This is a genomic window from Niveibacterium sp., assembly GCF_041909475.1.
GTDB lineage: Bacteria > Pseudomonadota > Gammaproteobacteria > Burkholderiales > Rhodocyclaceae > Niveibacterium.
This window is the reverse complement of record NZ_JAYRDJ010000003.1, coordinates 171,991-229,661: the sequence shown is the minus strand read 5'-3', so window position 1 is coordinate 229,661 and position 57,671 is coordinate 171,991. Positions and strand designations below refer to the sequence as shown.

General features: G+C 63.8%; 48 protein-coding genes (1 of these 48 running past the window's edge). 13 read left to right on the top strand and 35 right to left on the bottom strand.

Translation table 11 applies throughout. The features are described from left to right. The 14 genes from ACE3P0_RS04780 to ACE3P0_RS04715 all read right to left on the bottom strand — a co-directional run. On the bottom strand, positions 1-896 hold the 5' portion of the coding sequence (locus ACE3P0_RS04780) for an XrtA/PEP-CTERM system amidotransferase (RefSeq protein ID WP_374400383.1). It extends 1,033 nt beyond the left edge of the window; 896 of the gene's 1,929 nt are visible here — the first part of the coding sequence; its start codon is at positions 894-896; its stop codon lies off the left edge, out of view. A gap of 50 nt (positions 897-946) precedes the next feature. Further along, complete coding sequence (locus ACE3P0_RS04775; RefSeq protein ID WP_374400381.1) at positions 947-2,086, bottom strand: TIGR03088 family PEP-CTERM/XrtA system glycosyltransferase; 1,140 nt, start codon at positions 2,084-2,086, stop codon at positions 947-949. Continuing rightward, the gene (gene xrtA / locus ACE3P0_RS04770) at positions 2,086-3,630 is read right to left on the bottom strand and encodes an exosortase A (RefSeq protein WP_374400378.1); all 1,545 of its coding nucleotides are present in this window, start codon (positions 3,628-3,630) and stop codon (positions 2,086-2,088) included. The genes ACE3P0_RS04775 and xrtA overlap by 1 nt, the downstream gene beginning before the upstream one ends. After that, positions 3,627-4,841, bottom strand: a complete 1,215-nt coding sequence (locus tag ACE3P0_RS04765) for a TIGR03087 family PEP-CTERM/XrtA system glycosyltransferase (RefSeq protein ID WP_374400375.1) — start codon at positions 4,839-4,841, stop codon at positions 3,627-3,629. Before ACE3P0_RS04765 ends, xrtA begins: the two co-directional genes overlap by 4 nt. Before the next feature lie 9 nt (positions 4,842-4,850). Continuing rightward, the gene (locus tag ACE3P0_RS04760) at positions 4,851-5,900 is read right to left on the bottom strand and encodes a FemAB family XrtA/PEP-CTERM system-associated protein (RefSeq protein WP_374400395.1); all 1,050 of its coding nucleotides are present in this window, start codon (positions 5,898-5,900) and stop codon (positions 4,851-4,853) included. Between the two features lie 6 nt (positions 5,901-5,906). Next, positions 5,907-6,746, bottom strand: a complete 840-nt coding sequence (locus ACE3P0_RS04755; protein WP_374400372.1) for an XrtA system polysaccharide deacetylase — start codon at positions 6,744-6,746, stop codon at positions 5,907-5,909. A gap of 10 nt (positions 6,747-6,756) precedes the next feature. Next, a complete protein-coding gene (gene wecB / locus ACE3P0_RS04750) occupies positions 6,757-7,887 on the bottom strand; it encodes a non-hydrolyzing UDP-N-acetylglucosamine 2-epimerase (RefSeq protein ID WP_374400370.1) in 1,131 nt (376 codons plus the stop codon). A 10-nt stretch (positions 7,888-7,897) separates the two neighbouring features. Further along, positions 7,898-8,950: an XrtA/PEP-CTERM system-associated ATPase gene (locus ACE3P0_RS04745; protein ID WP_374400367.1), complete on the bottom strand. Its 1,053-nt coding sequence runs from the start codon at positions 8,948-8,950 to the stop codon at positions 7,898-7,900. 6 nt (positions 8,951-8,956) lie between these two features. Continuing rightward, on the bottom strand, positions 8,957-10,558 hold the full coding sequence (locus tag ACE3P0_RS04740; RefSeq protein ID WP_374400364.1) for a TIGR03016 family PEP-CTERM system-associated outer membrane protein: 1,602 nt from the start codon (positions 10,556-10,558) through the stop codon (positions 8,957-8,959). Continuing rightward, positions 10,527-11,471, bottom strand: a complete 945-nt coding sequence (locus ACE3P0_RS04735) for an XrtA-associated tyrosine autokinase (RefSeq protein WP_374400362.1) — start codon at positions 11,469-11,471, stop codon at positions 10,527-10,529. Before ACE3P0_RS04735 ends, ACE3P0_RS04740 begins: the two co-directional genes overlap by 32 nt. A 10-nt stretch (positions 11,472-11,481) precedes the next feature. Beyond that, positions 11,482-13,035, bottom strand: a complete 1,554-nt coding sequence (locus ACE3P0_RS04730) for an XrtA system polysaccharide chain length determinant (RefSeq protein WP_374400360.1) — start codon at positions 13,033-13,035, stop codon at positions 11,482-11,484. A 34-nt stretch (positions 13,036-13,069) separates the two neighbouring features. Then, positions 13,070-13,690, bottom strand: coding sequence for an XrtA/PEP-CTERM system exopolysaccharide export protein (locus ACE3P0_RS04725; protein WP_374400358.1), 621 nt, complete (start codon positions 13,688-13,690; stop codon positions 13,070-13,072). Between the two features lie 161 nt (positions 13,691-13,851). After that, positions 13,852-14,787, bottom strand: coding sequence for a PEP-CTERM sorting domain-containing protein (locus ACE3P0_RS04720; protein ID WP_374400356.1), 936 nt, complete (start codon positions 14,785-14,787; stop codon positions 13,852-13,854). A 205-nt stretch (positions 14,788-14,992) separates the two neighbouring features. Then, positions 14,993-15,871 carry a ThiF family adenylyltransferase gene (locus tag ACE3P0_RS04715; protein ID WP_374400353.1) on the bottom strand — a complete coding sequence of 293 codons (879 nt, stop codon included), beginning with the start codon at positions 15,869-15,871 and terminating at the stop codon, positions 14,993-14,995. A gap of 142 nt (positions 15,872-16,013) precedes the next feature. Between ACE3P0_RS04715 and ACE3P0_RS04710 the strand changes: the two genes are divergently transcribed. Continuing rightward, a complete protein-coding gene (locus ACE3P0_RS04710; RefSeq protein ID WP_374400351.1) occupies positions 16,014-16,772 on the top strand; it encodes a PEP-CTERM/exosortase system-associated acyltransferase in 759 nt (252 codons plus the stop codon). A gap of 6 nt (positions 16,773-16,778) precedes the next feature. Here the strand turns inward: ACE3P0_RS04710 and mnhG are convergent, their stop codons facing one another. Genes mnhG through ACE3P0_RS04680 form a run of 6 tightly spaced genes read right to left on the bottom strand, consistent with a single transcriptional unit; the run spans position 16,779 to position 22,351 of the window. Continuing rightward, positions 16,779-17,084 (bottom strand): monovalent cation/H(+) antiporter subunit G, encoded by a 306-nt coding sequence (mnhG, locus tag ACE3P0_RS04705; RefSeq protein ID WP_374400349.1) that lies wholly within the window; start codon positions 17,082-17,084, stop codon positions 16,779-16,781. Next, the gene (locus ACE3P0_RS04700; protein ID WP_374400347.1) at positions 17,068-17,352 is read right to left on the bottom strand and encodes a monovalent cation/H+ antiporter complex subunit F; all 285 of its coding nucleotides are present in this window, start codon (positions 17,350-17,352) and stop codon (positions 17,068-17,070) included. Before ACE3P0_RS04700 ends, mnhG begins: the two co-directional genes overlap by 17 nt. Continuing rightward, positions 17,349-17,831: a Na+/H+ antiporter subunit E gene (locus tag ACE3P0_RS04695; RefSeq protein ID WP_374400345.1), complete on the bottom strand. Its 483-nt coding sequence runs from the start codon at positions 17,829-17,831 to the stop codon at positions 17,349-17,351. The genes ACE3P0_RS04700 and ACE3P0_RS04695 overlap by 4 nt, the downstream gene beginning before the upstream one ends. Beyond that, positions 17,828-19,276, bottom strand: a complete 1,449-nt coding sequence (locus ACE3P0_RS04690; RefSeq protein WP_374400343.1) for a proton-conducting transporter membrane subunit — start codon at positions 19,274-19,276, stop codon at positions 17,828-17,830. Before ACE3P0_RS04690 ends, ACE3P0_RS04695 begins: the two co-directional genes overlap by 4 nt. 4 nt (positions 19,277-19,280) lie before the next feature. Further along, positions 19,281-19,613, bottom strand: a complete 333-nt coding sequence (locus ACE3P0_RS04685) for a Na+/H+ antiporter subunit C (RefSeq protein ID WP_374400340.1) — start codon at positions 19,611-19,613, stop codon at positions 19,281-19,283. After that, positions 19,610-22,351, bottom strand: coding sequence for a monovalent cation/H+ antiporter subunit A (locus tag ACE3P0_RS04680; protein ID WP_374400338.1), 2,742 nt, complete (start codon positions 22,349-22,351; stop codon positions 19,610-19,612). The genes ACE3P0_RS04685 and ACE3P0_RS04680 overlap by 4 nt, the downstream gene beginning before the upstream one ends. 596 nt (positions 22,352-22,947) lie before the next feature. Between ACE3P0_RS04680 and ACE3P0_RS04675 the strand changes: the two genes are divergently transcribed. The 3 genes from ACE3P0_RS04675 (at position 22,948) to ACE3P0_RS04665 (ending at position 29,175) form a co-directional block, all read left to right on the top strand. Next, positions 22,948-24,213, top strand: coding sequence for a glucan 1,4-alpha-maltotetraohydrolase domain-containing protein (locus ACE3P0_RS04675; protein ID WP_374400336.1), 1,266 nt, complete (start codon positions 22,948-22,950; stop codon positions 24,211-24,213). A 189-nt stretch (positions 24,214-24,402) separates the two neighbouring features. Further along, positions 24,403-26,301, top strand: a complete 1,899-nt coding sequence (locus tag ACE3P0_RS04670) for a glucan 1,4-alpha-maltotetraohydrolase domain-containing protein (RefSeq protein WP_374400334.1) — start codon at positions 24,403-24,405, stop codon at positions 26,299-26,301. A gap of 150 nt (positions 26,302-26,451) precedes the next feature. After that, positions 26,452-29,175 carry an alpha-amylase family glycosyl hydrolase gene (locus ACE3P0_RS04665; RefSeq protein WP_374400331.1) on the top strand — a complete coding sequence of 908 codons (2,724 nt, stop codon included), beginning with the start codon at positions 26,452-26,454 and terminating at the stop codon, positions 29,173-29,175. Between the two features lie 69 nt (positions 29,176-29,244). Here the strand turns inward: ACE3P0_RS04665 and ACE3P0_RS04660 are convergent, their stop codons facing one another. The 3 genes from ACE3P0_RS04660 to ACE3P0_RS04650 form a co-directional block, all read right to left on the bottom strand. Continuing rightward, a complete protein-coding gene (locus ACE3P0_RS04660; RefSeq protein WP_374400329.1) occupies positions 29,245-31,140 on the bottom strand; it encodes a propionate--CoA ligase in 1,896 nt (631 codons plus the stop codon). Positions 31,141-31,242: 102 nt separating this feature from the next. After that, positions 31,243-32,364, bottom strand: coding sequence for a response regulator (locus ACE3P0_RS04655; RefSeq protein ID WP_374400327.1), 1,122 nt, complete (start codon positions 32,362-32,364; stop codon positions 31,243-31,245). Between the two features lie 24 nt (positions 32,365-32,388). Further along, complete coding sequence (locus tag ACE3P0_RS04650) at positions 32,389-33,384, bottom strand: oxidoreductase (RefSeq protein ID WP_374400325.1); 996 nt, start codon at positions 33,382-33,384, stop codon at positions 32,389-32,391. Positions 33,385-33,563: 179 nt separating this feature from the next. Here ACE3P0_RS04650 and ACE3P0_RS04645 point away from each other — a divergent pair, with 179 nt between their 5' ends. Further along, positions 33,564-34,433, top strand: coding sequence for an HDOD domain-containing protein (locus tag ACE3P0_RS04645; protein ID WP_374400324.1), 870 nt, complete (start codon positions 33,564-33,566; stop codon positions 34,431-34,433). A 2-nt stretch (positions 34,434-34,435) separates the two neighbouring features. Next, positions 34,436-35,278 (top strand): substrate-binding periplasmic protein, encoded by an 843-nt coding sequence (locus ACE3P0_RS04640; protein WP_374400322.1) that lies wholly within the window; start codon positions 34,436-34,438, stop codon positions 35,276-35,278. Between the two features lie 18 nt (positions 35,279-35,296). Here ACE3P0_RS04640 and kynA read toward each other — a convergent pair whose 3' ends face one another. Genes kynA through kynB form a run of 3 tightly spaced genes read right to left on the bottom strand, consistent with a single transcriptional unit; the run spans position 35,297 to position 38,041 of the window. Then, positions 35,297-36,145: a tryptophan 2,3-dioxygenase gene (gene kynA / locus ACE3P0_RS04635; RefSeq protein ID WP_374400320.1), complete on the bottom strand. Its 849-nt coding sequence runs from the start codon at positions 36,143-36,145 to the stop codon at positions 35,297-35,299. A gap of 1 nt (position 36,146) precedes the next feature. Next, positions 36,147-37,409: a kynureninase gene (gene kynU, locus ACE3P0_RS04630; RefSeq protein WP_374400317.1), complete on the bottom strand. Its 1,263-nt coding sequence runs from the start codon at positions 37,407-37,409 to the stop codon at positions 36,147-36,149. Further along, positions 37,406-38,041: an arylformamidase gene (kynB, locus tag ACE3P0_RS04625; RefSeq protein WP_374400314.1), complete on the bottom strand. Its 636-nt coding sequence runs from the start codon at positions 38,039-38,041 to the stop codon at positions 37,406-37,408. The genes kynU and kynB overlap by 4 nt, the downstream gene beginning before the upstream one ends. Before the next feature lie 162 nt (positions 38,042-38,203). Here kynB and ACE3P0_RS04620 point away from each other — a divergent pair, with 162 nt between their 5' ends. Beyond that, positions 38,204-39,703: a M48 family metalloprotease gene (locus ACE3P0_RS04620; RefSeq protein ID WP_374400312.1), complete on the top strand. Its 1,500-nt coding sequence runs from the start codon at positions 38,204-38,206 to the stop codon at positions 39,701-39,703. A gap of 18 nt (positions 39,704-39,721) precedes the next feature. Here the strand turns inward: ACE3P0_RS04620 and ACE3P0_RS04615 are convergent, their stop codons facing one another. From ACE3P0_RS04615 to ACE3P0_RS04600, 4 genes are all read right to left on the bottom strand, one after another. After that, complete coding sequence (locus ACE3P0_RS04615; RefSeq protein WP_374400310.1) at positions 39,722-40,966, bottom strand: ABC transporter substrate-binding protein; 1,245 nt, start codon at positions 40,964-40,966, stop codon at positions 39,722-39,724. 74 nt (positions 40,967-41,040) lie between these two features. Beyond that, a complete protein-coding gene (locus tag ACE3P0_RS04610; RefSeq protein WP_374400307.1) occupies positions 41,041-41,787 on the bottom strand; it encodes a transporter in 747 nt (248 codons plus the stop codon). A gap of 106 nt (positions 41,788-41,893) precedes the next feature. Continuing rightward, a complete protein-coding gene (locus tag ACE3P0_RS04605; protein ID WP_374400305.1) occupies positions 41,894-43,795 on the bottom strand; it encodes an ATP-binding cassette domain-containing protein in 1,902 nt (633 codons plus the stop codon). A gap of 68 nt (positions 43,796-43,863) precedes the next feature. Continuing rightward, on the bottom strand, positions 43,864-44,856 hold the full coding sequence (locus ACE3P0_RS04600; protein WP_374400392.1) for an integron integrase: 993 nt from the start codon (positions 44,854-44,856) through the stop codon (positions 43,864-43,866). Positions 44,857-44,993: 137 nt separating this feature from the next. Here ACE3P0_RS04600 and ACE3P0_RS04595 point away from each other — a divergent pair, with 137 nt between their 5' ends. From ACE3P0_RS04595 to ACE3P0_RS04575, 5 genes are all read left to right on the top strand, one after another. Beyond that, the gene (locus tag ACE3P0_RS04595) at positions 44,994-45,212 is read left to right on the top strand and encodes a hypothetical protein (protein WP_374400302.1); all 219 of its coding nucleotides are present in this window, start codon (positions 44,994-44,996) and stop codon (positions 45,210-45,212) included. Positions 45,213-45,302: 90 nt separating this feature from the next. Further along, positions 45,303-45,947 (top strand): GNAT family N-acetyltransferase, encoded by a 645-nt coding sequence (locus ACE3P0_RS04590; protein WP_374400299.1) that lies wholly within the window; start codon positions 45,303-45,305, stop codon positions 45,945-45,947. A gap of 126 nt (positions 45,948-46,073) precedes the next feature. After that, on the top strand, positions 46,074-47,069 hold the full coding sequence (locus ACE3P0_RS04585; protein WP_374400297.1) for a DUF2268 domain-containing putative Zn-dependent protease: 996 nt from the start codon (positions 46,074-46,076) through the stop codon (positions 47,067-47,069). A 152-nt stretch (positions 47,070-47,221) separates the two neighbouring features. Beyond that, positions 47,222-49,282 carry a M13 family metallopeptidase gene (locus ACE3P0_RS04580; protein ID WP_374400295.1) on the top strand — a complete coding sequence of 687 codons (2,061 nt, stop codon included), beginning with the start codon at positions 47,222-47,224 and terminating at the stop codon, positions 49,280-49,282. Between the two features lie 88 nt (positions 49,283-49,370). Next, a complete protein-coding gene (locus ACE3P0_RS04575; RefSeq protein ID WP_374400292.1) occupies positions 49,371-49,757 on the top strand; it encodes a DUF4124 domain-containing protein in 387 nt (128 codons plus the stop codon). Positions 49,758-49,883: 126 nt separating this feature from the next. Here ACE3P0_RS04575 and ACE3P0_RS04570 read toward each other — a convergent pair whose 3' ends face one another. The 5 genes from ACE3P0_RS04570 to ACE3P0_RS04550 all read right to left on the bottom strand — a co-directional run bounded on the left by ACE3P0_RS04570 (position 49,884) and on the right by ACE3P0_RS04550 (position 55,531). After that, on the bottom strand, positions 49,884-50,654 hold the full coding sequence (locus ACE3P0_RS04570) for a class I SAM-dependent methyltransferase (RefSeq protein WP_374400289.1): 771 nt from the start codon (positions 50,652-50,654) through the stop codon (positions 49,884-49,886). 256 nt (positions 50,655-50,910) lie between these two features. Next, entirely contained in the window at positions 50,911-52,143 is a 1,233-nt protein-coding gene (pgk, locus tag ACE3P0_RS04565; protein ID WP_374400287.1) for a phosphoglycerate kinase, read from the bottom strand. 531 nt (positions 52,144-52,674) lie between these two features. Beyond that, positions 52,675-52,944: a hypothetical protein gene (locus ACE3P0_RS04560; protein WP_374400285.1), complete on the bottom strand. Its 270-nt coding sequence runs from the start codon at positions 52,942-52,944 to the stop codon at positions 52,675-52,677. A gap of 255 nt (positions 52,945-53,199) precedes the next feature. Beyond that, complete coding sequence (locus tag ACE3P0_RS04555) at positions 53,200-53,712, bottom strand: GNAT family N-acetyltransferase (RefSeq protein ID WP_374400282.1); 513 nt, start codon at positions 53,710-53,712, stop codon at positions 53,200-53,202. A 28-nt stretch (positions 53,713-53,740) separates the two neighbouring features. Continuing rightward, a complete protein-coding gene (locus ACE3P0_RS04550; protein ID WP_374400280.1) occupies positions 53,741-55,531 on the bottom strand; it encodes a glutamine--tRNA ligase/YqeY domain fusion protein in 1,791 nt (596 codons plus the stop codon). A 244-nt stretch (positions 55,532-55,775) separates the two neighbouring features. On the opposite strand from ACE3P0_RS04550, the gene ACE3P0_RS04545 reads away from it, so the two are divergent. Continuing rightward, positions 55,776-57,671, top strand: a 1,896-nt coding sequence (locus ACE3P0_RS04545; RefSeq protein WP_374400277.1) for a putative bifunctional diguanylate cyclase/phosphodiesterase, incomplete at its 3' end; no start/stop codon positions are given.

The following is a 57,671-nucleotide window of genomic DNA, read 5'->3' as shown; positions in this document are numbered from 1 at the left end:
TTGAATGCTGGATCGTCAAACGCGATCGAACAGGTATTGACCGGCTCCGACGACAGATGCGCCATCGTCGCCACGACAGCACTCGAATCAACGCCGCCCGACAGGAAGGCGCCAAGCGGCACGTCGGCAATCATGCGCAGACGCACAGATTCGCGCAGACGTTCAACCAGCTCTTCGGACGCTGCTTCAACGCTCATGCGGTTGTCGCAGGTGAAGCGGACATCCCAGTACGGAGCCGGCCGGCATTGCGTATCGCCACGGCGCAACACGAAGGATTCGCCCGGCGGCAGCTTGAACGCACCGCGGAAGATGCAGCGCGGCTCTGGCACATAGCCGAGCGCGAAGTAGTCTTCGACGCACTCGGGCTCTATCTCGCGCGGGAAGCGCGGATGCGCGAGCAAGGCCTTGAGCTCCGACCCGAACAGAAACATGCCATCGTCGAGCAGCGCGTAGAACAAGGGCTTAACGCCCAGGCGATCGCGCGCCACGAAAAGCGTCTCGCGTTTGCGGTCCCACAGCACGAACGCAAACATGCCACGGAAACGTGCGACACAGGCTTCGCCCCAGGCCTCCCACGCGTGCACGATCACTTCGGTATCGCTGTGCGTGCGGAACGTGTGGCCAAGCGCCTTGAGCTCGGGCACCAGTTCCTGGAAGTTGTAGATCTCGCCGTTGAACACGACGATCACCGAGCCATCTTCGTTGCTCAGCGGCTGCTGCCCCATTGCCGGATCGATCACCGACAGGCGACGGTGCGCAAACGCAACGCCGGGCTCGAAGTGGAAGCCGGTTTCATCCGGGCCGCGGTGGCGCTGCACGTCCGCCATGCGCTCCACGATGTCGCGCGGCAGCTCACGTCGCCCCCGCGTATCAAACATGCCGGCAATACCGCACATACTCGCGCTACCTCATTCTTCCGCGCCCACAGGCGCACTCGCTTGACGATTCAGGCGCGTCGGGTTGAGCCTTCGAGCGCACGCGAATACAGATTTCCATAGCGGGCCACCATGGCATCAAGGCTGAACTCGGCCTCGATACGCTGACGCGCGGCATGTCCAAACGCGGCGATGCGGGCCGGATCTCGCGCAAGCCCGGCCAGCGCAGCCGCGAGCCGTTGAGGGTCGGAGGCCGGAACGAGGGTGCCCGTTTCGCCTTCACAGACCAGCTCGAGCGTTCCGCCGACGGCGGTGGCGACCACGGGAAGCCCACTCGCCATCGCCTCGAGCACCGTATTCGAGATGCCCTCCGCAATCGACGGCAAGGTGAAGATGTCGAAACTCCGCATCACATCCGGCACATCGGCCCGCTCACCCGCCAGCCACACTTTCGATACAAGCCCCGCATCGCGGACCGCCGATTCGATCGCGCCGCGCATACCGCCCTCGCCGACGATGACCAATCTCAGGTTCGGCAGCTGGCCCGCAATGAGCGAGAAAGCCTTCACCAGACCAAGCTGGTCCTTGACCGCCTGGAGCCTGCCCACCGTGCCAACGACACACAGCGCAGGGTCGTTGAACGGCGAGCCTGCAAGCGCGTTTCGCCCCCTCTCGGCCGGATGGAACCGCATCGCATCGACACCGTTACAGAACAGGCTCACGCGCCGATTGGCGATGCCTACGCGCGCGGTGAGATAGTTCTCCAGCTCGCGCGACAGCGCAATGTACTGCGTCACGAAGGGGCTGTAGGCACGCCGCACCCAGCGCGGCTTTGCACGATCACCGTGCGGATCATCCACGTCGCGGCCGTGTTCGCCATGAATTCGCACCGGAACACCTGCCGCCCAGGCCGGCACCGCCATTTCCAGTGCGGCCAGATTGCGTGTATGGACGATGGCAGGCCGCAGCACGCGCAAGGTCCGGAACATTTGCGGAAACAACGCTGCGCCGGGGCCCGGCTTCTTGTGCAATTCGATGATCTGCAGATCGGGGCGCGCGATCCGTGCGACGAATGCAGGATCGACGTCAGTCAGCGAAACGATGGCGTGGCGGAACTGATTTGCAGGCAAGCGGTTGATCAGGTTGACCATCCCGTTCTCCAGCCCGCCGACGCGAAAGCTGAAGACGATATGTGCGATCAGCGGTGGCATCAGTTGCGCGGAGTCGCGCGCAACACGCGCTCGATTTCGGCCTGGTGAGCCAGCACGAAACGTTCGACCAGCGTGCGCGGGTCCGTCGCCCCATCGCCCCTTCGCGCAACGACAATCACTGCCGCCGAGTCGTCCGGCCGATGCGCAAAGCGATCGGCCACGAGGGCCAACTTAGCGCGCTTGGGGTCGGCCGTCACGCTGTCGCCGAGCCAGAGCCAGGACCACACATCGACGCGATCCGGTTCGCCGAGCAATTGCGTGCGTAACAGCTCATAGCCGTTCGAGAAGCGATCAAGCTGCTCGCCGCCGTAACGCCAGCGCTTGTCTTCAGCGGTGACGAAGCGATTGTCCCACTGCACCAGTTCATGCCCCGGCGTCTGGCTCGCGTAATAGGCGATGAAGAGTGTCACCGTATCGGCGCCCTGGCGGTAGGTCCGCACGAGACGCGCGCGGTCGCCAACATAGGTCGGCTGCCAGCCGGCAACCGGCGCTTCTGCGGTCGCCACCCAGCCCGCAGCCGGGTGAGGCGCCTCGAGCGTGTAGACCGCAGCGCCCGGTGTAGCCGCCAGCCAGGCTTCGAGCGGGCGCCAGACCAGCAGAACCATGAGCATGGCGACGCAGCAGCCCAACAGTTTCGGTAGCGACGCGGCGTCAGCGCCTCGCACAGCTTCGTTCGACGAAGGAGCGTCCGCCTCAGGCGCATCGCCCTCGCGCCAGAACGAGCCGACCCAGAACAAGGCAACGATGACCACACCAAAGAACAGCCAGCCATAGATCAGGTGGTCAACGCCCGTCGCGATCTTGTTGCCCGAGAGATGGCCCAGCATGACGATCAGGTAGGCGCGCAGCCAGTTTGCAACCAGGGGTACCGCAGTCGCAGCGAGGATGAACAGCAGGCGCCGACGCAACGACCTGTAGTTGAGCCATGCGAACAGTACGCCAACCATGATCGACGCGATCAGATAGCGAATCCCGCTGCAGGCCTCAACGACGGACCAGGCACCGCTCGGAATCACGAAACTGTTGCCTTCCCGGAATACCGGCACGCCAGTCACACGCAAGGCGGCGACCGTGAAGTCGGCGGTGTGATTCATCAGCGTAGGGATCAGGAACTCGCCGAACGGCACACCGAAGAACAGGAAGGCGAGCGGAAAGATCGCAGTCCATGTCAGTGCATGTCCCCACACAAACCAGACGGCGGAACAGACCATCGCCACCAGCGCAAAGTGCGTCACCGCAGCAACACTTGCGCTCTCGCCGACCAGCCAGACGAGGCCGGCAATTGCCAGTGCAAGCAGCGCAAGCGGCGCCGGTCGCAAGGGCTGGCGAACCATGTCGTCGTGCATGCCCCACAGCAGCCAGACCGAAATCGGTAGCACCACAAGTCCGTGGGCGAAAGTTTCGGAACGCCACCAGATCGACGCCATCTCGACTGCCGTCGGCCAAAAGACCGCCACCACGAGCAGAAAGGCGGCAAGGCCTGACCCAACGATCCTGAGCCCCTGCGTTTTTTCAGAGTCGTTCGCGAAAGCCGATGCGCTCATGCCTGTGACGCTCCCAGCATGAAGACGTCAAGTTGTGCGAGATGCGCATCCCAGCTGTAGTGATCGAGCACACAGCGGCGCGCGGCCGTACCGATTTGATGGGCGCGGTCAGCATCTGCCAACAGCGACTTGATCGCATCGACGTACTCCGACCCCGTCCTGGCGATCAAGAAATCCTGCCCGTCGACGGCGTTGATCCCGGTCGCGGCGTCGTTGGACACAATAACCGGCCGCCCCATCGCCATTGCCTCGAGCACCTTGTTCTGGACGCCCCGCGCAACCCTCAGCGGTGCAACAACGGCCGCCGCATCTCGCAAATACGGGCGAACGTCAGGCACCGTACCAGTAACATGAATCCGCGTATCGGCTGCCAGCGCCTGCACTTCAGGGGATGGGTTCATGCCAACAATCCAGAACTGTGCCCGCCTATCCATTGCAGCAACTGCAGGCCAAGCTTCACGCACAAACCAGCGGACAGCATCGATGTTCGGCCAGTAATCCATCGCACCGGTGAACACGATATTCGGTCCGGATTCTGGATATGGCGACTGCAAATCGTGTTCCGGTGAAAAGTAAGCGGCATTGACGCCATTGCTGACGGCAAGCACCCGAGCCGCCACCTCCGGCGCCCGAGTACGGAACAGGTCGGCCTCCGCCTCCGAGACAAACGTCACCGCTCGCGCCACTTCCGCTGCATGGCGCTCGTACGCCAGTAACTTGCGCCCCTCGCGACGATACAGCCAAGCCATCGGCCCGCGGTGCGCCTCTGCGTACTGCGTCCATTTTGCCGAGTCGACGTCGCAGTAGTCCGCAAGGGTGTTGAGCCCCGGTACAGCTTCGATGTACTGCATCATCGCCGAGCAGAACACCGCAGCGTCACGAATCCTGTGCTCGGCAACTGTTGCTTTCACCCAACTCAGCATCGACGACTGACGGTAGTACGCAAGTGTCAGCGCCTCTCCCGTCACGAGCCCACGCAGGCTCGCGAGCCGCGCCCACCGTGGAGAGATGGGTTCGCAGTGCACGCCTTCACACCATTCGGACAGCGCAGCAACATGCTGGGCATCGGCCGGGTCATCAATGAAAGCTCCCAGATACACTCGATAGTGTTGGGCGAAGTACTTCAACAGATTGAACGACCGAACCTTGTCCCCCTTGTTGGGTGGATACGGTATCCGGTGCACAAGATAGAGCAGTGGCGGTTTCTGCATCGATGCCCGTCAGCCGAGGTTACGGACAATCATCGGCCCAAGCCGATTGGCCACTGCCAATGGCAACCGCTGCCAGAGCGCAATGAACGCGCGGTACTTCGGGTTCATAGGATTGTTTTGCGGAATGCTGTCACGCTTGAACAAGCGATATTCATAGGCCAGCGGCGTCGGCTCGAAACCCCAGTTCTTCTTGAACGCATAGGGCCCGGTGCCAACCTTGCTGCGGCCGTAGTCGAACACTTTGCAGTCGCGTTCGAGTGCGCGTTGCATCAGTGACCAGTATTTGAAATCGTTCGCCGCCAGATCGCGCGCAGCCGGCAGGTCACCTGCGTAGTACGGCAGGATCTCGTCGCGGAAGTAGAAGCTCAGCACGCTCGACAGTGACGCCCCGTCGGCCGTCGTCACGGTCATGACTTCGCAATCGTCGCCGAAGGCGTCCATCAACGCAGCAAACCAACGGTGCGACATCGCTGGCGTGCCGTGACGACGGACGTTATCGGCATACACCGAGAAAAAGCGATCCACGTCGGCGTCACGGCTTGCGATCAAGCCATTCTTGATGCCTTTCCGCACCATCGCTCGCTGCTTGCGCGGAATCGCCGCCATATTGGCCTCGTCATCCGCCTCCAGCCGCTTGCGGAAGGTCACATACAGATCCTGGTTGGGCCAGTCGGTATGGCGCGGGAGCACGTTGCGGTACTCGAGATGCGCGACACCCAGACGCTGCGCAATGCGATCGGCCTCCAATTCAAGTGCCGCTATTGCTGCAGGATCTTCACTCGCAACACCGCCGTAAACACAGAATGGAAGCGACGCCAGGGAGTGACCGAACAGTCGGCTCTTCACCTCGGCAAGCGGCAGCACGCCAACAATCTCGCCGCCGCGCTCGGCCATAAGGAAGTAGGTGTCGTGCCCCTGATGAGTCTCTATCAGCCCTTGCCACGCAGACAGGTGAAAGAAGCTCGCTGACGGAGAGGCACGCACAAAGGCGTCCCAACGCGCACGATCCGTCGACACCAGTCGCCGAACAACGACCGGCTCAGCCACAAAGTCTCTCATCATCAATCAGGCCTTGGGCAGGAATACTTGATCAGCGCGATCCCAGTTGAAATCGCCCAGCAATCGGCGCAGCCGACCTTCCATGTGTTCGAGGTTCACGTAATGACGGAACTTCGTCCGCGCATCCGCCGCGTCAACACGTGGCTGGGCGGGATCAATCTCCCAGGGATGGAAGTAGAAGATCGCAGAACGCTTGTCCAAACCGTTTACCCGCCGCAAGGACCAGCGCGATACCGGATACGGCAGCAGCCGGAAATACCCGCCGCCGCCTGCGGGCCAGTTACGCCCCGCCCATCGCACCGTCGTCACCGGAATTTCAAGCAAGCCGTTCGTCAGGTAGTAGGGAAACCGCGGCGCGTCTGGCATGCCGTAGTGGTCGTGCGCGATCGGGTACACGCTGGAGCTGTATACGTGCCCGGTCTCCCTCAGTACGTCATGAGCCCACAAGTTCTTTGTACCCACCGAAAAACTCGGCGCACGGTAGCCACGAATCTCGACCCCTGCGATGTCTTCAAGCACCGCCTTGGCCAGCGATACATCCGCGCGAAAGGCTTCCGGTGTCTGCGCACTCGCGCGCTCATGGCCATAACCATGGCTGGCAAGTTCATGCCCTTCCATGACAATCAAACGCACCAGCTTCGGATATCGTTCGGCCACCCACCCGAGCGTGAAGAAAGTCGCCTTCGCGCCGTACTCATGCAACAAGCTGAGTATCCGATCAACGTTCGCCTCAACCCGGCACGGCACGGCATCCCACTGCGCGCGAGGGAAGTGCGACGCCAACGCGGAAACCTGGAAGTAGTCTTCCACGTCGATCGTCAGCGCGTTCTTCACTGCGGACTTCATGGCAGCCCCGTCATTGGCCACGAGCAGCGAGCCATGCATGCAGATGCGCCGCGATGCGCTCTGCGGCGCGGCCATCCCACAAGGCCGGAGAACGCCCTGCCTTGCCGCCGCCAATAAGGATCTGATCCAGCGCGTGGATGATCGCAGCGTGGTCGCGCCCCACCAGCGTATTGGTGCCCTCATCAACCGTAATCGGGCGTTCGGTGTTCTCGCGCAAAGTGAGGCAAGGCACGCCAAGTGCAGTGGTCTCTTCCTGAATGCCGCCCGAATCCGTCATCACAACCCGTGCGGCCGACATCAGGCCCAGCATTTCGAGATAGCCCTGCGGTGGCAGTTGCACGATGCGCGCAGCGGCAAGACGAGCAAACAATCCGAAGCGCTCCAGATTGCTACGCGTGCGCGGATGCACCGCAAACGCGATGGGCAAACGCTCGCTCGCTTCGCACAAGGTGTCGACGAGCCCGCTCAAGGTATCCGGATCATCCACGTTGGAAGGACGATGCAAGGTCACAAGCGCAAAACCGTTCGGCGAACTCAGCGCGTCGCCGGAATGCCCGGCCGCTTTGAGCGTCTGCTCGACCGGCACCGCCTGCGCGAGATTCGCCCGCAGCGAATCAATCATCACGTTGCCGACAAACTGGACACGCGACTCGGCAATCCCCTCACGCGCCAGGTTGGCCGTAGCGCCCGCCTCGGTGGTGTAGAGCAGATCAGCGATCTGGTCGGTCAGCACCCGATTGATTTCCTCCGGCATACCGCGATCGAAACTGCGCAATCCGGCCTCTACATGGACGACTGGAATGCTCTTCTTCGTCGCGACGAGGGCACAGGCGATGGTCGAGTTCACGTCACCGACGACCAGCACGGCAGAAGCACCGTGCTCGTCAATGATGGGCTCGAAGCGTTTCATGATCTCTGCAGTCTGAACGGCGTGCGATGCAGAGCCCACCTCGAGGTTCACATCGGGGTCCGGTAACTTCAGATCACCAAACAGCTTCGCGTTCATCGCATGGTCGTAGTGCTGACCGGTATGGACAAGCAGATACGGCACGGGCGGTTGGTGCGCCGCGAACGCTTTGACGATCGGGGCCATCTTCATGTAATTGGGGCGTGCGCCCACGACGCAAATCACCGGTTTCATCCGGGCTCCTTCATCCGGCATGCCGGCGTTCCTTGTCCTGGTCATTGGTATCGGCGGCGGGGTTGCCCAGCCCCAGCAGGGCACAAACAACCTGCTCCAGCTGCTCAACCCGCGATTCGAGACGCGAAGCTTGATAACCCGCTGCGACTTCCGCCAGACGCCGTGCCGCCGCAGGGTCGGCCAGCAGGCGCGAGAGCGTCGAGCTATCCAGCCCGGGCATCGCTGTCAGTGGGGTGATGGCGCGTTCCGGACCGGCCTCTTCACGCATCTCGGTCACGACGTTGTCGACGTCGCTGGCGCTCACGCCGTGCCTTTCAGACAGAAAGCCCGCCAACAAAACGCGATCGCACAACGTATTGATCCGCCGGGGAATGCCACCTGACGCAGCATGAATTACATCGAAGGCGCTCGCCTCGATCCGTGGGTCCCCTTTCCATCCAACACAGCCCAAGCGGTGTTCGACGTATGCACGCGTTTCCGCAAGATCCAGCGGCCCGAGGTGGTAGGACGCGATCACACGCTGCCTCAACTGCTGCATGTGTTCGCTCTGCATCGTCTGGCGAAACTCAGGCTGCCCGACAAGAAAACTCTGCAGCAAAGCATGGTCTTCCAACTGAAAGTTGGAGAGCATGCGGAGTTCTTCGACGGCGCGCGGCGTAAGGTTCTGCGCCTCATCGACAATCAGCAGTGCGCGCTTGCCGGCGGCGGTGAGCTTGACGAGGAACGTCTCGAGTTGCAGCAGCAAGTCCGCCTTCTCGACGTTCTTGGCGGGCAGTCCGAACGCCGCTGCGACCAGACGAAGGATGTCGTCCGCATCGATCTGCGTACTCACCAGATGGGCTGCGACAACCTTGCTGGAGTCAAGCCGCTGCAACAGGCTTCGAACGAGCGTCGTCTTACCGGCACCGACATCGCCGGTAATCACGATGAAGCCTTCGCTCTGATGCAAGCCGTACTCGAGATAGGCCATCGCCCGGCGATGACCACGGCTGCCGTAGTAGAACGACGGATCTGGATTGAGTTGGAACGGCTTCGAAGTGAAACCGTAAAAAGACTCGTACATAGAACCTCAGAAACGCATGCCGAGCGTTGCAGCCACCGAATTCTCGTCGTAGCTGCTCGCGCCTCGGCTCGCCTGGTATCGGTAGCTCAGCGAACCAATGATGCCTTGCCCAAATGACGTGCTGCCGGTCAATGACGCATCCCGACGCCGGGTCGTCGTGCTGAGCCCCAAAGCCTCGCCATTCGAACGGCTCGCCCCAAGCAGCGCAGTCAGATTGCTGATCGGAGTAAGGCGATGGTTGAGCACCAGGGTTCCTCCAATGTCCTCCACAACATCGAAATTCGCCAACTGATCCCCCGGCACAAGCAGCGCCGGATCAACCAAGCGACGCCGATCGGTGTAAGTCAAGGACAGCACAGCACCGTTACGAGCGCCGGTCAGCCCGCCGCTCACCTGAGCACGCTTTTCCAGGTAGTAACTGCGAGTGACAAAGGTGGCGCCGGAGAGAATCTCGTACAGAGAGGGCAAACCGCGATCGGCCCAAGTCTTCGCTGCGCCCTTGCCACCGTCCGGCGCTTTGGTACCTGCCTCGGCATAGGCAATCATCAAGCCGAGCAACTGCACACTACTCAGTGTTGAGGACGTGGTCGTCACATCCCGCACAAAACTGGCCGAGATCGAACTAAGTGGCCCACGCCAGGTGAACTCGTAGTTATAGCCGTTACCGAAAAAGCGCTTCTCGGTCATGCCTGCCAGCCGCGTCCGCGGCGACGGTGTCCACTCAAAACCGCCACCGTAGATCTGCTGCTCTTCGCCGCCGAACGCCGCAAAGTTGTTTCGTTCATAGCCCACATCGGCACGAAGCTTGAACATCGAGTCAACTGCGTAGACACCATAGAGGCGCGCGTCCGATGTTTTCGAATCGTTGGCCGTGTCGTACTTGATCACCGAATGGTTGCCGGTCAGATACCAACCAAGCGGATCAGGGCTGGCACCGTTGCCGACCATGAGATTCACATCCTGCCGCAGGTTGTTGTTGAGGAAACTGTTCGACGAATCACTCAAGGTTGCCCGATAACGAACCTCGCCGGTTTCACGGGCCCCCCATTGCCAGCGGAAATACGGACTCAGCGAAAACATCGTGAGTTGCGTCGCATTGTTCGGGTTGTAGGCTGCCCCGCCGGCCGGCGCACCAAGTGTCGTGATCTGTTCCTGGCTTGCGCTCGCGCTCGCATCGAGCATCAACTTGCGCTCATACAGATCGACCGTGCCAGTACCGAACATATTGAGGTTCGTTCGATTCAACGAATCCTCGTTCGCATAGACGTTCGCGTTGACGCTGGCGCGGAACGACCCGTAGGAGCGGCTGGTGCGGCCACTGGTCGCAAATCCGGGCTCCACGCGCAAGGACCAATCACCGACGTGCTTGCCTTCCGCCGACAAACGAACGTTATCCGACCAGGTCAAGCCCACGCCGAGCGTCGGTTCAATCCGCCAGTTACTGGACGGCCCCTCCGCCGCGAAGCCTGTTGCCTGCGAAGCCGCCCCGTTGAAAAGACCGGTGGACGCGTAGTCCGCCTGAGCGACAGCCGGGATAACCCCCAAACAGGCAGCCAGTACGCAAACCGGAGATGGCTTACGAGCCAGCCTCATTCTTGCCGTAGCCATAACCGTATCCATAGCCGTAGACGCCGTAATGGCCAGCCGACGATTGCTGACGCACTTTGTTCAGCAACATCAATTTGACCGGGCAAGCCTCCAGTGCCGCCAGCGACTGCTTGACCATCGCGTGCGTGCTGCGTTCGGACTCCACCACCATGATCACCTGGCCCATGTGCGTAGCAAGCGCACGCGCCTCCGTAGTAACCAGCACTGGGGGCGAGTCGAAGATCACGATGCGATCGGTGTAGCGCGTTGCCAGCTCGTCCAGCAGGCCATTCATGGCGTCGCTCGCAAGCATTTCAGTTGCGCGCGGTTGAGGACGACCTGCGGGAAGGATGGACAGTTTGGCGATGTTCGTGTGAAGCATCACGTCGCCGATCGACGCCTCATGCCCCTGAAGCACGTCCATCATCCCTGACGAGACAGGCAAACCCAGCGCAGCCAGCACCGAAGGCTTGGAGACGTCTGCGTCAACAAGTAGGACCGTATGGTCAAGCTCCATCGCCATGGAGATGGCCAGATTGATCGCAGAAAAACTCTTGCCCTCGCCCGGCATCGAACTCGTCACCATGATCAGGTTGCCGTTCTCGATGGGCGCAGCCCCCTTACCTTGGGCGTTGCGCAAGACCGGACGTTTGATGATCCGGTACTGTTCTGCGATCGGACTGTTCGGCGTCGTCGGCGAAACAAACCCGAGCGCACCCAGCCGATCAAGGTCAATGTTAACAGTACGCCGCTCACGTGTCGTATCGGTCTCCGGCGCGGACAGCGGCGACGCGTCAACGGGTGCGCGCTTGACCTGTACAGCGGTAGCCGGCGCCCCCGTTTGCGTCGGTTGCGCAACGGCGTCGCTCCCAACATCCAGACCGGCGCGCTTGAGTTGGTCCAGGCGCTCGACTGCTTTTTCAATGATGCTCACAGTCGCCCCTTTACAGACCGAATGCCCGAAGCGCCAAGACGGCCGTCATCAACGCGAATACACCGACGAGGGACAGCAGCCCTCCGGCAAAGTAGATCGACTGCATCCGCTCTCGTTTAGTCCTGACTGGCGTCTCGATCAGCGTAACGACGCCAAGCACCGGCAGCCCGGACACCTCGCGCAACGCTCGCCCATCAAAGAACACGGGTCGAACCTGGAACACCAGGAAGGCGACAAGCAGCCCAATCGCAAGCGACACCAAACCCGATGCAGGCATCAGCAACGCACGATTTGGGGCCGCGGGCTTGCTCGGCACCGAGGGCGGGTCAATCAAGCGGAACTCCGCCACACCGGAAGATGCATCCATTTCAACGGACATGTTGGCGGCCTCACGGCGCGATACCAAACTCTCGTAGTTCTTCTTGTTGATCTCGTAGTCACGGTTGAGCTGGGCGAACTCTGCCTCCATCTCCGGCAGCATCCGCTGCGACCCCCGCATGGCGCCCAAGCGCGCCTCATATTCGGCGACCCGCGTCTTCAGCGACGCGACATTAGCTTCCGATTCGCTCAGAGAAAGTTTGAGCTGCTGGTAAACCGGGTTTGTGCCGAGCGAGCCCGACATCCCACCACTCTTGCGCCGGGATTCGACTTCCTGCTTTTTCTGCGCCTCGAGTTGTTCAATGACCCGGCGTGTTCCAACGACGTCCGGATGCTGGTCGGTGTAGCGCTGAAGCAGCGCGTCCAGCTGCTTCTTCATGGCGTCGATACGACCATCGATTTCTGGAATCGACACGCTACCAGCGGACGCCTGACCGCTGTCGGGCAAGAACACTGGGTCTTCACCCACCAACTGCCGCTTCAGCGCGTCACGGGAATTTTCCACTTCACGCAGTTCGAGTTTTGCCTGATTGAGCTTCGCTGTCAGCTCGCCGATCTGTGACACCGCGTCCTTGCCTGAGTCTCCAAACAGCGCCAGGTTCTTGAGCTTGAATTCCTTCAGACGATTCTCCGCGTCAGCCAACTTCGTCTCATAACTCTTGATTTGCTCTTCGATGAAGCGCCGCGCCTCGTCCGAATCTTTGCGCTTGTCGCCCAAACCGGACTCAACAAAGATCGAAACCAACGCCTGGACCACACGCTTGGCGCGCTCCGGGTTCGTATCCTTGAACGTCAGCACGAATAGGTCGTCACGCCCCGCGCCTGTAACCGTGAGACGCTTGATCAGATCATCGATCAGCACCTCACGCTGCTCGCGAGTCTTCACATCAAGATCAAGGTCCGCCATCCGGATGAGTTTTTCGACATTCGGCCGGCTGATCAATGTCCGGCTCAGGATCGTCACCTGCTGTTCGACATTCGTCGGCACAGCAAGCCCCTGCATCAACGGCTTTAGAACCGATTGGGTGTCGACGAACACTCGCGCGCGCGCCTCATATTTATCGGGGATCAGCATGACCACTACGGCCAGCACCACGCCGCCGATCCAGGCCGCGAGCAAGCCCCACCAGCGGTAACGCCACATTCCGCGGGCGTGCGCAATTGCACTTGCGAGAAGTTCTTCCAATTTTTACGACCTGTCGAATTGAGGCGAGACGCGCTTAGAACCAGCCCTGCGGAATGATCAGAACATCGCCCGGGCGCATATCCACGTTTGCGGAAACGTCACCCCGCTTGAGCAGATCCTTGAGACGAACGCTGTACTGCTTGCCGCCCTCTGCGGTCCGCAGAATGCTTGCTTTGTTGCCGTCTGCGAAATCAGTGATGCCACCGACGGCAATCATTACATCCAACAGACTCATCTTCTGTTTGTACGGAAGAATCTGCGGCTTGGCCGCCTCACCAACGACGCGGATCTGCTCGCTGTATGGACCAACGAATCCGGTCACGACAACAGTAACGATGGGATCGCGGATGTACTTGGCAAGTTGCTTCTCAATGTCGCGGGCCAAGGTCGAGGGGTCCTTGCCCATTGCCGGCAAATCCTCAACCAAGGGCGTGGTGATCTTGCCATCCGGACGCACAGGCACCCCCATCGAGAGTTCTGGATTGCGCCAAACGACGATGCTCAACATGTCCCCTGCGCCGATCAGGTAGTTGTAGTCGGCGGCAACAGCGCCGCTCGGCGCGGGCGGGTACTGCGTAGCACACCCTCCGAGAAACAGGAAAGCAGCGGAGACCAATGCGAGCCAAGTGCCCTTGGCAAAAGAAACGCGAGTCATGACGACCCCCCAATTAACGAGTACAAACGCCTAAACGCCCGGATGATGGTACGCGAGCGCCGCCCGAGCGGGCGCCAAAAATGACACGGTTCAAGTTTGCCAACAACAAAAAAGCGGAACGGCCCTTTCGGGCCGTTCCGCCTTGCTTGAAGCAGAATCGCTTACTTCATCTTCCGACGTGCGCCGGCAGCAAGTCCGAGCATGCTCAGACCCAGCAGGGACAGAGTACCCGGCTCCGGCACTTCGAAGTCGATCGACGAGTCGAGCTGCGACTGGCGGACATAGCGGGTTTTGCCGTCGGCACCAACGAAGGCGCGAAGTTGCGACGGCGTCGGGATCGGCGGATCAACGTTAGTGTCGAGCGACCACGACAGAATTCCGCTATCGCCTTCAACCTCGGCAAAGGTCTTGCCCGACAGGATGTCGTTCCAGAAACCGGCCACGAACGGATCTGCAGTCTCGTTCGCATCGGTGATATCGCCATCACCATTGAAATCGAACGTGAAGGTACCCAAGATGTCCAGGTTCGCAGCAGCGATATCGGAGTTATTGACGTTCATATGCAGAAGCTGCTTGCCGTTGTTGGCGTCGCCGCTGACATAGAACAGATCGAAATAACCGCCGTCGAAATACGGCGTACCCGCAGCGCTGATACCACCGGTGAAGTAGTAGTTGAAGCTCATACCCCAACCACCCGGGGTGTTAAAGCCTTCGGTATCGTCGGTCAGCGGATCGAGCGGGTTCAGCGCATCAATATTGCGCTGACCGGACGATGCTGTGTCCTTGATATTTACGCCAGGCGTACCGTTGATCGACGCACCTGTGGTGTTGCCAATCACGCCGAAACTATTGAGGATCGACTTGATGTTGGTGTCGTAAATCTTGGCGCCAGGGCCAACCGGGCCACCAGGAACCACGGGCTCGTAGATCGAGGTAGCAAGGCTACCCGTCAGGCCGAGTTGGGTAATTTCGCCAGTCTTGCCGTCACCGAAGATGCTTGCACCACGGTTGATGTACACCGGGCCCGCGACCGCTTGCGCAGCCGCACCGACGAGCACCAACGACGCAGCAATCTTTGAGAGCTTGGTCAGTTTCACGGTTGCTTCCTTTCAATTATCTCTATCGATCGGGGCCAGTTCGCCCGTCGAAGACTTATAAGCAACCGATGTGCCACGTTTTTGTTGGCGGAATTTTTACTCTATTTATCAGTCGCTTATACGAACAACACTGACAACTTCGCCACTACCAGACCCACCCGGAGACGACGGCTGTAAGACCTGTCGACACCTCGCTGAAGATGACCTAAAGCGTCTTCGCAAGCATGCGGGCGCCGATGCTGATGGCAAGTCGCTGCAGGGGATTACGGTGCCCGCCGGGGCGCCAGGTGCGAACCATGCGGTTGGTGTAGGCATCGAAGTGATAGCCCCAAGGCGCGCCGCGCACAGCACCACGATCCAGGATGAGCTTGAGTGTTTCAGTCGCCGCCGCGCCAGCACACAGCATGCAGCCCATCACGGTGGAGGGCCCCTTGCGGTCCTTCAGACTGATGCGGTTCGGCTCGACCAGATAGGCGTTGTGCAAGCGACGGGGCGCAAGCCCGACGAGAAAGCGCAGCGCTTTTTCGGTGTCGGAGCGCCCCTCGAAGCCGAAGTAGTCTTCAAAGCTCATGCCGCCCGGCAGAAAAACCAGCACCGAGGTGCCCATCCCCAGCGGTGCAGCGGTTACCGCGGGAATGCCCAGTCGATGACAGGTCGCGAACGCAAGCTGCCGCGCCTTGAATGCGAAGAAGTCCAGGCCATCGACGTAGACGGAGGCGCCGTCCAGGAAAGCCTCGATGTTGGACTCATCAATCCCTTTCGGAAACACGCGAATGTCCGCCTCGGGGTTGATGTCTTTCGTCATGGCGGTAATGACATCAGACTTCTGCCGGCCCACGGTGCTGACCATTGCGCCCGCCTGACGATTGAAGTTGGGGTAGTCGAAGGCATCGAAATCAGCGACCGAAAACTTGCCGACGCCCAAGCGCGCGAGCGTCGTGACATGGAAGCCACCGACCCCCCCCAGACCCGCAACGGCAACGCGCGCATTGCGCAGTCGAGCCTGCTCGGCCTCGGTCGTCCACCCCAGATTGCGCGAGAACGCGTTGTCGTAATCAAAACCTGACGCCATACTTTGAGTCATTTCTGATGCTCCTCAAGTAGTTGGCCCTGCAGGCCAGCAAGCACATAGACGCTCACGTCATCATAGCCCTACGGTACAGGGGCAATGAAACAACGCGCTCGATCTGTGACACAACGGTGCTTCCGCAGGCACGGAGACAAAAATGTCAGCCGAACTGGTTCCTGGCAACCTGGGTGATAGCTTCAGCAAGTACTTCGAGATCGTGCCGGCACTGGATGAGGCGGTACGGCATGAGGCGTTCTTCGTACGCCACGAGGTGTACTGCAAGGATCTGCATTTCGAGGACGAGCGGGCGAACCGCGAAGAAACCGACGACTACGATGAGCATTCGCTCCACTGCGTGTTGCGCACGCGGGGCGATAACGCACGACCAGTCGGCTGCACGCGGATGATCCTCGCCAAACCGGACGACCCGGGCGCACCGCTGCCGTTCGAGAAGTACTGTGCCACCACGCTCGACCGGTCGGTGATTGATCCGGCTGCGCTACCACGATCAGCGATTGCCGAGGTGTCGCGACTGGCCGTGGTATCGGATTTCCGACGCCGGAAGGACGAACAGGACAAGCCCGTGTCGATCAGTGATGACGACTTTCGCGCGGGTGGTGCAACGCCACGCTTTCCGTTCATCCCGGTGAGCCTGTACCTCGCCTGTGTCGTGATATCGCTGCGGGAAGGGATCGAGCACCTCTTCGTGCTAACCGAGCCGCGGCTGGCCATGCATTTCTCGCGGATCGGCTTCGACATACGGCAGATCGGGGGGCCTGTCGAGCACCGCGGTAAGCGGGTGCCTTCTTACCTGCGGCCAGCGGTGATCAGGCGCGATCTGAAGCCGATGATGCGTCCGCTCTATGAAGTGGTGGAGGCATCGATTGCCCGCGCCTATGCAGCGGCCGGCCGCTGAACACGGCTAGGGCCGCTCGCGCTTCTCGCAGGCGAGCCACGCACGCGCCAGCATGTGCGCACTCACTGGCGCAGTGATGAACACAAATCCCAGCGGAATCAGATAGCGCAGGCTGAGCGCACCGTCGATGAAGTAAAAGTAGAGCGCGAGCGCCGCCAGCGCGCAGCCCGCACCGAGCGTCGCGGCCTTCGTCGGTGCGTGCAGCCGCAGCATGAAGCCTGGAAGTCGCGCCAGGCCCCATGCGCCCACCAGAGCGGCAGCGCCGCCGAGGACCAGCAGTACCGCGACCAAGGTGTCAGCCCAGATCGGCATCTCTACCCCCTCTTGCACGGATCAGATAGCGCGCCGCGGTCACCGTGCCGACAAAACCGAGCATCGCGATGGCGAGCATGCCTTCGAAGTTGAATGGATTGCCCGATGTGATGCCCAGCACCGCGATCAAGGCCAAGGCGATCACGTAGAGGGTATCGAGCGCAAGCACACGGTCGTGGGCCGCGGGGCCGCGCAGCAGCCGAATGCCGCACAACAACAAGGCCAGCAGATAGGTCAGCGCGACGTAGGGCAGAACGATCGCCGTCATGCGTAAAGCTCCAGCAGCAGGGATTCATAGCGCGCCTTGATGGCCTGCGCGACCGCATCCGGGTTGTCGGTATCCAGCGCGTGTACGCAAAGCCGCGAACCCTTGGCGTCGTAGTCGACCGACAAGGTGCCGGGCGTCAGCGACACGATGCCGGCCAGGGCGACCACGCGCACATCGTTCGGCAGCGCGAGCGGCACGCTGACCCAGCCCGGCCGCAGGCGCCCGGGGCGCACCAACACAAGCCAGGCCACCGACAGATTCGATGCCGGAATGTCCCAAGCAACACGCGCAATCAGCCGCAACAGGGGCAGCAGCCGCAAGCGCGGCCCCTGAACGCGCTTAGGGCCGAGCCAATAGGCCACCAAGCAAGCCAAAGGCACTCCCAGCAGCATGTTTCCGGTCGACGTACTGCCCTGCAGCAGCAGCCAACCCGCCCAGAGCCCGACGAACCACACGATGGACACACGACCGGCCTTCATGGTTGTGCCCTCATGGATTGAGTGCCGAGCACCATGCGGACATAGCTATCCGCGTGCGTGATGCCATCCGCCGCGGCCAGGCTGTAACGCTGGGTCGGTGCGGCGAAAAGGGTCACTGCGACAACACCGCCGCACAACCAGCACAGCGCGATGCGCTCGACTGCGCTTGCCTGGTCGCCACCGGACCCGGCCACCCGCAGAGCGGCGCGCGCAAAACCAACCACCAGCAGCAGGCTGGCCAGCAGGAGCGCGAACGCCACCCATACATGGGCAGGAGACGCGAGCAGGCCGTGCAGCGCCTGGATCTTTGCCAGAAACGATGCAGCCGGAGGCAAGCCCGCGGCGCAGAGTGCCGCGGCCAGCAACCAGAGTTTTGCATTGCCCAGCCGCCCGCGAGCGTGGAGATCCGCCACCAGGTACAACGCACTGGCGCTGGCTGCGCTGGCCGGCAGATACATCAAACCCGCCGCGAGGGTCTGCAACGATCCGGCATTGAAGACAATCAGCAAGAAACCGCTCGATCCGAGCACGCCCCAGGTGGCGACTTGCGCCAAGGAAAGGCTTGCGAGCGCACCAAACCCGGCCAGCAACATTGTGCCAACGCCGGCAAGCAACACCCCATTGGAAAAGGAACCCTCATCCAGCGCGCTGCCCCAGAGGCTCGTGACCCGCAGGAGCGAGTAGGCCCCCAGCTTGGTCAGCAAAGTAAATGCTGCGGCAGACACAGGCGAGATGCGGCCGTAGGTCTGCGGCAACCAGGCACTCAACGGCAGCGCTGCGGCCTTGAGCAGGAAAACCACCGCCAACAAGCCGACACCGACCCTTGCAAGCGGCTGGTCGGCAGCCGGAAGTGCTGGCAGGCGCTGAGCAAGATCGGCGAAAGACAGGCTACCGGCCACGCCGTACAGCAGGCCCGCCGCGATCAGGAACAACGCAGAGCCAGCAAGGTTGATGGCCACGTAACGCAAGGTCGCGCCCGCTTCGCGGGGGCCGGCGCCGAGCAGGGCCACGCCGTAGGACCCCACGAGCATGACTTCGAAGAACACGAACAGATTGAACACATCAGTCGTCAGGAATGCGCCGTTGACACCCATCCACAGCACATGGAACAGCGGATGCGCATAGGCGCCACGATCCTGATCGCCGCCCACGATGAACAGCAATACCCCGAACAACACCCATGCCGTGGCCAAAACAGCCCAAGCGCTGAGGCGATCCGACAGCAGCGCGATACCGTACGGCGCCTGCCAGTTCCCCAGCAGGTAGACGGCGTCGTTGCCGGCTGCAGACTGCACGACCAGCGCCATCGCGGCACCAAGAATCGCAACCGCGCCGAGAAGGCTCAACCCCCGACCGAAGCGCGGAAACATGAGTGTCAGGATTGCCGACACCAGCGGAAGCGCGACCGGAGCAATCACCAGATGCGGACTGGAGATGAATGCCACGTGCCTAGCCCTCCGCGGCATCGCTGCCGCGATGCGTGCGTTGGATGGCGAGCGCTACCACCAGGGCGGTCATGGCAAAGCCGATGACGATCGCCGTCAGCACCAGGGCCTGCGGCAGCGGGTCGACATGCGCAGTCACCGTCACTGCGCCGTACGCCGGGACGATCGGCGGCTTGTCGGGTGCGGGGCGCCCCATGGCAAACAGGAATAGGTTTACGCCGTAGGACAGCAGCGTGATGCCGACGATCATGTCGAACACGCGACCACGCATCAGGCAATACAACGCGCACGCCACCAGCACGGCGATGGCCGAAGCGAGCATCAGTTCCAGCGTCATCCGGCGGACTCCTCACGCCCGAAGGCAAAAGCCAGGATCAACATCAAGGTCGCGCCCACCACCACAGCCATGACCCCCAGATCGAAAGCGGCTGCACTCGCAAGCGGCAGTTCGCCGATCCAGGGCAGCACCGGGTGGCCAAAGGCGCTGGTGAGGAAGGGATAGCCCAGCAAAAGACTGGCACCGCCAGTCAGCGCCGCGATCGCTAAACCAGACGCCAGCCAGCGTACCGGCCGCGCATGTGGCGAGCGCCACGACCCCAGCGCAAGCGCCTCCAGCACCAGGCCGATCGCAAGCAGCAGACCCGCGACAAACCCGCCACCCGGCAGGTTGTGCCCGCGCAGGTAAAGGTAAGCCGCAACCAAGCCGACACACGGCATCAACAGCCGCACGGCCAGTGGCAACATGAACGAGCCGCGGAAGCGGCCCAGCACCCCGGCCCGTTCGCGGGCAAGGAAGGCCCACACGATCAAGGCGGCCGCCGCCAGCACCGTGATCTCACCGAGCGTGTCGAAACCGCGGAAGTCCACGATGATCACGTTGACCGCGTTGGTACCCCCGGCCCCATCGACGGCGTGAGCAAGATGGAAGTCCGAGATCACTGCTGGCTTACGCTGCATGGCCTCCCACGCAAGCCATCCCGCCCCACCGCCGCCCAGCAGCGCCAGGGCCATGTAGCGAAGGCGCGCGCCGAGTCGCCGCGCGCGCGGCGCCTCGACCGGCAAGCGCTCGAGTGCCAGCAGCAACAGCAGCACGGTTGCGACCTCGACAAAGAGCTGCGTGAGCGCCAAGTCCGGTGCTGACAGCCCTGCGAACGCGATCGAGACGGCGAGCCCGACGGCGCCCAGGAACAGCAAGGCCGTAACCGGCCGCACCCGCGTGCTGACCGAGGCCACGGCAAAAACGGTGCCGACCACCCAGATCAACCAGGCCCCCGTGAGCGTGACGCCCGAAAGTGCCGGCCGGTGTGCTGAAAATCCGCCGGCGACCAGCGGCAGCGCCGCCGCCAGCACCGCGGCAACTGCGAGCAGCGCCATCTGCAAACGCAAACGGTCACCCTGCATCTGCCGAACCAGCAATCGACCGCTGCGCGCAAACGCGAGCAGTCCGCGCTCATAGGCTCGGTAGCCGGTGGGCGTCGGGTCCGCCTGGCCGTGAAGCCAGCGACCCCGCATCAGAACAGCGTAGGCCGCGATACCCGCGAGCAGCGCGAAGGCGCTCATTGCCAGCGGAGCATTGAAGCCGTGCCACAACGCGAGCGAATACTCGGGCAAGGTGCCACCGATTGCCGCCCTGGCCGCCGCCGCGAGCGGCAGCCCGACGATGGGCTGGGGCATCAAACCGACCGCAACGCAGATCACCACAAGAATCGCGACAGGAACCGCCATCCAGCGTGGCGGCTCATGCGGAATACGCGACAAGCCGACCGGTTCGCCATTGAAGAACACGTCGTGCACGAAGCGCGCTGAATAGGCCACGCCCGCCGCACCGGCCAGCACGGCGGCCAGTGGCGCGAAAAGCGCGACCAGATCGTGGCCTTCAAGTGCCAGCGCCTCGCCGAAGAACATCTCTTTCGACAGGAAACCGTTGAGCAAGGGCACCCCTGCCATCGCGCCCGCAGCAACGATTGCCAGCGCGCCAGTCAGCGGCATGTAGCGCCAGAGGCCATTCACCTTGCGCAGATCACGCGTGCCGCATTCGTGGTCGACGATACCGGCCGCCATGAAGAGTGACGCCTTGAAGGTGGCATGGTTGATTACATGGAACACCGCGGCAACGATGGCGCTATCCGCCGAGAAGCCGATCAGCAGCGTGATCAGCCCGAGGTGGCTGATCGTCGAATAGGCGAGCAATCCCTTCAGATCATGCTGGAACACCGCAGCCACGCCGCCCAGCAACAGGGTGATTGCGCCGGCGGTGCTAACGGCAAAAAACCAGGCCTCAGTGCCCGCCAGCGCCGGGTAGAAGCGCAGCAACAGGAAGATGCCAGCCTTCACCAGCGTGGCCGAGTGAAGGTAGGCTGACACCGGGGTCGGTGCCGCCATGGCACGCGCAAGCCAGAACTGGAACGGGAACTGGGCGGACTTGGTGAATGCCGCGAGCAGCACGCAGGCAAGTATCCACGGATACGCGGCATCGGCCCGCAACAGATCGCCACTGCGCAGTACCACATCGAGATCGTAACTGCCGACCACCCGGCCAATCAGCACCACCCCCGCCATCAGCGCCACACCGCCCAAAGCCGTGACGGACAAGGACACCCGTGCGCCCCGCACGGCGCCACGATCTGGCGCGTTGAACGCGATCAGCAAGAACGAGGCCACGCTCGTCAGTTCCCAGAACAGCGCCAGCAGCACCAGATCGCCGGCCAGCACCACGCCCAGCATCGCGCCCATGAAGGCGCAGAGCAGCGCATAGAAGCGCGGCAGGCGTGCATCGCCGGCGAGGTAGTAACGCGCGTACAGCATGACCAGCGCGCCGATCGCGCACACCAGCGTTGCGAACAGCCACGCCAGCGCATCGAGCCGCAGAGTCGCCGACACGCCCAGCGCCGGCAGCCAATCGGCCGCCACCTTCACTGGTGCACCGGCGAGCACGCCGGGCGCAAGCGATGCGAGCAGCGCCAGCAGTGCGAGCGCACAGCCGCCCGACAGCGCGAACGCTACACCTGCGCTGCGCAGCCGCGACAAGAGCAAGCTGGCACACCAAGGCAGCAAAGCCAGGAAGAATAAGCTCATGCGTCTCCGTCAGCGCGGCAAGCAAGGAACATGAAGGCTCGATCTTATCCGCCCCAAAGCCAATGGCACACCCGCACCGACATGCCACCCCGGCGGCACCAACAGAATATGACAAAGGAATTTACTTGCTTTTTTTGTATTTACGATATTTACTAATGAGACCATAAAGACGGCTCCATTGAGGGCTGTCACCCGATGCCCTGTTTGCACACACGGGTCAGGCTCTCAGAGCCCGGCTGCGCGACGTGAGTGCGGATACCAGACAGGGCCGGCAACAAGTCGGAGAGTCACACGATGTTGCTTGAGCGTTACCGCGCGACGCTGTCGGTCGTCCACCGGCCGTCACATCCATCTACCTGCGATCTGCATCGGGCTGCCGCGACGCGGCCAAGCCCAGGCGCCCACTTCCTGTTGCGCGCCACCGCCACAAGACACCTCTGAATTACCGACCCGCTGCGCGCAATTTGGTTCGCTCGCAGCGATGCACGACGAGATTGCGCCAACGCCGCGCAATCCGAGCCGCTGGCTCGCGCGCAGAACGGGGCACGACCGCCTCGCAGCCGCAGCCAGCACCATCGACATCAAAGGAGATTTTGATGCAAAAGCAATTCCGCGTACTGGGCATTGCACTCGCACTCACCAGTGCATTCGCCAGCGCCTCAGCCATCGCCGCCACGCAACAAGCGGGTGCCAGCAAGGCCATCCTGCTGCAGGGCTTCCACTGGAACTCGCCCAACTACAGCGGGCCGAACTGGCTGCAGACGCTGGGCGGCAAGGCGGCAGACATGAAGGATCTGGGCATCACCCATGTGTGGTTCCCGCCCGCGACCGATTCGGCCGACGCAAACGGCTACCTGCCGCGTCAGCTCAATGTGCTGAGCAACAAGTACGGCAGCGAGACTGACCTGAAGAACGCGGTGGCCGCGCTCAAGGGCCAGGGAATCAAATCGATCGCGGACATCGTGATCAACCATCGCGTAGGCACCGCCAACTGGGCCGACTTCACGAACCCGACCTGGGATTGCCGCGCGGTCGTCAACAACGACGAATGGACAGGCAAGTGCGGCAACGCCGACTCGGGCGATGGCTACGCCTCGGCACGCGACGTGGATCACAGCCAGACCTTCGTACAGAACGACATCAAGAGCTGGATGGCCAAGCTCAAGGCGGACGGTTTCACCGGCATCCGCTACGACTATTCGAAGGGCTATTCGCCGAGCTACGCGAAGCTCTATCACGATGCCTTTGCGCCGGATTTCTGCGTCGGCGAGGTGTGGACCAATCTCGACTACAACAACGTCGACGCGCACCGCCAAGTGTTGATGAACTACATCAACGGCACCGGCAACACCTGCGCGGCCTTCGACTTCACTACGCACGGCCTGCTCGTGCAGGTGCTCAACAACAACGACTACTGGCGCCTGAAGGACAGCGCCGGCAAGCCGGCCGGTGCAATCGGCTGGTGGGGCCAGATGTCGGTGACCTTCGTCGACAACCACGACACCGGCCCGTCTGAAACCAGCACGACGGGGCAGAACCACTGGCCGGTACCGGCCGGCTCGGTGATGCAGGGCTATGCCTACATCCTGACCCACCCGGGCATCCCGACGGTGTACTACCCCCATGTGTACAACTGGGGGCTGCGTGCCGGCATCAAGTCGCTGATCCAGGCGCGCAACGCCGCGGGCGTCACCTCGACGTCTGCCGTGGCGATCCAGCAGGCCACCACGGGTCTTTACGCCGCGATCATCACCGGTACCACCGGCAAGCTCGCGATGAAGATCGGCCCGAACAGCTGGTCGCCGGGCACCGGCTGGACGCTGCTGACCTCCGGCACCAACTACGCCGTCTGGAAGCAATAAACAGCCGCGCGGGGGTGAGGCAAACGCCCCTCCCCCGCCGCCCTTTACCCGAATTAAACGAGGCTGCGCCAACGCCGTGCAGCCCATTGCCAGACCGACATCAGCGTCCGCCGCGCGCCCCCGGCACCCGGTGCCTCGCGCAAGACGCATGACGTTCGGACTCTTGTCACACACGAAGGAGACTTACCCATGAAGGTGCATCACCGCGTCGCCCTCACGGCGCTTGCTGTCAGCAGTGCATTGGCTTGTCTTTCCTCCGCACAGGCCGCCACCGAACAGAACAAGGCCAGCTCTGCAATCCTGTTCCAGGGCTTCCACTGGAACTCCGCGAACGGCAGCTGGTATGCCGACCTGCAATCCAAGGCTGCCGACCTGAAGACGCTGGGCGTCACCCACGTCTGGTTCCCTCCGCCCTCGGATGCCGCGTCGACGCAAGGCTACCTGCCGCGCCAGCTCAACGTGCTGAACTCCAGTTACGGCACCGAGACTGCGCTGACCGCCGCAACCTCGGCGTTGAACGCACAAGGCATCAAGAGCGTGGTCGACGTGGTCATCAACCACCGTGTCGGCACGGCAGGCTGGGCCGACTTCACCAACCCGACCTGGGACTGCCGCGCGGTGGTCAACAGCGACGAATGGACCGGCAAGTGCGGCAACGCCGACACCGGCGACGGCTACTCCGCTGCGCGTGACATCGACCACACGCAGACTTTCGTCCAGAACGACATCAAGACCTGGCTGTCGTCGCGCCTCAAAGGCGCCGGCTTCACCGGTATCCGCTTCGACTACTCGAAGGGCTACGGTGCCAGCTACGCCGGCACGTATCAGGACGCGATGGCCGCCGACTTCTGCGTTGGCGAAGTGTGGACCAACCTCGACTACAACAACGTCGACGCCCACCGCCAGCTGCTGATGAACTATGTCGACGGTTCCAGCGGAAAGTGCGGCGCCTTCGACTTCACGACCAAGGGCCTGCTCAACCAGGCACTGTCGGCGAACGAGTACTACCGCCTGAAGGACAGCAGCGGCAAGCCGGCCGGAGGCATCGGCTGGTGGCCGATGAAGATGATCACCTTCGTCGATAACCACGACACCGGCCCGTCGGAGTCGTGCTCGGTCGGACAGAACCACTGGCCGGTGCCGTGCGACAAGGTGATGCAGGGCTACGCCTACATCCTGACCCATCCGGGCGTACCGACAATCTACTACCCGCACGTTTACAACTGGGGCCTGAAGGCTGACATCAAAGCACTCGTTGATGCGCGCAAGGCGGCTGGCGTCACCTCGACCTCGGCAGTCTCGATCCAGCAAGCAGCAACGGGCTTGTACGCAGCCATCATCACCGGCACCAACTACCAGCTGGCGATGAAGATCGGCCCGAACAGCTGGGCACCCTCGGGCAGCTGGACGATGGTGGCATCGGGCGCGAACTACGCCGTGTGGAAGGCAGGCTCGACGGTTGACACCCAAGCGCCGACCGTACCGACCAACGTGGCCAAGGGCACCGTCACGGCAACGAGCGTGCCGCTGACCTGGACCGCATCGACCGACAACGTCGGCGTCACCGGCTATCGCGTTGCCCGCAATGGCACCGCAATCGGAACCACGACGAGCACCAGCTACACCGACAACACCGCTGTCGCCAACACCACCTACACCTACGCGGTGCAGGCCTACGACGCAGCCGGCAACAACTCGGCTTACAGCTCGCCGGCCCTGTCGGTGACGACGCCGAGCGGTGGCACGGGCTGCACCTCGGTGGCGGTCACGTTCAGCATCGCGAACGCCAACACCGTCACCGGCCAGAACCTGTACGTCGTAGGCAACCAGACGGCAATCGGCAACTGGTCGCCGGCCTCGTCGTTCGCGCTGACGATTCAGGGGACGGGCGCCAACGCAACCTGGTCCGGTACGGTGAATCTGCCTGCTGGTGCGGCCACGCAGTACAAATACGTGAAGTACAACCCGAGCACCGGCGCCACCGTCTGGGAAAGCAACCAGACCACCAGCAGCGGCAACCGCGAGTTCACGACGACGACCACGTCGCCCTGCACCGCATCGCGCGCTGACGGCAGCTTCAAGTTCTAAGGCAGTTCAGGCAGCACACGCGGGGCGATTTGATCGCCCCGCTTTTTTATTGTCGGCCGTCGTTTGAGCGCCCCCCGAACAAAAGCGCAATGCCGATAGCCGCACACGCCGCACCACCCGGTTCGGCGCACATCCGAGGAGACACATGTGTTGAAACCCATTGGAACGTTGTTGCTGCTCAGCGCAGCCGCGGCGCCCTTCGCAGCCAGCGCAGACTGGTACTTCCGCGGCACGCCCAATTCCTGGGGCACCACGGCGATGGCCGCCATGGGCGGCACGCTGTACCAGACCTGCCAGAAGTTCACCGCCGGTGACGCCAACGGCGGCCCGCGCTTCAAGATCGACCGTACCGGCAACTGGACAGAGGCCTACCCCGCCACCGACTATGGCGTGTCCGCAAACACGAGCTACACGATCAGGTTCTACAGCGACACCCACGCAATCAGCGTGACCCCGGTGGCGAGCTGCGCACCGGACACCCAGCCGCCGACCACGCCGGGCGTGCCGACCAGCAGCAGTGTCACCTACAACAACGTTGCGCTGACCTGGGCCGCTTCGACCGACAACGTGGGCGTCGCCGGCTACAAGATCGCGCGCAACGGCATTCAGCTCGGCACCACGACCACCGCGGCTTACACCGACACATCGGTCTCCGCTTCGAGCTCCTACAGTTACGCAGTCGCCGCGTATGACGCAGCCGGCAACGTATCGCCATGGAGCAGCAGCCTTGCCATCGTCACGCCGGTCGCGCCGGCCGAGTGGTACTTCCGCGGTACGGCAAATGCCTGGGGCAAGACCCCGATGACCGCGCTTGGCGGCACCCACTACCAGACCTGCCAGTACTTCGCCGGCGGCGACTCCGGTGGCGGCGCGCGCTTCAAGATCGACCGCTACGGCGACTGGACGCAGGCATTCCCGACCGCAGACTACGCGGTGGCAAGCCCGAAGCGCTACACCATCGATTTCTACAGCGACACGAAGGCCATCACCGCCACGCCGGTTGCCAGCTGCGGTACGCTGCCCGCGTCGGAAGCCAGCACGCTGGGCGCCGAGTGGTCCACCACCAAGACGGTGTTCTCGCTCTGGTCCCCCGACAAGACCGACGTGAAACTGGTGCTCGACGGCACCACCTACCCGATGAACCGGGTTGCCGACTTCAACGGCTACGCCGACGTCTATCAGGTGTCGGTACCCGGCAACTGGCATTTGAAGAAGTACTCCTTCCTCGTTGGCGGGGTGTCGGTGCGCGACCCCTACGGCAAGATGGTCGAGCCCAACACGAACAACAACATCGTGATGGACATGAGCACCAGTGCGCTCACGACCGGCTGGGCTGCCCGCCCGGCACTCGCCAACCGCGAGGATGCGGTGATCTACGAGACGCATGTCCGCGACTTCACGATCAGCGCCAACTCAGGCGTTTCGGCCGCCAACAAGGGCAAGTTCCTCGGCATGATCGAGGCTGGCACCACTTTCAATGGCGTGAAAACCGGTCTGGATCACCTGAAGGAACTGGGTGTTACGCATGTGCAGCTGATGCCGGTGTATGACTTCGGCTCCTGCCCGACGGTCACGGACACCGCTTGCTACAACTGGGGCTACGACCCGCGCAACTACAACGTGCCGGAAGAGCGTTACTCGCTGACGCCGTTCGACTATGTGAACCGCGCCAAAGAGTTCAAGCAGATGGTGGACGCCTTCCACAAGGCAGGCATCCGGGTGGTGATGGACGTGGTCTACAACCACACCTTCGCGAAGGAGATGTTCGACCCGATCACCAGCAAGTACTACACCGCGACCGACCTGTCCGGCACCGGCAACTCGATCGACGCCGACCAGCCGATGGTCAGCCGCATGATCCAGGACTCGCTCGAGTACTGGGCGCGCGAGTACAACATCGACGGCTTCCGCTTCGACCTGATCGGCATCTTCAGCTACGCCGAAGTGCAGAAGTGGGCAGACAACCTGAACACCAAGTTCCCGGATCGCAATTTGCTGATCTACGGCGAACCGTGGAATGGCTACGCCACCGACACGAAGGAAGCGCAGCGCGTGCGCCTGGGCACGATCGGCCGCATCTGGAACAGCCATGTCGGCGTGTTCAACTCCAAGTTCCGCGAGGCGATCAAAGGCCAGAACGACAACGGTGGCTGTAACGCGGGCGACTGCTTCGCGTTCAACGCCAATCCGGATACCTGGCGTATCCAGGTCGGCAGCCGTGGCGCGATCCGTGCGACCAAGGACGCCAACACCACGATCGACACCTGGGATCCGATGTTCGCGATGGACCCGGAACAGTCGATCAACTACGTCTCGGCGCACGACAACCTGACCCTGCGCGACAAGATCCTCGCTTGGGCCACGCTCAACGGCGTAACCAACGCGAGCTACCTGCGTCGCATCCAGGACTTCGCCAACGGCGTGGTGCTGACCAGCCAGGGCATCCCCTTCCTGCACGGTGGCGAAGAACTGCTGCGCACCAAGGGCGGCGACGAGAACAGCTACAAGTCGCCGGATTCGGTGAACCAGATCAATTGGCAATGGAAGGTCGATAACGCTGACGTGTTTGCCTACTACAAGCAGATGGTGAACCTGCGCAAAGCCACACCGGCGTTGCGCCTCACCTCATGGGATGCGATCAACAGTTGCGTGACGACCACTCGCCCGCGCTACGGCGTGGTGGTTAACACCATCAGCGGTTGCGGCGTGACTGACACCATCGTGATCGAGAACGCCGCGGACAACTACACCCACCCGCTGCCCGCTGGCACGTGGACGGTGAAGGCCGAGAAGTCCGACGCCTCGGTGGCGCCGCGCACGGTGAGCGGCACGGTGGTCGCCGAAGGTACGGCCGTCACGGTGCTGACGAAGTAGGGCGCAGCCTTTCAAAACGAAAAACGGCCGGGCAATGCCCGGCCGTTTTTCTTTGCTGCGCGGCTTGCGTCAGCTGCCGCCGAGCGCTTCGCGAATCTGCTGCAAGGTGCTGGGGTCGTCGATCGTCGTCAGATCCCCCGGGTCGCGCCCTTCCGCCAGCGCCTGGATCGAACGGCGCAGCATCTTGCCCGAGCGCGTCTTGGGCAGACCACTGACGAAATGCACCCGCCCTGGACGCGCAATCGCGCCGAGCAGGCCATCCACCGTCTTCATCACCTCCGCCTCCAGCGCCGCGCGCTTGGCCTCGGTGTCGCTACGCGTCGGGTCCTTGAGCACCGCGAAGGCCACCGGTAGCTGCCCCTTCAGCGCATCGTTCACACCCACCACGGCCACTTCCGCGACCGCGCTATGCGCCTGCACCGCTTCTTCGATCTCGCGCGTACCGAGGCGATGACCCGCAACGTTGATCACGTCATCGGTACGGCCAAGGATGAAGTAGTAGCCGTCCTCGTCGCGAATGCCCCAGTCGAAGCTGGAATACACCTGCGGCTCCTTGAACAGCGAGAAGTAGGTGCTGACGAAGCGCTTGTCGTCGCCCCACACAGTGGTCAGGCAACCCGGCGGCAGCGGCGGCACCACGCCCACCACGCCCTTCTCGTTCGCGCCGGCTTCCGAGCCGTCTTCACGGAAGATGCGCAGGTCGTAGCCATACACCGGGAAGCTCGGCGAGCCGAACTTGATCGGCGTCTGCTCCACGCCCGGCATCGCCGACAACATCGCCCAGCCGGTCTCGGTCTGCCAGTAGTGGTCGATCACCGGGCGTTTGAGTTCGCCCATGATCCATTCATGCGTCGGCTGATCGAGCGGCTCGCCGGCCAGGTACAGACTGCGCAGTGACGAGAGGTCGTATTTGTGGATCAGCTCGGTCGGGTGCTTCTTCAGCACGCGGATCGCGGTCGGCGCCGAGAACATCACGCTGACCTTGTACTTCTCGACGATGCTCCACCACACGCCGGCATCGGGCTTGATCGGCGTACCCTCGAACATGATCGTCGCCATGCCGGCGATCAGCGGGCCGTAGACGATGTAGCTGTGCCCCACCACCCAGCCGATGTCCGAGGTCGAGAACATCGTTTCGCCCGCGTTGCCGCAGTAGATGTGCTTCATCGACGCAGCGAGCGCCACCGCGTAGCCGCCGGTATCGCGCTGCACGCCCTTGGGCTTGCCGGTGGTGCCTGAGGTGTAGAGGATGTACGAGGGCTCCGACGATTCCAGCCACTCGCACGGCACCTCGGCGTTAAGGTGATGCGCACGCAGCGTGGCGTAGTCCAGATCGCGCCCTTCGACGCGCGGAAAACCGACATCGATGCCACGGTCGACGATCAGCACCCGCTCCGGCGGCGTTTGCGCCAGCCGGCAGGCTTCATCCACCAGATGCTTGTAAGGCACCGCCTTGCCGCCGCGCATGCCGGCATCCGCGGTGATCATCAGCTTCGGCTTCGCATCGTCGATGCGCGTGGCGAGGCTGCCCGCCGCGAAGCCCCCGAACACCACCGAGTGAATGGCGCCGATACGTGCGCAGGCGAGCATCGCGAAGGCCGCCTCCGCAATCATCGGCATGTAGATCAGCACCCGATCGCCACGCCCGACGCCCAGGCCGCGCAGGATCGCCGCGGTGCGCTCCACCTCGCGCTTGAGCTCGGCAAAGCTGTAGGTGCGCTCGACACCGGTTTCGGTAGAGATGTAGATCAGCGCCGCCGCATCCGGCCGCGTGGCGGCATGGCGGTCCACCGCGTTGTGGCACAGATTGGTGCGGCCACCGGCGAACCATTTTGCAAACGGCGGATTCGAAAAATCGCACACTGTCTCGGGCGGCGTCTGCCAATCGATCAGCTTCGCCTGTTCGCCCCAGAAACCGTCGCGATCGTCGATCGAACGGCGATGAAATGCCTTGTAGCTTGTCATGCTCTCCCCCCGAAGACCAAAACAAAATCCCCTGTTTTAAGCAGGGGATTCTTGGGGGTTCAGCTTACATCGCACTGACGCAGGCGCCGCGGCCTGCGCGATTCAGAGATGGGTGCGGATCGGGTTGCCGATCTCGGTGCGCTCGATGTTGATCAGGTTCGCGCGCTCAGCCAGCAGGCCCAGCGGCATGCCGGTGCGGAACTCCGCATCGATGAATTCGAGCAGCGGCATCATCGTGCCGACCAGTTCGCGCACACGGCGGCGCACTTCGTCCGTCTGGCCGGTGCGCAACTGGGTCAGTGCATGGTCCACGCTGACGGCGAGGCGGCTGAAGCGGCCGACGTTCTCCGGCGTGACTTCGCCGGAATCCGACACCACCGTGTTGCCACCCATCAGCTTGCCGTCCTGCACCCGCTGCACGGCCAGTGCGATCAGCGATTCGAGCGTCATGTGCGCATCGCCGCCAGCGGTGGCGAGCCCGATCGTCAGGCTGATGCGGATGCGCTCTTCCTTGTAGGTCATCACGATCGTTTCGATCGCGCGGCGCAGGCGCAGTGCGAAGGCGCCGCAAGCATCGAGATCGGCCGACGGCGAGATGATCGCGAACTGCCCCTCGGCCAGATGGGCGACGGTGTCTTCCTTGCGCACCTTGGCCGACAGCAGCTTGGACATCTTGCGATGAATCAGCTGCGCCACATGGTTGCCGTAGCGCGCGGCAAGTTCGGCGTAGTGGTCGATCTCGATCGCCATCACCGACACATCGCCATGGTAGTTGCGCACCAGCTGCTCGCGGCTCTTTTCCAGGTCGCGGCGGGTTTGCGCCAGTTTCACCAGGGCTTCAAGGCGCGCCAGCAGCTCGACGGTGGGCGTGCCCTTGCTGATGAAGTCGGTTGCGCCGGCTTCCTTGGCGCGTACGCGCGCCTCTTCCTCGTCCTCGCCGGAAATGATGATCACCGGCAGATCGTGGATGCGGGCGAGCCGCGAGGTGCGGATGCGTTCGAGCAGGCCGTAGCCGTCCAGCCGCGGCATACCGATGTCGGAGATCACCACTTCGATCGTCGGATCCAGCAGCAGCGTCTGCCAGCCGGCTTCACCGTCGGCTTCCTCGCGCACTTCGAAGTTCGCACGGATCTGTTTAATCAGCGACGCGCGCACCATGCGCGAATCGTCCACGATCAGCACACGAGGCAGTTGGGTCGCGTGTTGCTCAGGGGCTTGGCTCATGTCGGGGGTGAGTCCGGAAACGATTCAGGGAGCAATCCGCACCACCACGCGGCCATGTGCCTGGCCGGCGATGAAGCGGTCGAATTCAGTCGGTAGTGCATCGAACGCCACTTCACGCGTCAATGCGTCGAGATGCCGTGGCCGCAGGTCCGTCGCCAAGCGCGCCCAGACATGCTCGCGGATCGCGGCCGGCGCGTATCCGGAATCAATGCCGAGCAGGCTCGCGCCACGCAGGATGAAGGGCATCACAGTGGTGTTCAGGTCAGTGCTGGCCGCAAGGCCGATACTCGCGATCGTACCCCAGGGCTTCATCGTGCTGGCGATCCAGGCCAGCACATCGCCGCCCAGGTTATCGACCGCGCCGGCCCACAGGCCCTTGTCGAGCGGCTTGATGTTCGCGAGATCCAGTTCGCTGCGCAGCATCACGCGGGCGGCACCGATCGACTTGAGCCAGTCGGCCTGCTCGGCCTTGCCGGTCAGCGCCACCACCTCGTAGCCGCGCCCGGCCAGCATGTCCACCGCGAGGCTGCCAACGCCGCCGGTGGCGCCGGTAACGATCACCGCGCCATTCTCGGGCTTCAGGCCGTTGTCTTCCATGCGCTGCACACCGAGCGCAGCAGTAAAACCAGCAGTGCCAAGCGCCATCGCCTGGCGCAGATCCATGCCGGCCGGCAACGGCAGCACCCAACCGCCGGGCACCAGCGCGTATTCGGCATAGCCGCCGTGGTGCGCCACGCCAATGTCGTAGCTGGTCGCGATCACCTTGTCGCCGGGCTTGAACCGCGGCGCCGCGCTGCGCTCCACGACGCCAGCGAGGTCGATGCCCCCCACGCAGGGGAAGCGCCGGATGATGCGGCCCTTGCCGGTCGCGGCCAAGGCATCCTTGTAGTTGATGCTGGAGTAGGCGACGCGGATCAGCACGTCGCCCTTGTCGAGCCCATCTTCGGACAGGGTCCGGAAGCCCGCAGTGACGCGGCGATCGGCGTCCTGATCAACGACGAATGCCTTGAACGACTTCATTGCTGTCCCCATCCCTGCGCCCCCGGCATGCGTGTAGCGTGATTTATTTGACGTTATCGGCTGATTATACGCCGGGCATTAGGGGCAATCGGGCCTCCGGGCGCGCCAGACTTGAGAGCCCTCAAGCCACGGCGTGCGGGTGCCGTTATTGCCTTATGGCGCCAGTCGGGCCGGAGACCATGCTTACCAAACCATTCGCCGAACTCAACAGCTATGTGCTGTACCTACGCAGCGTCGAATTCCCGGTGCTGCGCCGGACTGCGCTGGAGCTCAACGCGCTGAAGGAAGACGAGGACAACGTCTCCGCGCGCCAGATCGCGGGCTGCGTGCTGCAGGACCCGCTGATGGCGCTCAAGCTCATGATCCATCTGCAGCGCAACCGCAGTACCACGCAGAACCACGACATCACGACGATCGAACGCGCGATCATGATGCTCGGCGTGACGCCCTTCTTCCGCCGCTTTGGCGAGATCCCTACAGTCGAAGATCAGCTGGCAAACCATCCACGCGCGCTGCTGGGTGTGTTGAAGGTAATCACCCGCGCCAAACGCGCGGCCTATTTTGCGCGGGACTGGGCACTGCACCGCCACGACATCGACGTCGACGAAATCACCGTCGCCGCGCTGTTGCATGAAGTCGCCGAAATCCTCTGCTGGTGCTTCGCCCCCGATCTGGTGCAGCAGGCCTTTGCGCTACAGCGCGCCAACCCCGGCATGCGCAGCAGCGCCGCACAGAAGGGCACGATGGGCATCGCGATCCCGGATCTGCAACTGGCGCTGGTTCGTGAGTATTCGCTGCCGGAGTTGCTGATCACGCTCATGGACCCGCAACGCACCGACAACCCGCGCGTGCGGACCGTGCTGCTGGCCTGCGACCTCGCACGGCATTCCGCCAACGGCTGGGACGACCCGGCGCTGCCCGACGACTTCCGCGCCATCGGCGACCTGCTGCGCATGGATGTCGGCCATGTGATGCAGCGCGTCGGCGTGCCGGCGGATGCGCCGGTATTGCAACTCGGCGACCCGCCCGCCCCGACCGAAGACGCCTGACCATGCTCAAGCGCGCCGGCCACGTAATGCTGCGCGCCCGTATCGCCCGGCGCATCGTGGCTTGGCTTGGGTTGATCGTCGCAGCGGGGACGCCGGCCGCCCCATTGCAAGACTGCACGCGGCCGCTGAGCGTTGCGTACTACGCGACACCGCCCTTCTACTACCGCAGCACCGATGGCGCGACTTGGCAAGGCATTGATCGCGACGTGGTCGATGAACTGGCTCAGCGCACCGGCTGCCGTTTCGAGCCACGCTTCGAATCGCGGGTGCGCATCTGGCAGCAGTTGCAGGCCGGCGCGCTGGACGTGAGCATGTCGGGCATCCAGACCGCGGAACGCGAGCGCTTTGCCCGCTTCATTCCGTATGCGACAGAACGCAACCTCGTCGCCGTGCGCCGTGCGGCCACCGGCACGATCACCCCTTCAAGCGTGCTGACCGACGACACGCTGACCGTCGCGATCACGCGCAGTTACCGCTACGGACCACCGTTCGACGACTGGGTCGCGCGACAGGCTAACGGCCGCGTCTTCGAAGCGGCCGACGAAGAAGCGGCATTCAGGCTGCTGGTGATCGGGCGGGCCGACGCGGCGATCGTGCGTGATCTGGCATGGCCCACCCTCAAGCGCAGCTACCCTGCGGCAGTGCTGCAGTGGCTGGATGTCGGCGCACCGGCCATCGAAATCGGAGTGGTCTTGTCGCGCGCGCAGATCGGAGATGCCTTGTACGAGAAGTTCCGCGCGGCGATCCTTGCGATGAAGCAGGATGGCAGCCTGCAGCGCATCATCCAGCGGCATGTGCCGCCCGATGTGCCGTCATCGACTCGCCCGGATGGCGCGGCGCACTGAGCGCAGCACCCGGCCTGCTCAGCGCTGCCGCAATTCGGTGCGCACCGCGAAGAGTTCCGGGAAGAAGCTCAGCTCCAGCGCGCGCCGCAGGAAACCCACGCCGCTCGACCCACCAGTGCCGGCACGAAAGCCGATCACCCGCTCCACGGTCTTCATGTGCCGGAAGCGCCAGAGCTGGAAATATTCCTCCACGTCGACGAGCTTTTCGCACATCTCATAGGCTTCCCAGCCGTCGCGCGGGTTTTCGTAGATGCCGCGGAACACCTCGACCAGCGCATCCACCTTCCGGTAAGGCTGCGACCAGTCGCGCTCGATGCACTCGGCCGGCACCGGCAGGCCGGTGCGTGCAAGGTGGCGCAGGAACTCGTCGTAGAGGCTGGGCGCTTCGAGCGTCGCGCGCAGCGCCGCCTGCTTCGCCGGGTCGTGGCGAAACACCTCCACCATGGCGGCATTCTTGTTGCCGAGCAGGAATTCGATCGTGCGGTACTGGTGCGACTGAAAGCCGGACGAGTTGCCCAGCACACCGCGGAATTCCATGTATTCGGACGGCGTCAGCGTTTCGAGCACCGCCCACTGCTCGAAGAGCTGCATCTGCACCTGCTTCACACGGGCGAGAATCTTGAAACACGGCCCCAGTTCGTCGCGCTGCACATGGCGGATCGCGGCAGAAAGTTCGTGGATCAGCAGCTTCATCCACAGCTCCGACACCTGGTGCTGCACGATGAAGAGCATTTCGTCATGGTGCGGCGGGTCGGACAAGGGTTTCTGCTGTGCGAGCAGACCATCGAGACTCAGATAACCGCCATAGCTCAGGCGATCACGCAGATCGGTGACGATGCTGTCTTCGAGTTCGCGTTGATTATCCAATTCAAGTCACCGCACTACGCTCGGCAAAGCGCGCTTCCAGCCACTCGCCGGTTTCCAGCACCGTCGCCAAGGCTTCAGCCGCGTCCCACACATCGGCGAAGCGGAGGTAGAGCGGCGCAAAGCCGAAGCGCAGGATGTCCGGCGCACGAAAGTCGCCAACCACGCCACGCGCGATCAGCGCCTGACACACCGGCCAGGCTGAATCGAAGGCGAAACTCACCTGCGAGCCCCGGCGCGCCGGCTCGCGCGGCGTGACCAGCGTGAGCCCCTTGCCGGCACAGCGCGCCTCCACCCGCTCGATGAACAGCTCGGTCAGCGCGAGCGACTTGTCACGCAAGGCCGCCATGCCGCCGCAGGGCTCGGCGGCGAGCAAGGTTTCCACGCCACATTCAAGTGCGCTCATGGCAAGGATGGAGGGCGTGCCACACAGGTAGCGCGCCACGCCCTCACCCGCCTCATAGCCAGGGACGAAGTCGAACGGCCGTGCATGGCCCATCCAGCCGGACAAGGGCTGACGAAAGCGACCAACATGGCGCGGCGCCACCCACACGAAAGCCGGCGCGCCCGGCCCACCGTTGAGGTACTTGTAACCGCAGCCGATTGCGAAATCCGCACCATCGTCGTTCAGTGCCACCGGCAAGGCGCCGGCCGAATGCGCCAGATCCCACACCGTGAGCGCGCCGGCGTTATGTGCGGCAGCGGACAGCGCAGCCATGTCGTGCAGCGCGCCGGTGCGGTAGTTCACCTGCGTCAGCATCAGAAGCGCAGTCTTGGGCCCGAGCGCGGCGGGGATATCGTCGGCCGAATCGACCAGGCGCAGCGTGTAGCGACCGCCGAGCAGCTCAGACAAGCCTTGCACGATGTAGAGATCGGTCGGGAAGTTGTCGCGCTCCGAGACGATCTCGCAGCGCGCCGGGTCTTCTTCGAAGACGATGCGCAGCGCGGCGGCGAGCACCTTGAACAGATTCACCGAAGTCGAATCCGCCGCGATCAGCTCACCCGCCCCAGCCCCCACCAGCGGCGCAATCTGGTCGCCGACATCGGCAGGAAGGTCGATCCAGCCTGCGCTGTTCCAGCTCTTGATCAGGTCCGTGCCCCACTCGCTGCGGATCACCGCGGCAAGGCGCTCGGGCGTCGCGCGCGGCAGCGGGCCGAGCGAATTGCCGTCGAGATAGATCACGCCGGCCGGCAACGAGAACTGCTCGCGCAAAGGCGCCAGCGGGTCGGCGGCATCGCGCCGCAGGCAGTCTTCACGCGTGGTCATGGCAGTTCCCGCAGTACCGCGCGTACCGGGCTGGCGTCGGCGGTGACCAGTTTCAGCGGCAGCGCAATCAACTCGTAGTCGCCGGCCGCCACGTCGTCGAGCACCAGGCATTCGAGCACCGCCATGCCGTGCGCCCGCACGCGCTGGTGGCTATCCAGCGTCTTTGATTCCGCGGGGTCCAATGAGGGCGTATCGATGCCCACCAGCTTCACACCAAGCTCGGCGAGCAGGTCGATAGTTTCTGGCGCCAATGCAGTGAAATCCGGGTCCCAGGCTTCCACCTCGGCGCGGAAGCGGGTACGCACCAGCACGCGCGGCGGGGTATCGACCAGTTGTGGCGCGATCAGATCGGGCGTGATCAGCGTGCGGCGGCCGATTGCATGAATCACGCGGCAAGGCCCGAGGTAGGCATCCAACTGCACCGCGCCGATCGCCGCGCCCTGGGGGTCGTAATGCAAGGGCGCGTCGGCGTGCGCGCCGGTGTGCGGCGACAGTGTCAGCGTGCTGACGTTGACCGGGCTGTCCGGCGCGATCTGCCAGGTCCAGCGTTGCTGGAACGGCGTATCCCCCGGGAAGACGGGGCTGGCCGCCGAGACCGGCGGAGAGATGTCCCAAAGGCGGGCAGGCAACATGGTGCGTCCGGCCAAGCGCCGGCTTGATTCGACAAGGCCTCAGTCTAGCCGCGCCCCGCAGCAAGGTCATGTCGCTGCGCGACATTGATCGGGGTTCATGCCAATGGTGTTTTGGCAATTTTGTCGGATAATGCAATTTGAAGCCCGCTGTCGAGTGCCACCATGACCGAGTCCGAATTCCGCACCCTCGTCGCTCACCTTGAGCGCGAATGCGACATTGCGCCTGGCCGCTACCGCGCCAAGGTCACTGCGCTGGCCGGGCTGGGCTATGCCTACGCGCTGGGGATGCTGGGGCTGACGATCGGCGGCGTGTTCGCCGGCCTCGGCTTGATCGCGTCGCACCATGCGTTTATCGGCGGCAAGCTGTTGCTGGTATGTGGCGTAGCGGCCTTCCTCGTGATCCGCGCGCTGTGGGTGCGCCTCGATCCGCCCAGCGGCCGGCGCGTTTCGCGTGACGAAGCACCGCACCTATGGCGGCTGGTCGACAAACTGCGCGCCAAACAGGCCGGGCCGGAAATCCACGAGATCATCATCGACGAGGCTTTCAACGCGTCGATCGTGCAAACACCACGCCTGGGCATCTTCGGCTGGTATCGCAACACGCTCACGCTGGGCCTGCCGCTGCTGCAAGCCCTGTCGCCGAAGGAATGCGCGGCGGTGATGGCGCATGAATACGGCCACGTCTCCGGCGCACACGGCAAGACCGGCGCGTGGATCTACCGCATCCGGCTGGTGTGGATGCGGCTCGCCGATGTCTTCGCGCAGGAGGAAGGCTGGTTCGACAAACTCTTCACGCGCTTCTTCCGCTGGTACATCCCGTGGTTCAACGCATACAGCTTCGTGCTCGCGCGCCAGCAGGAATACGAGGCTGACCAGGCTTCGGCGCGCTTCGTCGGCCGCACCACAACGGCCAGCGCGCTGGTTGCGGCCAGCGTGAAGGGCCGCTTCATGGCCGAAAAGTTCTGGCCCGCGCTGTATGCCCAAGCAGACCACCAGCCGCGCCCCGGTTTCATGCCGCACGCTGCGATGCGCACAGCCCTGCGAGTCGCCGGCGATTCGGACGATTTCAAGACCTGGATGTGGGACGCGCTCGCGCGGCTGACGACCTACGACGACACCCACCCGAGCCTGCGCGATCGTCTCGACGCGCTGCGCGTGAAGCCGGCCGTGCCCAGCCATCCTGAATACAGCGCCGCCCAGGTGCTGCTGCGCGAAGCCCTGCCGCGCATCACAACCGACCTCGATGCAGCGTGGCTGACCTCGGTCGAGGCTCAGTGGCGTGAACGTCACAACTCGGTACGGGCGGCGCAGGCCGAGGTGGATCGCTTCGCGGGCAGCAACCCGGGGCGCCTGGAAGTGGAAGACAAGTCGCGTTACGCACTGGCGCTGGTCACGCTCGATCGCATCGACGAAGCGCTGCCCTTGCTGTGTGATGCCGCCGAGCATGCGCGCGGCAACGCCGAGACCGCAATGGCCGCCGGCCGCATCCTGGCGGATCGGGGCGACGATGCGGCGGTGCGCTACTTCGAAATGGCGATGGACCGCGACGGCGACACGATCCCCGAGGCGACCTGGCGCGTGGTGCAGTTGTACGAGCACATCGGCAACGAAGCGCTGACCGAGGAATGGCGCGCGCGCTACGAGCGCATCATGGCCGACTAAAGCGCGGTGTTCGCGTAATCAGGCACCGCCGGCGCGGCGCGCCGCTTCCAGGCGCTGCAGCAGCCGGTTGAGGTCGTAGGGCGGCAACAGAAATTCCCGCATCGCCGCGAAGGCGGGCTCGACCAGATCGGCCCGCGCATCGCGGTCAAAGAAGAAGGCCAGGCCGCGCGCCTGATCCAGCAGATCCCGCCCGGCGCGGCGCAAAGGCTCGCGTTCGGCAGCGGTATCGGTGCGCGGCGACAACATGCCGGATTCCCGGTTGAAGACGTTCAGGGCCTCGTGCTGCGCAAGGAAGCGCAGAAAGCGCTGCGCGCCCTCCGGGTTATGGCCGCGCGCCGGCAGCACCACCACATCGAGCGGCGCCTCTTCAGCCCGCGGCACCTGCGGATTGAGTTGCGGGAAAGGGAAGAAGCCGATCTCGGCGGCCAGCTGCGGCGGGAACTTCGATGCCGCAAAGGCACCGAGCAAGACCATGCCAACCGATTTGCGATACAGGTGCGGCAGACAGGCGTCCCAGTCCTCGGTAACGGATTCGGCGAGAAAATCACCGCGCATGAGCATCTCGCGCCAGGGCGTCAACGCGGCCCGCACGCGCGGGTCACCAAACGGCACCTCACCGGCGAGCAGTTGCCGGTGAAAGCCAATGCCGTTGGTACGCAGGTTGAGGTAGTCGAACCAGGCGGCGGCCGGCCAGCCGTGGCGGGCACCCACCGCGGTGGGTGTCACACCGGCGGCGCTCAGCTTGGCACTGACGGCCAGGAAGGCATTCCAGTCGGCGGGCGGTTGCAGGCCGAGCACGGCAAAAAGCGGCCGGTGATAAAAGAAGCCCCACGGGTAGAACGACACCGGTGCGCCGTAGGATTTGCCTTCGTGCTGCAGGGCGTCGAGCGATGCCGGCGTGAAGCGCACGCCGAGTGCCTGCAGCGTGTCACGGTTGTCGATCGGCCGCAGCAAGCCCCGTCGCACCGCCTCGCGCAGCCGCGCACCGGCAAACCAGAACGCCAGATCCACCGGCTCGCGGCCCAGGCGCGTGGCGAAGTGGCGCTTGTAGTCTTCCTGCGGGAATTCGTTCGCAACGATGGCCAGATCGGGATTCAGCGCCGCAAAGGTGTTGATCAACTGAGCCCACGCGGTGCGCTGCCGGCCACTCGAGATCATGAAGTCGATCACCAGCGCGCGTGGCGTCTCGGCAGCGCGCACCACAAGCGGTGTCGCCCATAGCGTGGCGATGCGGCCCAGAGCGGTTCGGCGCGAGACAGTCATGCCGCGATTATCGGCACGGCTGACACGGCACTGGAGGCAGTCAGGTCAACGCAGGCTGCACAAGGCGTGCCGACTCACCAGCGCCAGGCAAGCCCGGCGCCAAGCCCGTGGTGTGCTTCGGCGCGGTTGAGGCCATAGCGGTAGCCGATGTCGAGATCGAAGGTCGGTGCCACGCGATAGATCAAGCCCAGGGTCATCAGGGCTGGGTGCTGATCCGCCGCCGGCTCGGTACCAGACGCGTAGACCACTTCGCCGACGGCTTGCAGGGCATCGCTGAACGCATGGCCAATGCCCGCAGACAGCATCCACTGCCGCTTGAGCACCGCCGCGGCTTCACCGCAGGCATAGGCGCCCACGGCGTTGGCAATCAGCGTCCAGGCTTCGTGTTCGTAGGTGGCGATTGCCGACACGCCGTAGTACGGCAGGCCATTGCCGAGACCACGGCTATGGTCCCCGGTCGGCATCGTGGCGAAGGGCTTGAGCGCAAGCGAGGCGCCGTCCGCCGAGTAGAAGCGCCACTTCGCACCAAGGCTCAAATCCCCCGCCCCCTGAGTCGCGAGCACGGCGCCCGCCTCGTCCGCGGTTTCGGCGCGCATCCAGGTGGCGTTTAGGTAGACATCGACGGTATCGACTACGCCATGCGTGAGCGTGGCATTGGCCACGCGCTGCCGCGTGCCGGCATCGCGGTCGCGCGCGTAGTCGCCGTTCAGCTCAAATTGCCAGCCGCCTTCACCCTGCGTGCCAACGTCGTCCGAAACCAGCGGATGCGCGGCGTGCACGCAGAACGGCAGGCACAGCAACAAGGAGGCGTAGCGAATCATGGTCGGTCGTCCGTCGTTTTTTCGGGTCGGCGGATGTAATCACGGCAGCAGCGCGCGCAGCTTGATCTAAATGAAGTAATTGCGACCGATTCGCATTAATCGGTGATCACCCCGCCTTGCCCTCCAGCGTCTCCCAACGCTCAAGCAGGGCCAGCAGTTCGAGCTCGATCTCCTCGAGCCTCGCATTGAAACGCGGCACGTTCTCGGGCTGCGTCTTGTACATCGCCGGGTCAGCCAGCTGTTGCTGCAGGCTCGCCTGCTCATTTTCCAGCTGCGCGATCTTGCCCGGCAGCTGTTCAAGCTCGCGCTTTTCGTTGAACGAGAGTTTGTTGCCGCGCGCGGGGGCCTTGCGCTCCGGCTCGGGCGCTTTCGCCGTTGGCGCCGGCTTGGCGGCTTCCTTTTCGGCCGCTGCAGCGGCGTCACGTACACGCTTCCAGTCGTAGTAGCCGCCAGCGTATTCGCCCCAGCGGCCGTCGCCGTCGGCGGCGATGGTCTGCGTCACAACGTTGTCGAGGAAGGTACGGTCATGGCTGACAAGGAAGATCGTGCCGTCGTACTCGCCGAGCAATTGTTCAAGCAGTTCCAGCGTCTCGACATCCAGATCGTTGGTCGGTTCGTCCAGCACCAGAATGTTGGCGGGCTGCGCGAACAGGCGCGCCAGCAACAGCCGGTTGCGCTCACCACCTGAGAGCGACTTCACCGGCGAACGTGCACGCTGCGGCGAGAAGAGAAAGTCTTCCAGATAGCCGATCACATGCTTGCGCGACTTGCCGATCTCGACCCAGTCGCTGCCAGGGCTGATCACGTCGCGCAGCGGCATTTCCGGATCGAGCTGGGTGCGGAACTGGTCGAAGTAGGCGACCAACTGCTTGGTGCCCCGGCGGATCTGGCCTTCGTCCGGCTCAAGATCGCCCAAGATCAGCTTGAGCAGCGTGGTCTTGCCGGCGCCGTTGGGGCCGATCAGGCCGATGCGGTCGCCGCGCATCAGGCGCGTCGAAAATTCGCGGATCACCACCTTGTCGCCAAAACGTTTGGTGACGTTGTGCAGCTCGGCGATCAACTGGCCGCTCTGGTCGCCGCGATCGAGCTGCAGGCTCACGTTGCCCATGCGGTCGCGCCGCGCGGCGCGTTGCCGGCGCAGGTCTTCCAGCCGTTTCACGCGCCCTTCGTTGCGGGTGCGGCGCGCCTCGACGCCCTTGCGGATCCACACCTCTTCCTGCGCCAAGAACTTGTCGAAATCGGCCGCCGCCTTGGCTTCGATCTCCAGCAGGTCGGCCTTGCGTTTCTGGTATTCGGTGAAGGAACCCGGAAAGCTGCCCAGGCGCCCGCGGTCGAGCTCGACGATGCGCGTCGACACCGCATCCATGAAGGCGCGGTCGTGCGTGATCACCACCACCCCGCCGCGAAAGGAGCGGATCAGCTCCTCCAGCCAGCCGATCGCTTCGATATCCAGATGGTTGGTCGGCTCGTCGAGCAGCAGCAGATCCGGCTCGCCCGCCAGCGCGCGCGCCAGCGCCACGCGTTTGATGCCGCCCCCCGAGAGCGCGCTGACTTTCAAACTGCCATCGAGCTTGAGCCGGTCGATCACCTGTTCGACCTTGTGATGCAAAGTCCAGCCGTTGCTGGCTTCGAGCTGATGCTGCAAGTCTTCCAGCCGCGCGAGTGCGGCCGCATCGCCCTGCCCCACCAACGCGGCGCAGGCGTGGTATTCGGCGATCAAGCGCGCGGCTTCACCAACGCCGTCCGCCACCGTCGCGAACACGTCGCGGTCCAGATCGAAGTCCGGCTCCTGCGACACATAGGCGGTCTTCAGGCCGGGCTGGCGCCAGACGGTGCCGTCATCCAGTTTCGCCATGCCGGCCAGCGTGCGCATCAGGCTGGACTTGCCCGCACCGTTGCGCCCGATCAGCGCCACCCGCTCGCCTGGCTCCAGCACCAGATCCGCGTGGTCGAGCAAAGCCACATCGCCAAAGGCGAGACAAGCGGCATCAAGGGTCAGCAAAGGCATGGCGGCACTCGGGCAAATCAAAGGAAGGCCGTGATTCTACCGGCTCCGTCAACCCGGCCGACCGCAACTCACCCGAGGCGATCCAGCGGGCTCGTGACCGCGAGGCCACCACGATTGAGCACATGGGTATAGATCATCGTCGTCGACACATCCGAATGGCCCAACAGCTCCTGTACCGTTCGGATGTCCTGCCCAGCCTCCAGCAGATGCGTCGCGAAGGAATGGCGCAAGGTGTGCGGCGACACCGGTTTCGTGATCCCCGCGCGCGCCGCGGCCCGTTTGACCGCCCGCTGCACCCGCTGTTCGTCCAGATGATGGCGCTGCTCGACGCCAGACCGCGGATCAATCGACAGAGAGGCCGCCGGAAACACGTACTGCCACACCCACGCCGTAGCGGCGTTCGGGTACTTCACCGCCAAGGCATGCGGCAAATGGACGGTGCCGTGGCCAGCCACAAGGTCCCGCTCATGCAAGCGGCGGCGCAAGGAAATATGCGCCCTCAGCGGCACCACCAGCCCGGCCGGCAGCATCGTCACGCGATCCTTATTACCCTTGCCTTCGCGCACAATGATTTCGCGCCGGCCGAAATCGACATCCTTCACGCGCAAACGCATGCATTCCATTACCCGCATCCCAGTGCCGTACAGCAGCCGCACAATCAACGCAAAGGCCGGATCTTCCACCGCAGCAATCAATGCACGCACCTCCGCCACCGACAATACGGTAGGCAAGCGCCGCGGCTTCTTTGCTCGCGTGACTTCATCGAGCCAGGGCAGATCCAGCCCGAGCACCTCGCCATACAAAAACAGCAAAGCCGACAAAGCCTGCCCCTGCGTGGACGCCGCCACGTTCCGCTCCACCGCGAGCGCCGTGAGAAAAGCCTCAACCTCCGGTTTGCCAAGCTCTGCCGGATGCCGCTTGCCATGAAATAGAATGAACCGCTTGATCCAGCCCAGATACGCCGTCTCGGTGCGAATGCTGTAATGCTTCAACCGCAGACGGTCCCGCACCTGATCCATCAAGCGCGGAGGACTTTGGGGTTCGACACGATGAGCGTTCATATGCAGGATATCCGTCAGAATACAAACAGCATATTCCCGCACCCCCAATCACAGCGCGGATTCCGTCACGCGGCGCTGAGCGATCAATATCCCAATAAAACCTCGTTTTGAGGTCTACTTAACGTTAGAGCGCACCTGTGATCGAGGCCGTTTTCAATTTCGTGGGGTCCTGGCTCGTTGAGGTTTTTCTTACCGTTGTCTTCTATTGGCCAGGCTGGCTTGCCTTGCGCATGGTCACCTTGGGGCGCTATCCACCACGCCCGAAGCAAACCCATAACGTGGCGTTTGTCTCAACCATTGGTTTCGCGGTCTTGTTGGCTGCGCTCACTATCGGCTATCAATTGAGCGGCTTATGAAAACAACCCCAGCTCCACGGCCGCGCTCTAACAAGTCAGTCAACGGGACACCAAAATGCTGCGCATTTTGGTTCCCTCGGCTACGCCTCGGTGCCCGTTACTTCCAACGTTCATCAATTCGCAACTGACAGCCAGTCGATACACGCACCGGATCTTCCTCTACTACCAAAGGATGCCCCCATCCACTTCGAGCTTGCCGCCGCTCATGAGGGCGAACTGCAGGCGTTCTTCGAGGCGAACCCGGCCTACTTCCTCGCGGTGCTGGGGGCGCCGGCCGGGCCGCAGGCTGCTTACGATGAGATTCATGGTGATTTGCCGGCCGGGTGGTCGTACACCAAGAAGTGGTTGATCGGTTATCGAGATCCGGCAAATGGGCAGCTCGTTGCCTTTGCCAGCCTGGTGTCCGACTTGCTGGCGGACACGGTGTGGCATATCGGTTTGTTCGTCGTTGCGACCGAGCTTCATGGGTCGGGGCTCGCGGCGTCGATCTTTGGCTGCATCGAGGCTTGGGCGAAATCGCATGGGGCGAGGTGGCTTCGCCTTGGCGTGGTCGCGGGAAATCAGCGCGCCGAGCGGTTCTGGGTTCGCCAGGGGTTCGCGCAGGTGCGCGTGCGTGAGGGCGTTGAAATGGGCGAACGGTCGAACAGCGTCCGCGTGATGGTGAAGCCGCTCGCCGAACAGGATTTGCGCGACTACCTGAAGTTAGTGCCGCGCGACGATCCTGCGCGGGACTAACGCCGGCGGCCGCGCGTGGTGCGCCTGAAATCACGGCACCGGCGCTCGCGCCTTCACTTACATCCTGTGAAGACATTTGGGCGCGATTCGGGGCAGGATTCGCGCTCGATCCAAAGGAAGCCTCGTGTGCTGACGTCTTTATTCAGAATTGCCGCATTGATCTGCGCCGCCAGCATCTGGTCGAGCGGCGCCTTCGCAGCGCCGAAGAAGCCGCAAAAGGCAACGCCCGCGCGCGCGGAGTTCGTTCAGATTCAAGTGAATGATCTCTCTGAGCGCTTCATCGGTTTCTACAACGAAGCCAACAAACCGGGCGTGACCGACTCACAACGCTGGAAACTGTGGCGCACGCAGTATGGCTTCGGCGCAGTGCCGCCTGGCGCTGCGGGTGAGTCGATGGCGCAGGCGATGCTGGCCGATGCCTGGCCGCGCTACCCGGCGGCGATGGACCGCATCGTCGCCGGCTATGGCGGGATGCGTCCGTCGCCGGAGCGCCAGGTGCGCGCGATTGCAGATCTGCTCAAACTCGATCAGCCCTTGCATCTGCGCATCACGGCCTACGTCGGATTCCTCGAGGGCAACGCCTTCACCGTGGGCAACCGTGGTGAAGTGCGTGTCGCGATTCCGTTGGAAGACGCCCCCGAGCACCGCGCGATTACCGCGGCACATGAACTCACGCACGCGGTGCATATCGCGCTCGGTGCGCTGGAAGGTGACGGCGCGCAATCTGTCGCGGCGATCGCAATCTCCGAAGGGCTCGCGATGCATGTATCGCGCGCCGTAGTACCCGGTGCCCGGGTCGAGCGCTACGTGGAGTTCATTCCCGGCTGGTTCCGCGACGCCGAGGGCATGCAACGTTCGATCTATGAATCGATCCGCCCGCAGTTGGCGCGCGAGGATGCCGATACCGTTGGCCGTCTTACGCAAGGACACGGCAACACCGGCCTTGAACGCGAGGCCTATTACGTCGGCTGGAAGATCGTCGAGCTATGGTTGGCAGAGGGGCGCAGCTTCGCGCAGATCGCGCGCATTCCGCCGACCAAGATGGCCAGCGAGGCCGACGCCGCGCTGGCCCGCCTGCTCGCCAAACTGCCGCCGCACGACACCAGCGAGTTGAAGCTCTAGCCCACCCCCGCGGCGATCGTTTGTATCAAGCGGTCGCACGGTGAAACATGAGCGCACCCGGCATCGGGAATAATCCGTAGCGTTTGCTGCGCCGCCAAGTGCCGGCCTCCTCCGGCACCCGCACGCGGCGCTTCGTCATTCGGAGCCCCTTGATGCCCACTCTCACCGCACGCACCGCGGTTTCGTTGCTGGCGCTCGTCGCCGCCATCGGCGCCGCCTTCGCCGCTGACCCGGAAACCCCGCTCGACGCCCTGCCCTACACCCCCAGCCTCGACGTGACGGCGATGGACCGCACCGCCAACCCGTGCGAAGACTTCTACCAGTACGCGTGCGGCAACTGGATCAAGAACAACCCGATGCCGGACGACCAGGCACGCTGGAGCGTCTACAGCAAGATGGCGGCGGACGGCCAGCGCTTCCAGTGGGGCATCCTGCAACGCCTCGCCGAAGCCAAGAACGGCAACACCCCGCTGCAGCAGAAGCTGGGCAACTACTTCGCCGCCTGTATGGACGAGGCGCACGTCGAAGCGGCTGGCATGACGCCGATGGCTCCGACACTCTCACGCATCGCGGCACTGCAGAGCACCCGCGGGCTGCCGGCACTGCTCGCCGAGTTGCATCAGGAGCTGCCGGGCGGCAGCCCGCTGTTTGGCTTTGGCGCTGCACAGGATTATGCGGACGCCACGCAGGTCATCGCCTTCGCGGTGGCAGGCGGACTGGGCCTGCCCGATCGCGACAACTACCTCAAGAACGACGCGCGCAATCGCACGCTGCGCAAACAGTATGTCGAACACATCACGCGGATGTTCGGCCTGCTCGGCGACGACGCGACTACGGCGGCGCGCAACGCAGCGACCGTGATGCGGGTGGAAACCGAACTCGCGCGCGCCTCGATGTCGCGCGTTGATCTGCGCGATCCGCACAAGCAGTTCAACAAGATGGACATGCGTCGCCTCAAGGCGATGACGCCCCACTTCGACTGGTCGGCCTACCTCGCTGGCCTGCAGCATGCCGATCTGAATCAGTTCAACGTGACCGAGCCGAAGTTCTATGCCCGCCTCGACGCCCTGCTCGCGCGCGAATCGGTCGGCACGCTGAAGACCTACCTGCGCTGGCACACCGCGCACGCATACGCACCGCACCTCTCCAAACCCTTCGTCGACGAGAACTTCGCGTTCTTCGGCAAGACCTTGCGCGGCACGCCGCAACAACAGCCGCGCTGGAAGCGCTGCGTCGCGCTGGCTGACCAACAGCTGGGCGAAGCGCTGGGCCAGGAGTTCGTCAGCCGCGCTTTCAGCGCCGAGCTGAAAGCCCAAACGCTGCGCATGACGCAGCAGATCGAAGAAGCGATGGCCAAGGACATCGAGGGGCTCGACTGGATGAGCCCGGAGACCAAGGCGCGCGCGCAGGAAAAGCTGCGCGGCATCGTCAACAAGATCGGCTACCCGGAACGCTGGCGCAATTACGATGCCTTCGTCGTTGCGCGTGAAGACCATGCCGGCAACGTCGTGCGCGGCAGCCGCTTCGAGGCCCAGCGCCAGCTCGCCAAGATCGGCAAGCCGCTCGACCGCGGCGAATGGGACATGACGCCTTCCACCGTGAACGCGTACTACAACCCGCAGATGAACGACATCAACTTCCCGGCAGGCGTGCTGCAGCCGCCGCTGTTCGACCCGAAGCTCGATGACGCGCCCAACTATGGCAACACCGGCGGCACGATCGGGCACGAGCTGATCCACGCCTTCGACGACGAGGGCCGCAAGTTCGACGCCCAGGGCCGTCTGCGCGACTGGTGGACCAAGCGCGATGCCAAGGCCTTCGAAAGCCGTGCCCAGTGTGTGGTCGACCAGTACGGCAAGTACGTCGTGATCGACGACATCAAGATCAACAGCCGCCTCACGCTGGGCGAAGACATTGCCGATCTGGGCGGCATGATCCTCGCGTGGTCTGCCTGGAAGGCCGAAACCGCGAACAAGACGCTGGAAGCACGCGACGGCCTCACGCCGGAACAGCGCTTCTTCGTTGGCTTCGCGCAGTGGACCTGCGGCGAAGTGCGGCCGGAAGAGCAGCGCATCCACGCGATGACCGACCCGCACTCCCCGGGCAAGTACCGCATCAACGGCGTGGCCGTGAATCTGCCGGAGTTCCAGCAGGCATTCGCCTGCAAGCCCGGCCAGGCGATGGTGAAGGAAAAGCGCTGCCGCGTCTGGTGAGCGCAGGGGTCGCCCCGGCGGCCCACCTGCTACCGCCTCGCCAGCCGGCGGACTAACATGGCGGCTTTCCCTTCTGCGGAAAGTCGCCATGCACCGCTTAATCCCAGTTCTGCTGCTCTGCCTTGCCGCATCGGCCGAGGCCGGCGTGTACAAGTGGACCGACGCCAACGGCAAGGTGCACTACAGCGACCAGCCGCCACCCGCCGCAGAAGCGCAGAAAGTGCCAATTCGCAAGCCCGAAGGCATTACCGCGCCCGAAGTACCGGAAGAGCGCAGCGCCACCACCCGCAAAACCAAGCCAGACGACGAGGCCGTCGCGCGTGAACACGCCCGCACCTGCGAGATGCTGCGCGCCGAACAGACCCGGCTTGAGAATTCACCCAGCGGCAACGCACTCAGGAATGGGGACGAGCGCGCCAAACGCGCAGCCAGTATCGAACAGAATGCCCGCGCCCTGAAGGACAACGGCTGCTGACGCAGCCGGCAAGCACTTCCGTCTGGGACGCGCACCAAACCGCATACGCCCGGGAACGGCGCGCATCACCGCATCCCTTGCCCTGTTCGGTCGGGCACGCGGCGGCCGTAAGGCCGCCACCCGCGATCAGGCCTTGCGCCCGATGCGCAGCGTCAGCGGCCAGCTGATCGAAACGGTGTCTTGCGGATGGCCCCACACCGCCAGCAACTTCTGCGTCAGCGCCTCGGTCGGGTCGCTGCCGTACATCGCCACATAGCGGCCACAGGCCGACCAGCTGCGCAGATAGCCCAGAAGTTGCGCCAGCGTCCACTGCACCGACAAGGTGTAAGGCGGGGTCTGGATTTCCTCGAAGGGGAAAGCGAGGCGCGTGTAGCGGGTATCCACATGCTCGCGTTCGGGGTTCCACAGTGCGCCGAGGGTTTCGGTGCGGAAGGCCTGCACCAGCGCATCGATCGCTTCGTGGTCAACTTCCACGGTGCCGTAAGTCCACGCCGCAATCATGCCGCCCGGCACCAGCACGCGATTCGCTTCGGCATAGAAGGCCTCGAGCGGGAACCAGTGCAACGACTGCGCGCAGGTAATCAGATCGACGCTGCCATCGGCCAGCCCGGATGCGTCGGCCGGCGCCACACGCCACTCAACGCGCGGATGCGTCGGCGCCGCCGCAATCTGTGCCTCGCTGATGTCAGTGCCGACCACCTGGTCGAAGCGCTCAGCCAGATCCAGCGTCGCCTGCCCGCTGCCGCAGCCCACATCCCACGCCAGCTTGTGATGCGGCACCCAGGCCAGCAGATAGTCGTACAGCGAACGCGGATAGCGCGGCCGGAACAATACATAGCCCTGCGCCAGCGGCGAGAAATGGTCGGCCGATTCGTCGGCCAGCAAATGATTGGTCATGGCGATTCTCTCGATCGGGGGTGCAGCCAGAACGCGCATTGTCGCGCAATGCGCTGACGGTACGCTGACCGCTGTCAAGGCCGCCAAGCCGGCCTCTTCTGCGTGCTGCACCTGCGCGCGGCACCAATGAAAACGGCCGGCGTGTACACGCCGGCCGCAAACCTGTGTCAGTCACAGACAGCGCAAGCGCCGCTGGCTAGCGCCGCCCCGGTGGCAAACACCGGACGCGGCAGCGCAGCGTGCGCCTGGGCAGGTCTTACTTGTCGCTCAGTGCATCCACGCCCGGCAGTGCCTTGCCTTCGAGGAACTCGAGCGATGCGCCGCCGCCGGTGGAAACGTGCGAGACCTTGTCTTCCAGGCCAGCCTTCTCGACTGCAGCAACCGAATCGCCGCCGCCGACGATGGTGATCGCGCCGCCCGCAGTGGCTTCTACCAGCGCGTGCGCCACGGCGTAGGTGCCCTTGGCCGACGCGTCGATCTCGAACACGCCCATCGGGCCATTCCACAGCACGGTCTTCGCACCGCGGATGATTTCGGCGTAACGCGCGGCGGACTTGCTGCCGATGTCCACGCCTTCCTGGTCGGCCGGGATCGCGGTGGAATCCACTTCAACCAGGCCATCCAGCGTGCGGGCGTCGAAGTCCAGCTTCTTGGTGATCATCGTGTCGATCGGCAGCACCAGCTTGTCGCCCGCCTCGGCGATCAGCGACTTGGCGAGTTCGACCTTGTCGTTCTCGCACAGTGACTTGCCCACTTCCAGGCCCTGCGCCTTGAAGAAGGTGAAGGCCATGCCGCCACCGATCAGCAGCTTGTCGACCTTCGGCAGCAGCGCCTGGATCACGTCGATCTTGCCCGAGATCTTCGAACCGCCAATGATCGCGACCAGCGGACGCACCGGCTTGTTCACGGCCTCACCCAGGAAGTCCAGTTCCTTCTTCAGCAGGTAGCCCGAAGCGCGCGGCAGGTTCACGCCGACCATCGACGAGTGTGCACGGTGTGCGGTGCCGAAAGCATCGTTGATGAACACGTCGCCCAGGCGGCTCAGCGCGGCGCGGAAGGCAGCCACGGCTTCCGGCGTCGCCTTCACGCTGTTGCCAGCGGCATCCTTCGCCTTGCCTTCTTCTTCCAGGTAGAAGCGGACGTTCTCGACCAGGGTCACGTCGCCCGGCTTCATCGCGTTCACAACCGCTTCGACTTCCGGGCCAACGCAGTCATTGACGAACTTCACCGGCTTGCCCAGCAGCTCTTGCAGGCGGCCAGCCACCGGCTCGATCGAGTACTTGGCGACCTTGGCGCCATTCGGGCGGCCCAGGTGCGACATCAGCACCACCGAAGCGCCCTTTCCCAGCGCGTAACGGATCGTCGGCAGCGCAGCACGGATACGCTTGTCGCTCTCAACCACGCCGTTCTTGATCGGCACGTTGAAATCCACACGGATCAGGGCGCGCTTGCCGGCGAGGTCGAGGTCTTCGATGAAAAGTTTGGTCATGGATGTTCTCGCATGAAAGGTAGAGGGGATGTTCTTGCTTATGCTGGCGCAGCCAGGTTTCAACACATCGCGAAGCGCGGCCGCAGCGGCGCTTCGCGACCCGACGCCACCGGCCCGGCGCGCAGGCGCGCCGCCGGCGGCTCGAACCTGCCCAGGCCGGCTTGCGCTGGCATTGCGGCAGGCCCGGCTGCGGACCGGGCAGCACTTTAACGCATCCCGCGGTGAGGGGATTTGGTTAGGGTCAGGAGATTGCTTGGTTGGCTTCGTTTTACTTGCCTTGTGAACCGCGTCGCGCGGATTGATCGCTCGGCGCGTGAGAGGCGTGCGTTGGCCGGGGTCCCGCCCCCGGCGGGCGTCTTACTTTCTGGCTACAGCACCAGAAAGTAAGCAAAGAGTGCCGCCCGGCGTTCGCGGTCAGGCACTGTGTGCCTGACTCCCCTGCGTTGCTCGCGCAACCGGGGGCCTGCGGAACTCGCCCTCGCTGCGCTCGGTGCTCAGACAGTCCTCGGCCTTCTTCCCGGTCGCGCTGCGCTACTCGGCGCTCTCGACGGGACCCAACGTCAAAACCATCTGCAGCGCGACGCTTGGGCGATGTTCGTAGCCTGGATGAAGCGAAGCGAAATCCGGGACGGGCGCATCCAAATCTTCAACCGCACCTCCCGGATTCCGGCCTTCGGCCTGCATCCAGGCTACGGAATTCCGACAGCGGTGAAACGTCAGCGCTTTGCCCTCCCCCTCTGAAACGCCGAGCAGCGCAGAAGCATCGGGTTCCGACGCGCGCAGCGCGGCGGTGGCGAGCACTGTTCGAGCTCCGAGCGTAGCGAGGGCGAGTTGCGCAGACACCCGATGCTTCGAGCAGCAAAGGGGCGCAGGCGGGGTTGCGAGAAGCATGCTTCTCGCCGCCGGAGCCGGCAGGCTGTGCAAAGCCTGCCGTGGAGCGTTGAAGCGGGGGCCGCTTCTTTGGTTCCTTTCTTGTCGGCACAAGAAAGGAACCCGCCCGCCGGGGCGGGACCCGGCTTCAGCAGCAAGGCCGTCGCAACGCGCCAGCACGAGCCGCTAGAGAAAATCCCGCCGCATCAACACACTGAGATAGTTCGTCTTCGGCCTCCAGTCGTGCGTGCCGACCTCGACATAGCCCCAACGCCGATACATCTCAATCAGCTCGGTCGCCGGCGCCGCGGTGTCGATCGCCATCGTGGCAGCGCCGCGCTCCCGAGCCAGCTCAAGTGCCGCCCAGTGCAGTGCGCGGCCAATGCCCTGCCCCTTGAAATCCGGCATCACCGCGAACTGGCACAGCGTCCAGACCTTCGGGTCGCGGTAGAGCTCCACGTCGGACATAGGCTGCGGCGGCCGGGTCGTGATGGTGCCGACGATGCGGTCGGCGGCTTCCGCCACCAGACCATGCCCGGCAGCAAAGCGCGTCGCAGTGTCTTCCGGCGATTGATGCGTCGCCCAGTAGCGCAGGCCCCGCGCGGCCTGACTGGCATAGCCGGCGCGGATGACCTCATGCGTCAGGGCGACAAGATCATCCGAGTCGTGCAGCGGGCGGACGAATAGCGACTGGCTCATCGTCCGCACCAGTTGGGCAAGCCGAGGCTCACTTGCCCCAGCTGTCCTTCAGCCCAACCGCCAGGTTGAACACCGGTTTCCCGGCCGCCGAATCCTTGCGGTCGGCGACGAAGTAGCCGTGGCGTTCGAACTGGAAGGTGTCGCCCGGCTGAGCGGCGGCGAGGCCCGGCTCCAGGTAGGCGGTGATCACGCGCTTGGAGTTCGGGTTGAGCGCTTCGAGGAAATCGCGGCCGCCAGCGTCCGGTTGGGCTTCGGTGAACAGGCGGTCGTAGAGCCGCACTTCGGTCGCGACGCCTTCGCTGGCCGAGACCCAGGTGATGACGCCCTTGACCTTGATGCTGTCCGCACCCGGTGTGCCGCTCTTGGTGTCCGGCACCAACCTGGCCAGCACGGCCGTGACCTTGCCGTCGGCATCCTTCTCGCAGCCGGTGCATTCGATGATGAAGCCGTACTTGAGGCGCGCCATGTTGCCGGGGAACAGGCGGCGGAAGCCCTTGGGCGGCACTTCCTCGAAGTCCTCACGCTCGATCCAGAGGTCCGGCGTCAGGTTGAACGTGCGTTCGCCGAATTCCGGGTGATGCGGGTGGGCAGGCGCGGAGCAAGGCTCCACCTTCCCGGCACCGATCACTTCGTCCCAGTTCGTCAGCTTGAGCTTGAGCGGGTCGATCGCGGCCATCGCGCGCGGCGCCTTGGCTTCAAGGTCTTCACGCAGACAGCCCTCGAGCACCGAGTAGTCGATCCAGGTGTTGTGCTTGCTCGCGCCGGTGCGCTCGGCCAGCATCTGCAGGCTCTGCGGCGTGTAGCCGCGACGGCGCAGGCCGACGATGGTGGGCATGCGCGGATCGTCCCAGCCGTCGACGATCTTCTCGTCCACCAGCTGCTTCAGCTTGCGCTTGCTGGTGATGATGTAGGTGAGGTTGAGCCGCGCGAATTCGTATTGCTTCGGCAGCGGGTCGGCCAGCAGGCCGGCGTCGCGCAGGTGTTCCAGCAGCCAGTCGTAGAACGGGCGCTGGTCCTCGAATTCGAGCGTGCAGATCGAGTGCGTGATGCGTTCGAGCGCGTCCTCGATCGGATGCGCGAAGGTGTACATCGGGTAGATGCACCAGGCGTTGCCGGTGGCGTGGTGTTCGGCAAAGCGGATGCGATAGATCGCCGGGTCGCGCAGGTTGATGTTGGGCGCGGCCATGTCGATCTTGGCGCGCACGATCATGCTGCCTTCGGCGTGCTGGCCGGCGCGCATCTCGCGGAAGAGGCGCAGGTTTTCTTCAACCGAACGATCACGCCACGGCGAATTCTTGCCCGGCTCGGTCAGCGTGCCGCGGTTGGCGCGCATCTCGTCCGGCGTCTGCTGGTCGATGTAGGCGTGGCCGCGTTCGATCAGCGCCTCGGCGGCGCGGTACATGAACTCGAAATAGCTGCTGGCATAGAACAGGTGGTTGGTACCGTTCTGGTTCCAGTCGAAGCCCAGCCACTTCACCGCATCAAGGATCGAGTCGACGTACTCCTGCTCTTCCTTCTCCGGGTTCGTGTCGTCGAAGCGCATGTGGCAGACACCACCGAAATCACGCGCCAGGCCGAAGTTCAGGCAGATCGACTTGGCATGGCCGATGTGCAGGTAGCCATTCGGCTCTGGCGGGAAGCGGGTGCGGATCTTTGCAGGATCAGGCTGGCCGGCGCCGTGATGGGCGGCATCGCCGGGCGAACCCGCCCAGTTGCGACGGGCGTAGGTGCCGGCTTCGAGGTCGCGCTCGATGATGTTGCGCAGGAAGTTCGCGGCCGGCGCTGCGGCCGGGGTGTTCTTGTCGTTGGGCGTGCTCACGGCGTGTGCGGAATCTGGATTCGGAAACCGCGATTGTAACGGCTCCCCGCCCCGAGCCCGCGCATGTGACAAACGCCTCGCCGGCCCTTACTCAGGATCAATGCGTGCGCGAGCCGCATCGCTATAGTGCAAAGCACATGATCTACGCGTAAAGTTCAGCCCGAACCCGCTCCACCATTCGCTTCCCGATGCTTATTACACACTCACCGGCCCAAGCGGGCTTTCGCGCCCCACAAGGTGCGCGATGACGCCGGTCATAGCCAGCGCCCGTGTGCTGGTCGTCGATGACGACCTCACCACCCGCTCGATCGCGATGGCGGCGCTCAAGGACGCCGGTTTCGAACCCTTCGAAGCCTGCGACGGCGTTGAAGCGCTGGAACGCTTCACCGAACTCCAGCCCGAACTGATCCTGCTCGACCTGATGATGCCGCGGCTCGATGGTTTCGAGACCGCGCGCCGCCTGCGCCGCACGCCGGGTGGCGAGCGCGTGCCGGTGATCGTGATGACCGGGCTCGAAGATTCCGGTGCGATCGAGCAGGCCTACCAGGCCGGCGCCACCGATTTCATTTCCAAACCGATCAACTGGATGCTGCTGCGCCACCGCATCCTCTACGTGCTGCGCTCGGCGCGCGCGATGGACGAACTGGCAAAGAGCGAATCCAACCTGGCCGATGCGCAGCGCATCGCACGGCTCGGCAGTTGGGAATGGCATCTGCGCGAAGGCTACGTGCGCCGCTCGGAACAGTTCTTCGCGCTGTTCGGCGACGACCCGGTGGCCTTCCCGCCTGCGATGGATGCGGTGCTAGAGCGTGTCTATCCGCAAGACCGCACGATCGTTCGCGAGGCCTACTCGCAGGGCAAGCGAGGCCAGCCCTTCCGTATCGAATACCGCATCGTGCGGCACGACGGTGCGCTGCGCACGGTACTGGAACAAGCCGAACCGATCGCTGCATCGGACGGCGCGGTGACCCGCCTGCAGGGCACGACGCAGGACATCACCGAACAGGTCGAGGCCGAGAAGCGTATCCGCTACCTCGCCTACTACGACAGCCTCACCGGGCTACCCAACCGCCAGTACTGTCGCGAACTGCTGAAGCAGACGCTGCGTCGCGCCACGCGTGCCCGCCACTGGGTGGCGGCGATGGTGGTCGATGTCGACCGATTCGGCCGCATCAACGAAAGCCTCGGCCAGAGCGTCGGCGACCAGGTTTTGCAGGTCGTCGCGCGGCGGCTGTCCGAAGCGGTCGCAGCCCTGCCCGGCCGCGAGGACACCCGCTCCACCGCCGCCGTGGTGGCGCGCATCGGCGGCGACCAGTTCGTCGTCTTCGTTGACGGCGCCCCGGCCGGCGAATCGCCCGAAGCGATCAGCGCGCGCCTGCTCGACGCAGTGCGCAAGCCGATCCTGCTATCGGCGACCGAAGTCGCGCTGACCGCCAGCATCGGCCTTGCCGTGTTCCCCGAGCATGCCGACGATGCCGACGCGCTGCTCAAGTGCGCAGACATGGCGGTGAGCCTCGCAAAGCGCGAGAACCGCGACGCGGTGCGTTCGTTCTCGCAGGATCTGCGTGTCGCCGCCGAACTGCGACTGGCGCTCGAAAACGAAATGCGCAAGGCGCTCGAACAGGGCGAATTCGAACTGCACTTCCAGCCGGTCATTTCCTGGCCGGAAGGCACCGTACTCGCGGCAGAGGCGCTGATCCGCTGGCGCCACCCGAAGCGCGGCCTGCTCGCGCCGGGCGAGTTCATTCCGCTTGCGGAAGAGACCGGGCTCATCGTCGAGATCGGCGAATGGGGCCTGCAGGCCGCTTGCAAGCAGATGGCGGCCTGGGTTGCGCAAGGCGTGGCGCCGTATGCCGTTGCGGTGAACCTGTCGGGCATCAGCTTCCGCCATGTGCGACTGCTGTCGGCCGTCAGCAGCGCGCTGGCCGCTGCCGGCCTGCCGGCAAACCGGCTCGAACTGGAAATGACCGAGAGCGTGCTGATGCGCGACGTGGAACTCACCTACGAGATCCTCGCCGAGCTCAAACGCATGGGCGTGCGGCTGATGGTGGACGACTTCGGCACCGGCTATTCGTCGCTCGCCTACCTCAAGCGCTTCCCGATCGATGTGCTGAAGATCGACCGCTCCTTCGTCAAGGAT

Bases quoted from the DNA above. Each gene is read 5' to 3' on its own strand.
- ACE3P0_RS04575 (WP_374400292.1), top strand. From the start codon at position 49,371: ATGCACCGCTTAATCCCAGTTCTGCTGCTCTGCCTTGCCGCATCGGCC.
- ACE3P0_RS04650 (WP_374400325.1), bottom strand. From the start codon at position 33,384: ATGAAGTCGTTCAAGGCATTCGTCGTTGATCAGGACGCCGATCGCCGC.
- ACE3P0_RS04660 (WP_374400329.1), bottom strand. From the start codon at position 31,140: ATGACAAGCTACAAGGCATTTCATCGCCGTTCGATCGACGATCGCGAC.
- ACE3P0_RS04655 (WP_374400327.1), bottom strand. From the start codon at position 32,364: ATGAGCCAAGCCCCTGAGCAACACGCGACCCAACTGCCTCGTGTGCTG.
- wecB (WP_374400370.1), bottom strand. From the start codon at position 7,887: ATGAAACCGGTGATTTGCGTCGTGGGCGCACGCCCCAATTACATGAAG.
- ACE3P0_RS04570 (WP_374400289.1), bottom strand. From the start codon at position 50,654: ATGACCAATCATTTGCTGGCCGACGAATCGGCCGACCATTTCTCGCCG.
- ACE3P0_RS04715 (WP_374400353.1), bottom strand. From the start codon at position 15,871: ATGACTCAAAGTATGGCGTCAGGTTTTGATTACGACAACGCGTTCTCG.
- ACE3P0_RS04740 (WP_374400364.1), bottom strand. From the start codon at position 10,558: ATGGCTACGGCAAGAATGAGGCTGGCTCGTAAGCCATCTCCGGTTTGC.
- ACE3P0_RS04765 (WP_374400375.1), bottom strand. From the start codon at position 4,841: ATGCAGAAACCGCCACTGCTCTATCTTGTGCACCGGATACCGTATCCA.
- ACE3P0_RS04710 (WP_374400351.1), top strand. From the start codon at position 16,014: ATGTCAGCCGAACTGGTTCCTGGCAACCTGGGTGATAGCTTCAGCAAG.
- ACE3P0_RS04620 (WP_374400312.1), top strand. From the start codon at position 38,204: ATGACCGAGTCCGAATTCCGCACCCTCGTCGCTCACCTTGAGCGCGAA.
- kynB (WP_374400314.1), bottom strand. From the start codon at position 38,041: ATGTTGCCTGCCCGCCTTTGGGACATCTCTCCGCCGGTCTCGGCGGCC.
- ACE3P0_RS04580 (WP_374400295.1), top strand. From the start codon at position 47,222: ATGCCCACTCTCACCGCACGCACCGCGGTTTCGTTGCTGGCGCTCGTC.
- ACE3P0_RS04640 (WP_374400322.1), top strand. From the start codon at position 34,436: ATGCTCAAGCGCGCCGGCCACGTAATGCTGCGCGCCCGTATCGCCCGG.
- ACE3P0_RS04670 (WP_374400334.1), top strand. From the start codon at position 24,403: ATGAAGGTGCATCACCGCGTCGCCCTCACGGCGCTTGCTGTCAGCAGT.
- ACE3P0_RS04610 (WP_374400307.1), bottom strand. From the start codon at position 41,787: ATGATTCGCTACGCCTCCTTGTTGCTGTGCCTGCCGTTCTGCGTGCAC.
- kynU (WP_374400317.1), bottom strand. From the start codon at position 37,409: ATGACCACGCGTGAAGACTGCCTGCGGCGCGATGCCGCCGACCCGCTG.
- ACE3P0_RS04680 (WP_374400338.1), bottom strand. From the start codon at position 22,351: ATGAGCTTATTCTTCCTGGCTTTGCTGCCTTGGTGTGCCAGCTTGCTC.
- ACE3P0_RS04615 (WP_374400310.1), bottom strand. From the start codon at position 40,966: ATGACTGTCTCGCGCCGAACCGCTCTGGGCCGCATCGCCACGCTATGG.
- ACE3P0_RS04775 (WP_374400381.1), bottom strand. From the start codon at position 2,086: ATGCCACCGCTGATCGCACATATCGTCTTCAGCTTTCGCGTCGGCGGG.
- ACE3P0_RS04700 (WP_374400347.1), bottom strand. From the start codon at position 17,352: ATGACGGCGATCGTTCTGCCCTACGTCGCGCTGACCTATCTGCTGGCC.
- ACE3P0_RS04555 (WP_374400282.1), bottom strand. From the start codon at position 53,712: ATGAGCCAGTCGCTATTCGTCCGCCCGCTGCACGACTCGGATGATCTT.
- pgk (WP_374400287.1), bottom strand. From the start codon at position 52,143: ATGACCAAACTTTTCATCGAAGACCTCGACCTCGCCGGCAAGCGCGCC.
- ACE3P0_RS04695 (WP_374400345.1), bottom strand. From the start codon at position 17,831: ATGAAGGCCGGTCGTGTGTCCATCGTGTGGTTCGTCGGGCTCTGGGCG.
- ACE3P0_RS04755 (WP_374400372.1), bottom strand. From the start codon at position 6,746: ATGAAGTCCGCAGTGAAGAACGCGCTGACGATCGACGTGGAAGACTAC.
- ACE3P0_RS04645 (WP_374400324.1), top strand. From the start codon at position 33,564: ATGCTTACCAAACCATTCGCCGAACTCAACAGCTATGTGCTGTACCTA.
- ACE3P0_RS04725 (WP_374400358.1), bottom strand. From the start codon at position 13,690: ATGACTCGCGTTTCTTTTGCCAAGGGCACTTGGCTCGCATTGGTCTCC.
- xrtA (WP_374400378.1), bottom strand. From the start codon at position 3,630: ATGAGCGCATCGGCTTTCGCGAACGACTCTGAAAAAACGCAGGGGCTC.
- mnhG (WP_374400349.1), bottom strand. From the start codon at position 17,084: ATGCCGATCTGGGCTGACACCTTGGTCGCGGTACTGCTGGTCCTCGGC.
- ACE3P0_RS04605 (WP_374400305.1), bottom strand. From the start codon at position 43,795: ATGCCTTTGCTGACCCTTGATGCCGCTTGTCTCGCCTTTGGCGATGTG.
- ACE3P0_RS04685 (WP_374400340.1), bottom strand. From the start codon at position 19,613: ATGACGCTGGAACTGATGCTCGCTTCGGCCATCGCCGTGCTGGTGGCG.
- ACE3P0_RS04675 (WP_374400336.1), top strand. From the start codon at position 22,948: ATGCAAAAGCAATTCCGCGTACTGGGCATTGCACTCGCACTCACCAGT.
- ACE3P0_RS04745 (WP_374400367.1), bottom strand. From the start codon at position 8,950: ATGTACGAGTCTTTTTACGGTTTCACTTCGAAGCCGTTCCAACTCAAT.
- ACE3P0_RS04600 (WP_374400392.1), bottom strand. From the start codon at position 44,856: ATGAACGCTCATCGTGTCGAACCCCAAAGTCCTCCGCGCTTGATGGAT.
- ACE3P0_RS04760 (WP_374400395.1), bottom strand. From the start codon at position 5,900: ATGAGAGACTTTGTGGCTGAGCCGGTCGTTGTTCGGCGACTGGTGTCG.